Origin of the sequence: Streptomyces sp. Y20 (assembly GCF_043195475.1) — a bacterium.
Taxonomy (GTDB): Bacteria; Actinomycetota; Actinomycetes; order Streptomycetales; family Streptomycetaceae; genus Streptomyces.
Genome location: NZ_JBIDDP010000017.1, coordinates 1 through 55,691 on the forward strand (window position 1 = coordinate 1; position 55,691 = coordinate 55,691).

General features: G+C 72.4%; 51 protein-coding genes, 1 rRNA gene, 2 pseudogenes and 1 riboswitch (1 of these 55 running past the window's edge). Of the genes and pseudogenes, 30 read left to right on the plus strand and 24 right to left on the minus strand.

From position 1 onward, the window contains the following. Positions 1–10: 10 nt before the first annotated feature. From rrf to ACGFT1_RS31545, 11 genes are all read left to right on the plus strand, one after another. Positions 11–127 (plus strand): 5S ribosomal RNA (gene rrf / locus ACGFT1_RS31495). Between the two features lie 110 nt (positions 128–237). Beyond that, on the plus strand, positions 238–864 hold the full coding sequence (locus ACGFT1_RS31500; protein WP_373912383.1) for a CDP-alcohol phosphatidyltransferase family protein: 627 nt from the start codon (positions 238–240) through the stop codon (positions 862–864). Positions 865–970: 106 nt separating this feature from the next. Continuing rightward, the gene (locus ACGFT1_RS31505; protein WP_373912384.1) at positions 971–3,466 is read left to right on the plus strand and encodes a sugar phosphate nucleotidyltransferase; all 2,496 of its coding nucleotides are present in this window, start codon (positions 971–973) and stop codon (positions 3,464–3,466) included. Between the two features lie 121 nt (positions 3,467–3,587). Continuing rightward, positions 3,588–4,496, plus strand: coding sequence for a DUF881 domain-containing protein (locus ACGFT1_RS31510; protein WP_373912385.1), 909 nt, complete (start codon positions 3,588–3,590; stop codon positions 4,494–4,496). Next, entirely contained in the window at positions 4,493–4,825 is a 333-nt protein-coding gene (locus tag ACGFT1_RS31515; RefSeq protein ID WP_003988855.1) for a small basic family protein, read from the plus strand. The genes ACGFT1_RS31510 and ACGFT1_RS31515 overlap by 4 nt, the downstream gene beginning before the upstream one ends. A 5-nt stretch (positions 4,826–4,830) precedes the next feature. Further along, positions 4,831–5,706 carry a DUF881 domain-containing protein gene (locus tag ACGFT1_RS31520; protein WP_373912386.1) on the plus strand — a complete coding sequence of 292 codons (876 nt, stop codon included), beginning with the start codon at positions 4,831–4,833 and terminating at the stop codon, positions 5,704–5,706. Positions 5,707–5,896: 190 nt separating this feature from the next. Beyond that, positions 5,897–6,727, plus strand: coding sequence for an FHA domain-containing protein (locus ACGFT1_RS31525; RefSeq protein ID WP_373912387.1), 831 nt, complete (start codon positions 5,897–5,899; stop codon positions 6,725–6,727). Between the two features lie 46 nt (positions 6,728–6,773). Further along, positions 6,774–7,511, plus strand: coding sequence for a MerR family transcriptional regulator (locus ACGFT1_RS31530; protein ID WP_373912388.1), 738 nt, complete (start codon positions 6,774–6,776; stop codon positions 7,509–7,511). A 155-nt stretch (positions 7,512–7,666) separates the two neighbouring features. After that, positions 7,667–8,140: a bifunctional nuclease family protein gene (locus ACGFT1_RS31535; protein ID WP_003988851.1), complete on the plus strand. Its 474-nt coding sequence runs from the start codon at positions 7,667–7,669 to the stop codon at positions 8,138–8,140. A 261-nt stretch (positions 8,141–8,401) separates the two neighbouring features. Next, positions 8,402–9,085: a MerR family transcriptional regulator gene (locus ACGFT1_RS31540; RefSeq protein WP_373912389.1), complete on the plus strand. Its 684-nt coding sequence runs from the start codon at positions 8,402–8,404 to the stop codon at positions 9,083–9,085. A 69-nt stretch (positions 9,086–9,154) separates the two neighbouring features. Beyond that, positions 9,155–10,687, plus strand: coding sequence for a DNA polymerase IV (locus tag ACGFT1_RS31545; RefSeq protein WP_373912390.1), 1,533 nt, complete (start codon positions 9,155–9,157; stop codon positions 10,685–10,687). Here ACGFT1_RS31545 and ACGFT1_RS31550 read toward each other — a convergent pair. Further along, positions 10,591–10,980: a PRC-barrel domain-containing protein gene (locus ACGFT1_RS31550; RefSeq protein ID WP_373912391.1), complete on the minus strand. Its 390-nt coding sequence runs from the start codon at positions 10,978–10,980 to the stop codon at positions 10,591–10,593. The genes ACGFT1_RS31545 and ACGFT1_RS31550 overlap by 97 nt on opposite strands. A gap of 119 nt (positions 10,981–11,099) precedes the next feature. After that, positions 11,100–11,194, plus strand: a riboswitch (glycine riboswitch). 175 nt (positions 11,195–11,369) lie between these two features. Between ACGFT1_RS31550 and gcvP the strand changes: the two genes are divergently transcribed. Next, a complete protein-coding gene (gcvP, locus tag ACGFT1_RS31555; RefSeq protein ID WP_373912392.1) occupies positions 11,370–14,255 on the plus strand; it encodes an aminomethyl-transferring glycine dehydrogenase in 2,886 nt (961 codons plus the stop codon). Between the two features lie 55 nt (positions 14,256–14,310). On the opposite strand, the gene ACGFT1_RS31560 is transcribed toward gcvP, so the two are convergent. The 6 genes from ACGFT1_RS31560 to ACGFT1_RS31585 all read right to left on the minus strand — a co-directional run bounded on the left by ACGFT1_RS31560 (position 14,311) and on the right by ACGFT1_RS31585 (position 20,438). After that, on the minus strand, positions 14,311–14,730 hold the full coding sequence (locus ACGFT1_RS31560; RefSeq protein ID WP_373912393.1) for a molybdopterin-binding protein: 420 nt from the start codon (positions 14,728–14,730) through the stop codon (positions 14,311–14,313). Between the two features lie 27 nt (positions 14,731–14,757). Next, positions 14,758–16,077, minus strand: coding sequence for an ATP-binding cassette domain-containing protein (locus tag ACGFT1_RS31565; protein ID WP_373912394.1), 1,320 nt, complete (start codon positions 16,075–16,077; stop codon positions 14,758–14,760). After that, entirely contained in the window at positions 16,074–16,934 is an 861-nt protein-coding gene (locus tag ACGFT1_RS31570) for an ABC transporter permease (RefSeq protein ID WP_373912395.1), read from the minus strand. The genes ACGFT1_RS31565 and ACGFT1_RS31570 overlap by 4 nt, the downstream gene beginning before the upstream one ends. Next, positions 16,931–17,743, minus strand: coding sequence for a molybdate ABC transporter substrate-binding protein (gene modA, locus ACGFT1_RS31575; protein WP_373912396.1), 813 nt, complete (start codon positions 17,741–17,743; stop codon positions 16,931–16,933). Before modA ends, ACGFT1_RS31570 begins: the two co-directional genes overlap by 4 nt. Positions 17,744–18,034: 291 nt before the next feature. Next, on the minus strand, positions 18,035–18,433 hold the full coding sequence (locus tag ACGFT1_RS31580; RefSeq protein WP_356824081.1) for a helix-turn-helix transcriptional regulator: 399 nt from the start codon (positions 18,431–18,433) through the stop codon (positions 18,035–18,037). Between the two features lie 46 nt (positions 18,434–18,479). After that, complete coding sequence (locus tag ACGFT1_RS31585; protein WP_373912397.1) at positions 18,480–20,438, minus strand: amino acid transporter; 1,959 nt, start codon at positions 20,436–20,438, stop codon at positions 18,480–18,482. A gap of 415 nt (positions 20,439–20,853) precedes the next feature. On the opposite strand from ACGFT1_RS31585, the pseudogene ACGFT1_RS31590 reads away from it, so the two are divergent. Then, positions 20,854–21,822 (plus strand): annotated as a pseudogene (locus ACGFT1_RS31590) (family 43 glycosylhydrolase); the annotation flags it as partial. A 74-nt stretch (positions 21,823–21,896) separates the two neighbouring features. Here the strand turns inward: ACGFT1_RS31590 and ACGFT1_RS31595 are convergent. Both ACGFT1_RS31595 and ACGFT1_RS31600 read right to left on the minus strand, forming a co-directional pair. Continuing rightward, positions 21,897–22,103, minus strand: coding sequence for a DUF5999 family protein (locus ACGFT1_RS31595; RefSeq protein ID WP_373912531.1), 207 nt, complete (start codon positions 22,101–22,103; stop codon positions 21,897–21,899). A gap of 350 nt (positions 22,104–22,453) precedes the next feature. After that, the gene (locus tag ACGFT1_RS31600) at positions 22,454–23,038 is read right to left on the minus strand and encodes a hypothetical protein (RefSeq protein ID WP_373912398.1); all 585 of its coding nucleotides are present in this window, start codon (positions 23,036–23,038) and stop codon (positions 22,454–22,456) included. Positions 23,039–23,610: 572 nt separating this feature from the next. Here ACGFT1_RS31600 and ACGFT1_RS31605 point away from each other — a divergent pair. Continuing rightward, the gene (locus ACGFT1_RS31605) at positions 23,611–25,128 is read left to right on the plus strand and encodes a glutamate--cysteine ligase (protein WP_373912399.1); all 1,518 of its coding nucleotides are present in this window, start codon (positions 23,611–23,613) and stop codon (positions 25,126–25,128) included. Between the two features lie 842 nt (positions 25,129–25,970). Next, positions 25,971–26,771: a CPBP family intramembrane glutamic endopeptidase gene (locus ACGFT1_RS31610; RefSeq protein ID WP_373912400.1), complete on the plus strand. Its 801-nt coding sequence runs from the start codon at positions 25,971–25,973 to the stop codon at positions 26,769–26,771. Positions 26,772–26,790: 19 nt separating this feature from the next. On the opposite strand, the gene ACGFT1_RS31615 is transcribed toward ACGFT1_RS31610, so the two are convergent. Then, on the minus strand, positions 26,791–27,603 hold the full coding sequence (locus tag ACGFT1_RS31615) for a PhzF family phenazine biosynthesis protein (protein WP_373912401.1): 813 nt from the start codon (positions 27,601–27,603) through the stop codon (positions 26,791–26,793). Positions 27,604–27,710: 107 nt separating this feature from the next. Then, positions 27,711–28,136 (minus strand): VOC family protein, encoded by a 426-nt coding sequence (locus ACGFT1_RS31620; RefSeq protein ID WP_373912402.1) that lies wholly within the window; start codon positions 28,134–28,136, stop codon positions 27,711–27,713. A gap of 241 nt (positions 28,137–28,377) precedes the next feature. Between ACGFT1_RS31620 and ACGFT1_RS31625 the strand changes: the two genes are divergently transcribed. The 4 genes and pseudogenes from ACGFT1_RS31625 (at position 28,378) to ACGFT1_RS31640 (ending at position 32,400) form a co-directional block, all read left to right on the plus strand. Continuing rightward, on the plus strand, positions 28,378–29,004 hold the full coding sequence (locus ACGFT1_RS31625) for a PadR family transcriptional regulator (protein ID WP_373912403.1): 627 nt from the start codon (positions 28,378–28,380) through the stop codon (positions 29,002–29,004). A gap of 250 nt (positions 29,005–29,254) precedes the next feature. Beyond that, complete coding sequence (locus ACGFT1_RS31630; protein WP_373912404.1) at positions 29,255–29,917, plus strand: Clp protease N-terminal domain-containing protein; 663 nt, start codon at positions 29,255–29,257, stop codon at positions 29,915–29,917. A gap of 322 nt (positions 29,918–30,239) precedes the next feature. Next, entirely contained in the window at positions 30,240–31,244 is a 1,005-nt protein-coding gene (locus tag ACGFT1_RS31635; protein WP_373912405.1) for a DMT family transporter, read from the plus strand. A 189-nt stretch (positions 31,245–31,433) separates the two neighbouring features. After that, a pseudogene (locus ACGFT1_RS31640) lies at positions 31,434–32,400 on the plus strand (DMT family transporter). A 10-nt stretch (positions 32,401–32,410) separates the two neighbouring features. Here ACGFT1_RS31640 and ACGFT1_RS31645 read toward each other — a convergent pair. Then, positions 32,411–33,091, minus strand: a complete 681-nt coding sequence (locus tag ACGFT1_RS31645) for a pyridoxamine 5'-phosphate oxidase family protein (protein WP_373912406.1) — start codon at positions 33,089–33,091, stop codon at positions 32,411–32,413. 63 nt (positions 33,092–33,154) lie between these two features. Here ACGFT1_RS31645 and ACGFT1_RS31650 point away from each other — a divergent pair, with 63 nt between their 5' ends. Beyond that, positions 33,155–34,486, plus strand: a complete 1,332-nt coding sequence (locus ACGFT1_RS31650) for an aminotransferase class I/II-fold pyridoxal phosphate-dependent enzyme (RefSeq protein WP_373912407.1) — start codon at positions 33,155–33,157, stop codon at positions 34,484–34,486. 310 nt (positions 34,487–34,796) lie between these two features. Here ACGFT1_RS31650 and ACGFT1_RS31655 read toward each other — a convergent pair whose 3' ends face one another. Beyond that, on the minus strand, positions 34,797–35,729 hold the full coding sequence (locus tag ACGFT1_RS31655; RefSeq protein ID WP_373912408.1) for a DMT family transporter: 933 nt from the start codon (positions 35,727–35,729) through the stop codon (positions 34,797–34,799). A 74-nt stretch (positions 35,730–35,803) separates the two neighbouring features. On the opposite strand from ACGFT1_RS31655, the gene ACGFT1_RS31660 reads away from it, so the two are divergent. After that, complete coding sequence (locus ACGFT1_RS31660; RefSeq protein WP_373912409.1) at positions 35,804–36,706, plus strand: LysR family transcriptional regulator; 903 nt, start codon at positions 35,804–35,806, stop codon at positions 36,704–36,706. Positions 36,707–36,769: 63 nt separating this feature from the next. Here ACGFT1_RS31660 and ACGFT1_RS31665 read toward each other — a convergent pair whose 3' ends face one another. The 6 genes from ACGFT1_RS31665 to lanL all read right to left on the minus strand — a co-directional run bounded on the left by ACGFT1_RS31665 (position 36,770) and on the right by lanL (position 43,392). After that, entirely contained in the window at positions 36,770–37,240 is a 471-nt protein-coding gene (locus tag ACGFT1_RS31665) for a pyridoxamine 5'-phosphate oxidase family protein (protein WP_373912410.1), read from the minus strand. Positions 37,241–37,369: 129 nt separating this feature from the next. Next, positions 37,370–37,846: a Rieske (2Fe-2S) protein gene (locus ACGFT1_RS31670; RefSeq protein ID WP_373912411.1), complete on the minus strand. Its 477-nt coding sequence runs from the start codon at positions 37,844–37,846 to the stop codon at positions 37,370–37,372. A 270-nt stretch (positions 37,847–38,116) separates the two neighbouring features. After that, positions 38,117–38,980, minus strand: coding sequence for an ABC transporter permease (locus tag ACGFT1_RS31675; protein WP_373912412.1), 864 nt, complete (start codon positions 38,978–38,980; stop codon positions 38,117–38,119). Next, on the minus strand, positions 38,977–40,047 hold the full coding sequence (locus ACGFT1_RS31680) for an ATP-binding cassette domain-containing protein (protein WP_373912413.1): 1,071 nt from the start codon (positions 40,045–40,047) through the stop codon (positions 38,977–38,979). The genes ACGFT1_RS31675 and ACGFT1_RS31680 overlap by 4 nt, the downstream gene beginning before the upstream one ends. 482 nt (positions 40,048–40,529) lie before the next feature. Beyond that, positions 40,530–40,682, minus strand: coding sequence for a VenA family class IV lanthipeptide (locus ACGFT1_RS31685; RefSeq protein ID WP_373912414.1), 153 nt, complete (start codon positions 40,680–40,682; stop codon positions 40,530–40,532). Positions 40,683–40,728: 46 nt separating this feature from the next. Continuing rightward, a complete protein-coding gene (lanL, locus tag ACGFT1_RS31690; RefSeq protein WP_373912415.1) occupies positions 40,729–43,392 on the minus strand; it encodes a class IV lanthionine synthetase LanL in 2,664 nt (887 codons plus the stop codon). 417 nt (positions 43,393–43,809) lie between these two features. Here lanL and ACGFT1_RS31695 point away from each other — a divergent pair, with 417 nt between their 5' ends. The 7 genes from ACGFT1_RS31695 to ACGFT1_RS31725 all read left to right on the plus strand — a co-directional run bounded on the left by ACGFT1_RS31695 (position 43,810) and on the right by ACGFT1_RS31725 (position 49,928). Continuing rightward, positions 43,810–44,580 (plus strand): HipA family kinase, encoded by a 771-nt coding sequence (locus tag ACGFT1_RS31695; RefSeq protein WP_373912416.1) that lies wholly within the window; start codon positions 43,810–43,812, stop codon positions 44,578–44,580. Further along, entirely contained in the window at positions 44,577–45,026 is a 450-nt protein-coding gene (locus ACGFT1_RS31700; RefSeq protein ID WP_373912417.1) for a DUF3037 domain-containing protein, read from the plus strand. Before ACGFT1_RS31695 ends, ACGFT1_RS31700 begins: the two co-directional genes overlap by 4 nt. Before the next feature lie 149 nt (positions 45,027–45,175). Then, entirely contained in the window at positions 45,176–45,937 is a 762-nt protein-coding gene (gene fabG / locus ACGFT1_RS31705; protein ID WP_373912418.1) for a 3-oxoacyl-ACP reductase FabG, read from the plus strand. A 21-nt stretch (positions 45,938–45,958) separates the two neighbouring features. Beyond that, a complete protein-coding gene (locus ACGFT1_RS31710) occupies positions 45,959–46,720 on the plus strand; it encodes an SDR family oxidoreductase (protein ID WP_373912419.1) in 762 nt (253 codons plus the stop codon). Between the two features lie 188 nt (positions 46,721–46,908). Beyond that, positions 46,909–48,486 carry an ABC transporter substrate-binding protein gene (locus tag ACGFT1_RS31715; protein ID WP_373912420.1) on the plus strand — a complete coding sequence of 526 codons (1,578 nt, stop codon included), beginning with the start codon at positions 46,909–46,911 and terminating at the stop codon, positions 48,484–48,486. A gap of 82 nt (positions 48,487–48,568) precedes the next feature. Further along, positions 48,569–49,252, plus strand: a complete 684-nt coding sequence (ung, locus tag ACGFT1_RS31720; RefSeq protein ID WP_362226974.1) for a uracil-DNA glycosylase — start codon at positions 48,569–48,571, stop codon at positions 49,250–49,252. A gap of 157 nt (positions 49,253–49,409) precedes the next feature. Further along, positions 49,410–49,928 carry a hypothetical protein gene (locus tag ACGFT1_RS31725; RefSeq protein ID WP_373912421.1) on the plus strand — a complete coding sequence of 173 codons (519 nt, stop codon included), beginning with the start codon at positions 49,410–49,412 and terminating at the stop codon, positions 49,926–49,928. A 54-nt stretch (positions 49,929–49,982) separates the two neighbouring features. Here ACGFT1_RS31725 and ACGFT1_RS31730 read toward each other — a convergent pair whose 3' ends face one another. Beyond that, positions 49,983–50,429 (minus strand): hypothetical protein, encoded by a 447-nt coding sequence (locus ACGFT1_RS31730; protein WP_373912422.1) that lies wholly within the window; start codon positions 50,427–50,429, stop codon positions 49,983–49,985. Between the two features lie 668 nt (positions 50,430–51,097). Between ACGFT1_RS31730 and ACGFT1_RS31735 the strand changes: the two genes are divergently transcribed. Further along, positions 51,098–52,009: a Gfo/Idh/MocA family protein gene (locus tag ACGFT1_RS31735; RefSeq protein WP_373912532.1), complete on the plus strand. Its 912-nt coding sequence runs from the start codon at positions 51,098–51,100 to the stop codon at positions 52,007–52,009. Here the strand turns inward: ACGFT1_RS31735 and lnt are convergent. Continuing rightward, the gene (lnt, locus tag ACGFT1_RS31740) at positions 51,927–53,501 is read right to left on the minus strand and encodes an apolipoprotein N-acyltransferase (RefSeq protein WP_373912423.1); all 1,575 of its coding nucleotides are present in this window, start codon (positions 53,499–53,501) and stop codon (positions 51,927–51,929) included. The genes ACGFT1_RS31735 and lnt overlap by 83 nt on opposite strands. A gap of 146 nt (positions 53,502–53,647) precedes the next feature. Then, positions 53,648–54,124 carry a nuclear transport factor 2 family protein gene (locus ACGFT1_RS31745; RefSeq protein ID WP_373912424.1) on the minus strand — a complete coding sequence of 159 codons (477 nt, stop codon included), beginning with the start codon at positions 54,122–54,124 and terminating at the stop codon, positions 53,648–53,650. Between the two features lie 92 nt (positions 54,125–54,216). Here ACGFT1_RS31745 and ACGFT1_RS31750 point away from each other — a divergent pair, with 92 nt between their 5' ends. Next, a complete protein-coding gene (locus ACGFT1_RS31750; protein ID WP_373912425.1) occupies positions 54,217–54,828 on the plus strand; it encodes a DUF4291 domain-containing protein in 612 nt (203 codons plus the stop codon). A gap of 8 nt (positions 54,829–54,836) precedes the next feature. Here the strand turns inward: ACGFT1_RS31750 and ACGFT1_RS31755 are convergent, their stop codons facing one another. Both ACGFT1_RS31755 and ACGFT1_RS31760 read right to left on the minus strand, forming a co-directional pair. After that, positions 54,837–55,019: a hypothetical protein gene (locus ACGFT1_RS31755; protein WP_373912426.1), complete on the minus strand. Its 183-nt coding sequence runs from the start codon at positions 55,017–55,019 to the stop codon at positions 54,837–54,839. Positions 55,020–55,299: 280 nt separating this feature from the next. After that, positions 55,300–55,691 carry the 3' end of an undecaprenyl-diphosphate phosphatase gene (locus ACGFT1_RS31760; protein WP_373912427.1) on the minus strand. It continues 487 nt past the right edge of the window, so 392 of the gene's 879 nt are visible here — the last part of the coding sequence; its start codon lies off the right edge, out of view — the gene reads right to left on this strand; the stop codon is at positions 55,300–55,302.

The following is a 55,691-nucleotide window of genomic DNA, read 5'->3' on the forward strand; positions in this document are numbered from 1 at the left end:
TTCATAGTGTTTCGGTGGTCATAGCGTGAGGGAAACGCCCGGTTACATACCGAACCCGGAAGCTAAGCCTCACAGCGCCGATGGTACTGCAGGGGGGACCCTGTGGGAGAGTAGGACACCGCCGAACTCCTTTTATAGCTCCGGCTCTTGGGCAGTACTGCCCAAGAGCCGGAGCTTTTTTGCGTTGAGGTAGGGTCAGGGGGCATCGTCAGCTCTTTTCGCACAGGAGGCCCCCGGATGGAGGTCCAGGAGACCCGCGTCCAGACAGACCGGGTCCTCACCATCCCCAACATCCTCAGCATGGCGCGGCTCGTCGGCGTACCGCTGTTCCTGTGGCTGATTTTGAGGCCGGAGTTCGGGGGCCCCAACAGCGATGGATGGGCCCTCCTGGTGCTGGCGTTCAGCGGGATCAGCGACTACCTCGACGGCAAGCTCGCACGGCGCTGGAACCAGATCAGCAGCCTCGGCCGGCTCCTCGACCCCGCCGCAGACCGCCTGTACGTCCTCTCCACGCTGCTGGGGCTCACCTGGCGGGAGATTCTCCCCCTCTGGCTCACCGGCCTGCTGCTGGCCCGAGAACTGGTCCTCCTGGTCATGGTGGGCATCCTGCGCCGGCACGGGTATCCGCCGCCGCAGGTGAACTTCCTCGGGAAGGCCGCCACCTTCAACCTGATGTACGCCTTCCCCCTCCTGCTCCTCAGTGACGGACAAGACTGGATCGCGTCACTCGCTGCGATTTTCGGATGGGCGTTCGCCGGATGGGGTACAACCCTCTATTGGTGGGCAGGAGTGCTCTACGTGGTGCAAGTCCGCCGATTGGTGCGTGCGGACGCCACGGTCGATCGAACTCGGCGATTGTCCTGACGTAAGTCCTGGCGTAACGCCTCGTTGGCCCGCGGTGGAAAAGTGCGGGACAATCTGGACGGGTGAAGTCGGCTAGACCGTCGTCTCTGAGGAGGACGCTTCCGACATGAAGGCCGTCGTGATGGCCGGTGGCGAAGGCACACGCCTGCGCCCCATGACCTCGAGCATGCCCAAGCCGCTCCTGCCGGTGGTGAACCGCCCGATCATGGAGCACGTGCTACGGCTGCTCAAAAGGCACGGGCTCAACGAGACCGTCGTCACCGTGCAGTTCCTGGCCTCGCTGGTCAAGAACTACTTCGGTGACGGCGAAGAGCTCGGTATGGAGCTCACCTATGCCAACGAGGAGAAGCCACTCGGTACCGCCGGAAGCGTCAAGAACGCCGAGGAGGCGTTGAAGGACGACGCCTTCCTCGTGATCTCCGGCGATGCCCTGACCGACTTCGACCTCACCGAGCTGATCAACTTCCACAAGGAGAAGGGTGCGCTGGTCACGGTCTGCCTGACCCGGGTGCCCAATCCGCTGGAGTTCGGCATCACCATCGTGGACGAGGAAGGCAAGGTAGAGCGCTTCCTGGAGAAGCCGACCTGGGGACAGGTCTTCTCCGACACGGTCAACACGGGCATCTACGTCATGGAGCCCGAGGTCTTCGACTACGTCGACCCCGATGTTCCGGTCGACTGGTCCGGTGACGTCTTCCCGCAGCTGATGAAGGAAGGCAAGCCGATCTACGGCTACATCGCCGAGGGCTACTGGGAGGACGTCGGCACCCACGAGAGCTACGTGAAGGCCCAGGCGGACGTCCTCGAAGGCAAGGTCGACGTCGACATCGACGGCTTCGAGATCTCCCCGGGCGTGTGGGTGGCGGAAGGCGCCGAGGTGCACCCCGACGCCGAGCTGCGCGGACCGCTGTACATCGGCGACTACGCGAAGGTCGAGGCCGGCGCGGAGATCCGCGAGCACTCCGTCATCGGCTCCAACGTCGTCGTCAAGAGCGGTGCCTTCCTGCACAAGGCGGTCGTTCACGACAACGTGTACGTCGGTCAGCACAGCAATCTGCGCGGCTGCGTCGTCGGCAAGAACACCGACATCATGCGGGCCGCGCGGATCGAGGACGGCGCGGTCATCGGTGACGAGTGCCTGATCGGTGAGGAATCGATCGTCCAGGGCAACGTCCGTGTCTACCCGTTCAAGACCATCGAGGCCGGCGCCTTCGTCAACACCTCGGTGATCTGGGAGTCGCGGGGGCAGGCCAACCTGTTCGGCGCCCGCGGCGTCTCCGGCATCCTGAACGTCGAGATCACTCCCGAGCTGGCGGTCCGGCTCGCCGGTGCCTACGCGACGACCCTGAAGAAGGGCGCCACCGTCACCACGGCCCGTGACCACTCGCGAGGTGCCCGCGCACTCAAGCGCGCGGTGATCTCCGCGCTCCAGGCCAGCGCCATCGACGTACGCGACCTGGAGAACGTGCCGCTGCCCGTGGCCCGGCAGCAGACCGCGCGCGGCAGCGCCGGCGGCATCATGATCCGCACCTCGCCCGGCGTCCCCGACTCGGTGGACATCATGTTCTTCGACTCGCAGGGCGCGGACCTGTCGCAGGGCAGCCAGCGGAAGCTGGACCGGGTGTTCGCGCGGCAGGAGTACCGGCGGGCGTTCCCCGGTGAGATCGGCGATCTCCACTTCCCGGCGAGCGTCTTCGACTCGTACACCGGATCGCTGCTGCGCAACGTGGACACGACCGGCATAGCGGAGTCGGGCCTCAAGGTAGTCGTGGACGCCTCGAACGGCAGCGCCGGGCTCGTGCTGCCCAGCCTGCTCGGCAAGCTCGGTGTGGACTCGCTGACCATCAACCCGGGTCTCGACGAGTCCAGGCCGACGGAGACGGTGGAGATGCGGCGCAAGGGCCTCGTGCGGCTCGGCGAGATCGTCGCGTCGTCGGGTGCCGCGTTCGGCGTCCGGTTCGACCCGGTCGGTGAGCGGCTGTCGCTCGTCGACGAGAAGGGCCGGATCATCGAGGACGACCGGGCCCTGCTGGTGATGCTGGACCTGGTGGCCGCCGAGCGGCGCAGCGGGCGGGTGGCGCTTCCGGTCACCACGACCCGGATCGCCGAGCAGGTGGCCGCCTACCACGGCACCCAGGTCGAGTGGACCACCACCTCGCCCGACGACCTCACACGCGTGGGCGGCGAGGAAGGCACCATCTTCGGCGGTGACGGCAAGGGCGGGTTCATCGTCCCCGAGTTCAGCAGCGTCTACGACGGCACAGCGGCCTTCGTACGGCTCATCGGGCTCGTGGCGCGTACCCAGCTCACCCTCAGCCAGATCGACGCGCGGATCCCGCGGGCGCACGTCCTCAAGCGGGACCTGGCGACGCCGTGGGCCGTCAAGGGCCTGGTGATGCGGCGGGTCGTCGAGGCCGCAGGGGACCGCTTCGTCGACACGACCGACGGTGTGCGGGTCGTGGAGCCCGACGGGCGCTGGGTGATGGTGCTGCCCGACCCGGCCGAGGCGGTCACCCACCTGTGGGCCGAGGGACCGGACGACGCCTCCGCGCAGGCCCTGCTGGACGAGTGGGCGGTCGTCGTCGACAGCGCCGGCCGGTAGTACCGCAACGGCGTGAGCCGCTGCACGCGTGCGTGCCGGACAGGCGCCCCCAAGGGGGCCTGTCCGGCACGCCGGTGGGGCCGTTCGGAGGTACTGCTCGCGACATGCGACGATGTGCGGCATGCCGCAGCAACCCCCCGTTCGGAGCAGCCCCACGCGGCCGCAGCGCCCGGACGCCTCCATGTCGTTGATCACCAACGTCATGGACCACAGCCTCGACGACGGATACGCCGAGGCCGCCGCCCGGAAGAACGCCCGGGGTGAGGGCGGTCTGCCGAAGACGCTCCGGGCCAGACTGGGCCTGGCCGCCGGCCTCGTCCTCGCGGCGCTGGTCGTCACCGTCGGCGCGGCCCAGGCGCGCGTGGCGGCGCCCGTGGTGGCCAAGGAACGCCAGGAACTGATCGACCGCGTCGACAGCGAGACCAAGGACGCGGACAAGCTCGAGAGTACGGTCGACAAGCTGCGCGACGACGTCGGCGCGCGCCAGCGTGCGGCCCTGAAATCCAGCGGCGGGGGTGCGGCGGCGGACCTGGTGAGTGTGCTGTCCGGCGCGTCCGCCGTGCACGGGCCCGGCGTCAGGCTCGTCGTGAACGACGCCAAGGAAGCCACCAGCGGTGGGGACGGGTCCAATCCGCGGGAGACGTCGGGCTTCTCCGACACCGGCCGGCTGCGCGACCGCGACATGCAGCGCGTGGTCAACGGGCTGTGGGCCTCGGGGGCCGAGGCGGTCTCCATCAACGGGCAGCGGCTGACGGCCCTGTCCGCGATCAGGGCCGCGGGTGACGCGATCCTGGTCGACAACAGGCCGCTGGTGCCGCCGTACACGGTGCTGGCGGTGGGGGACGGGCAGCGGCTCGGCACCAGGTTCCAGAACAGCGCCGACGGCCTGTATCTGCACGCGCTGGTGGAGAACTACGGGATCCGCGCGACCATCTCCCCGGAGGGCGACGTCCGGCTGCCCGCCGCCCCCAGTGTGATCGTACGTACAGCGCAGCCGAGCAACGAGAACAGCGAGAAGGGCACATCGTGATCGCCGTACTGGGTCTCGTCGTGGGAGTCGTGGCCGGCCTGCTGGTCCGGCCCGAGGTTCCGGCGGTCGTCGAGCCTTACCTGCCGATCGCCGTCGTCGCGGCGCTGGACGCCGTCTTCGGCGGACTGCGGGCCATGCTCGACGGCATCTTCGACGACAAGGTCTTCGTGGTCTCGTTCCTGTCGAACGTGGTCGTCGCCGCCCTGATCGTCTTCCTCGGTGACAAACTGGGCGTCGGCGCGCAGCTGTCCACGGGCGTCGTCGTGGTCCTCGGCATCCGGATCTTCTCCAACGCCGCGGCGATCCGCCGGCACGTCTTCCGGGCGTGACACCGATGAGCGAACACGACGACGGCGACGCCCGGCCGGAGAGCCGGCTGCCGCAGAGCGGCCCACCGGAGCACCGGCTGCGCAGGGAACTGCCGGCCGAGGTGCCCGCGTCCGCGCCCGGGGCCGGCCGGCCGGCCGGGGAGCAGCCCCAGCAGCCGCTGACCGGACGCCAGCGGCTCGTCAAGGGCCTGTGGCCGCCGCGCTTCACCCGCGCCCAACTCATCGTCGCGGTGCTGCTGTTCGGCCTCGGCTTCGGCCTGGCCGTCCAGGTGGCGTCCAACAGCGACACCGACAGCGCGCTGCGCGGCGCCCGTCAGGAGGATCTCGTACGCATCCTCGATGAACTGGACTCGCGTACTCAGCGTCTTGAGGACGAGAAGCAGGGGCTGGAGAAGCAGCGCCAGGAACTCCAGAGCAGCTCCGACCAGGCCGCGGAGGCACGCAGGCAGACCGCCGAGAAGAAGAGGCAACTCGGCATCCTGGCGGGCACCGTGGCGGCACAGGGGCCCGGCATCACCATGACGATCGAGGACACGAAGGGGACGGTCAAGGCGGACATGCTGCTCGACGCGATCCAGGAGCTGCGTGCGGCCGGCGCGGAGGCGATCCAGGTCAACGGGGTCCGGGTGGTCGCCGGCACCTACTTCACCGACTCCGGCAAGAGCGTGAGCGTCGACGGGAACAAGATCGGCGCCCCTTATCGTTTCAAGGTCATCGGCAAGCCGCAGGACCTCGAGCCGGCGCTCAACATTCCCGGGGGCGTGGTGCAGACCCTGGAGAAGGAGCAGGCCACGGCGACCGTGCAGCAGTCCGGCAAGATCGTCGTGGCTGCCTTGCGGCAGGCGAAGCGGCCTGACTACGCTCGGTCGTCCTCCCGGTGAACCGGCGGTGCATGGCGGCTGTCGCGTACGGGCATGAGCTTGCGGGGGGTCGGCGCACCGAAGAGGTGGCGCGTGATGGAAACTGTTTGGTGGATACGGACGTTGTGAAGATGTCCGGCTCGGCCGGTGTAGGCAATCAGGGTTCGTCCTGCCCCACGGGCGGGTCTGTTTCGGTCAAGGGGAATCGCCCGTGAAGTTGTTTGCGAAGTTGTTCGGCAAGAGCGCGCGAGAGGGCGGCGACAACGCCACCGCCCGTCATCGCGCGCAGCCTGACGCGGAGGGCCAGCGCCCGCTGTTCCGGGACCAGGTCGCTGGTCCGGGCGGTGACATTTCCGGTGGTCAGGGCGCGGCGTCTGTTGACCCTACCCAGGCCGGCGGCATAGGTTTCGGGCAACCGTCAACCTCAGGTGCGGGTGGAGGGTTCGCCCCCGGCCCGTACGCGTCCAACGCCCCGGCGGGGCAGCCGCGGCAGGAGGATCCGTCGATGCCGGTCCTGGTGTGTACGAGGTGCGGTAACCGCAACGCGGAGAACGCCCGGTTCTGCTCCCACTGCGGCGCGCCGCTGCGCCCCGGGGTGGCACCCGAGCGCGCCTCCGAGACGACGTCCACGATCTCGATCTCCGGCCTCGAGGCCTACGACGCCGAGGCGACCGGCCAGACGCAGCTGCCGATGCTCTCCCCGGAGGCGCAGGCCGCGGTGGACGCGCTGCCACTGGGCTCGGCGCTCCTGGTGGTGCGCCGGGGGCCGAATTCGGGCAGTCGCTTCCTGCTGGACAGCGATCTGACCACGGCCGGCCGTCATCCGCAGAGCGACATCTTCCTGGACGACGTGACGGTCTCCCGGCGGCATGTCGAGTTCCGGCGCTCCCCGGACGGCTCCTTCACGGTGGCCGACGTGGGCAGTCTGAACGGCACGTACGTCAACAGGGAGCGCATCGACCAGGTCGCTCTGTCGAACGGCGACGAGGTGCAGATCGGCAAGTACCGGCTGGTGTTCTACGCGAGCCGGCAGGGCATCTGACCCACCCCCGGACCGGCGTCCGGGGGGACACCCCCAGGGAAGGTCCATGCTGCGAACACCGAGCGGCGGTGCCGGAAGCGGTACCGCCGCCAGGGACAGTGGGCTGATGAGCATCGGCACGGTGCTGAACACGCTGCGCGACGAGTTCCCCGAAGTGACTATCTCCAAGATCCGTTTCCTGGAGGCGGAGGGGCTCATCGAGCCGCAGCGGACCCCGTCGGGATATCGCAAGTTCAGCGCCGGGGACGTCGAGCGCCTCGGTCACGTCCTGCGGATGCAACGGGACCACTACCTCCCGCTCAAGGTGATCCGGGAGTACCTGGACGCCATGGAGCGGGGTGAGGCCGCCCCGCTGCCCCTGGTCGGGCGCCAGCGCACCGCGGAGGACGGCCCGGAGCCGCCGGACAGGCCCACGGTGGCCCGGGTCGGCAAGACAGAGCTGCTGGCCACCGCGGACATCGACGAGGCGGACCTGAAGGAGTGGGAGTCCTACGGGCTCATCGCCCCTCTGGAGGACGGGGCCTACGACGCCGAGGCGGTCACCGTGGCCGAGCTCATCGTCGAGCTGGGCCGTTTCGGCATCGAGCCGCGCCACCTCCGGGTGATGAAGGCCGCCGCGGACCGTGAGGCGGGGCTGGTGGACCAGGTGGTGGCCCCGCTCAAGCGCCACCGCAATCCGCAGACGAGGGCACTCGCCGAGGCCCGTACGAAGGAACTGGCGGCGCTCACGACGAAGCTGCACGCGGCTCTCGTGAAGACCGCTCTCGGCGTACGCCTCCCCTGAGACCCACGGGCCCCCGGAACCGGCTCAGGGGCCGGGCTGAGCCCGGTGGGACCAGGCCAGGAGCGGGGCTGGCGGTGGGGGGCCGGGCGGCCGGATCGGGCACCTGTTCCCGGCCCGACTACCCAAACGTCCCGGGCACGGCCTAGGGTTGCTGTGTGAACGAGCTCGATGTCGTAGGTGTCCGGGTCGAAATGCCCTCCAACCAACCGATCGTGCTCCTGCGCGAAGTGGGAGGCGATCGTTACCTCCCCATCTGGATCGGGCCGGGGGAGGCGACGGCGATCGCTTTCGCCCAGCAGGGCATGGCCCCCGCGCGACCGCTGACCCACGACCTGTTCAAGGACGTGCTGGAGGCCGTCGGCCAGGAGCTGACCGAAGTACGCATCACCGACCTGCGGGAAGGGGTCTTCTACGCGGAACTGGTGTTCGCCAGCGGGGTCGAGGTCAGCGCCCGCCCCTCCGACGCCATAGCGCTGGCCCTGCGCACCGGAACGCCGATCTACGGCAGTGACACGGTGCTGGACGACGCGGGCATCGCCATTCCGGACGAGCAGGAGGACGAGGTCGAGAAGTTCCGCGAGTTCCTCGACCAGATCTCGCCCGAGGACTTCGGCAGCAGCAGCCAGTGAGGCGCCGCGCCGGCCTGCCGGACCCCGGGTTCCTTCCGGGCGGTGGGCGGGTCCGCGGGGCCGCCGCCCCGGCAATTGCCTCCGGCCGGTGAGAGCGTCCTACGGCTTCCCGTGAGCGCATTCGGCTAGCCTTTCCCCGCGGTGGGACACGGGAAACCACTCCTAGGGTGATTGTCACTCGGCGTGCCGAGTGTGGCGATCGTTGACGCGCCCCTGGTGACTGCCTACCGTCGAGAAGGCAGGTCAAGGACGGAGGTCGGCGTGAGAACCAGCGGCGACGGTACGGCTGGGGGTGCCCCCGGACGCGGTTTCGGGGAGAGCGGTCCGTACCCGCCCCCGGACTCGCGGCCGCGCTCGAGCGGGGGTTACCCCCATCCCGGCAGCGCGGCCGAGCACGCTCCGCAACTGCCGACGGCGGTGCCGAACGGCGGAGGGGTGGCGTCCATGACGTCCGAGGAGATCGGCTACCGCGGGCCCACGGCCTGCGCGGCCGCCGGCATCACCTACCGGCAGCTCGACTACTGGGCCCGCACCGGGCTGGTCGAGCCCAGTGTGCGGCCCGCCTACGGGTCCGGCACCCAGCGTCTGTACAGCTTCCGGGACGTCGTCGTCCTGAAGATCGTGAAGCGGTTCCTGGACACCGGGGTGTCGCTCCAGAACATCCGCACGGCCGTGCAGCACCTCAGAGAACGCGGTTTCCGCGACCTGGAGCGGATGACCCTCATGAGCGACGGTGCCACCGTGTACGAGTGCACCTCGCCGGACGAGGTCCACGCGCTGCTCCAGGGCGGTCAGGGCGTCTTCGGGATCGCCGTCGGCGTGGTGTGGCGGGACGTGGAGGGCGCGCTCTCCCAGCTGCACGGCGAGCGCATCGACACCGGGGAGACGCTGGTCGGGCCTAATCCGGCGGACGAGCTGGCGCGGCGCCGCAACCGGGCGGTCTGACCGCCAGGGATCCTCGCGGTGCCCTCCGCCGTCACCGCGTTGTCAGTGCCGTGGTGCAGCATCGGAGATGTGAGAAACGCGCCCACGGTCCTGCATCTCGACATGGATGCCTTCTTCGCCTCGGTGGAGCAGGCGTCCAAGCCGAGCCTGCGCGGGAAGGCCGTCGTCGTGGGCGGGCTCGGACCGCGCGGGGTGGTGGCCACCGCGTCGTACGAGGCACGGGTGTTCGGGGTCCACTCGGCGATGCCCATGGGGCAGGCGCGCCGGCTGGCACCCAACGCCGCTTATCTGGTGCCGCGCTTCACCCTGTACCGGACGATCAGCGAGCAGGTGATGGCGCTGCTGAGGGAGCTGTCACCGCTGATCGAGCCGCTCAGCCTCGACGAGGCGTTCGTGGACCTGGAGGCCGGGGGAGCGGCCTGGGACGAGGAGTCGGCGCGGCGGGCCGGGGAGAGGCTCCGCGCGGACATCCGGGCGGTCACCGGGCTCACCGGGTCGGTGGGGCTCGCCGCCTCCAAGATGCTCGCGAAGATCGCCTCCGAGCAGGCGAAACCGGACGGCTTGGTGCTGATCGAGCCGGGGACCGAGCGGGCCCTGCTGGGGCCGATGCCGGTGCGGACCCTGCCGGGGGTCGGGCCGGCCACCGGGGACCATCTGCGCCGGGCCGGGATCACCACGGTCGAGGAGCTGGCCGAGGCGGGCGAGGACGAACTCGTCCGGATGCTCGGCAAGGCGCACGGGCACGCGCTGTACGCGATGGCCCTGGCCCGGGACCAGCGGCCCGTGGTGGCCGAGCGGGAGACCAAGTCGGTGTCGGTGGAGGACACCTACGACGTGGACATCCACGACCGGGTGCGGGTCGGGATGGAGGTGCAGCGACTGGCCGACCGGTGTGTCCGGCGGCTGCGCGAGGCCGGGCTGTCCGGGCGGACCATCGTGCTGAAGGTGCGGCGGTACGACTTCTCGACCCTCACCCGCTCCGAGACGCTCAGAGGGCCCACGGACGATCCCGCGGTCATCCGTGAGGCGGCGGCGCGGCTACTGGACTCCGTGGACACCACGGGCGGGGTGCGGCTGCTCGGCGTCGGCGTGTCCGGGCTCGCCGACTACACGCAGGAGGACCTGTTCGCGCAGGCGGCGGGGGAGCGGGCGGTGGACCTCGCGGAGGAGGCCGTGCCGCAGGCCCCGGCGGAGCAGGGGCCCCCGGCCGAGCGGCAGTGGCGGGCCGGGCAGGACGTGCGGCACGACGTCTGGGGACACGGATGGGTGCAGGGCAGTGGTCTCGGCCGGGTCACCGTGCGCTTCGAGACGCCGCTGTCCGAGCCGGGCCGGGTCCGGACGTTCCGGGTCGACGATCCCGCGCTGACGCCGGCCGAACCGTTGCCGCTGGTCTCCGGGCCGGCGCCCACCGGCCCGGCCCCGGCCGTGCGACCGGCTTCGGATGAGCAGCCCGGACGTCCGGCCCCGGATTCGGACGGGTACGACGGGCGACCCGGCGGCGGGGTTCAGGGGCCCGGCGCGGACCGGGACTCCTCCGGTGGTGCCAGGGTGCCGAAATCGTGGTCCGGGGCCTTGGGCGGGGACGCCGTGTCCAGGCCGTAGTGGTGGTAGAGCTGGAGTTCCTGCTCGGGGGAGAGGTGGCGGCCCACGCCGAAGTCGGGGGCGTCCTTGATCAGGGTCCGGTCGAAGGGGATGTGCAGCGTGCCGTCGAGGAACTCGCTGGGTTCCAGAGGGACGAAGGCGTCCCGGGAGAAGAGACCGGTCCGTATGGCCGCCCACTCGGGCACGCCGGTCGCGTCGTCGAGGTACACCTCGTCGATGGTGCCGATCTTGGCGCCATTGACGTCGAACGCCTTGCGGCCGATCAGGTTGCGCGGATCGATGTCGGTTCGCACGGTCCCTCTCTCTCCACGTGGTCGCAACACATCCGTAAGCACAACAAAAGAGCAGATTCAGGGATGCGGCCACTCGAGGGCTCAGGCGTTGACCCCGCTGGTAGGCTGACAGCGGCTGCCGACCCCGCGCGGGAGAGTCCTCCGACCATGTCGGAGGCGCCGAAGGAGCAAATCCTCCCCGGAATCTCTCAGGCTCACGTACCGCGCGGACGAGGTCACTCTGGAAAGCAGGGCGGGTGTGCACGGCGTCCGCTCTCACCGACGGTGAAAGCCGGTGCCCGCAAGGGCCCCGGTGAAGCTCTCAGGTCGAGATGACAGAGGGGGAGGCCGTCGGGGTATCCGTACCGGGGTGCCCCTCGAAGGTCGCGTCAGACCAGGAGGCCTCCGCAATGACCGCCCATCGCATTCCGCTCTCCGAACTCGAAGCGGGTATTCCGTTCGAGCAGCGCCACATCGGCCCTGACCAGGAGGCGCGGGCCAAGATGCTCGCGCAGGTCGGGTACGGCTCGCTGGACGAGCTGACCGCCGCCGCGGTCCCGGACGTGATCAAGAATGCCGACGCCCTCGACCTGCCGAACGCCCGCACCGAGGCCGAGGTGCTCGCCGAGCTGCGTTCCCTCGCCGACCGCAACCAGGTCCTCGGCTCGATGATCGGGCTCGGGTACTACGGGACGTTCACACCGCCCGTCATCCTGCGCAACGTCATGGAGAACCCGGCGTGGTACACGGCCTACACGCCGTACCAGCCGGAGATCTCCCAGGGCCGCCTGGAGGCCCTGCTGAACTTCCAGACGGTGGTCGCCGACCTGACCGGCCTGCCCACCTCGGGTGCCTCCCTGCTGGACGAGGGCACCGCCGCCGCCGAGGCGATGGCGCTGTCCCGGCGCATGGGCCGGAACAAGAAGGGCCTGTTCCTGGTCGACGCGGACGCGCTGCCGCAGACCATCGCCGTGATCGAGACGCGTGCCGAGCCGGCCGGCGTCGAGGTCGTCGTCGCCGACCTCAGCGACGGCATCCCGGCCGGGATCGCCGAGCGCGAGATCAACGGCGTGCTGCTCCAGTACCCGGGCGCCTCCGGTGCCGTACGGGACATCAAGGCGGTCATCGACCAGGCGCACGAGCTGGGCGCCCTGGTGACGGTCGCCGCCGACCTGCTCGCGCTGACCCTGCTGACCTCCCCGGGCGAACTGGGCGCGGACATCGCCGTCGGTACGACCCAGCGCTTCGGCGTGCCGATGGGCTTCGGCGGGCCGCACGCCGGCTACATGGCCGTCCAGGAGAAGTTCGCGCGCAGCCTGCCCGGCCGCCTGGTCGGCGTCTCCGTCGACGCCGACGGCAACAGGGCCTACCGCCTGGCGTTGCAGACCCGTGAGCAGCACATCCGCCGTGAGAAGGCCACCAGCAACATCTGCACCGCGCAGGTGCTGCTCGCCGTGATGGCCGGCATGTACGCCGTCTACCACGGTCCCGAGGGCCTGCGGACGATCGCCCGCCGCACCCACCGCTACGCCACGATCCTCGCCGCGGGCCTGAAGGCCGGCGGGATCGACATCGTCCACGGCGCCTACTTCGACACCGTCACCGCCCGCGTGCCCGGCAGGGCCGCCGAGGTCGTCGCCGCCGCCCGGGACAAGGGTGTCAACCTGCGCCTGGTGGACGCCGACCACGTCTCCATGGCCTGTGACGAGACCACCGGCCGGGCCCAGCTGGCCGCCGTGTGGTCCGCGTTCGGGGTCGAGGCCGACGTCGAGGCGCTGGACCCGGCCGCCGAGGACACCCTGCCCGAGGCGCTGCTGCGCACCGACGCCTACCTCACCCACCCGGTGTTCCACCAGCACCGCTCCGAGACCGCGATGCTGCGCTACCTGCGCCGCCTGGCCGACCGCGACTACGCGCTCGACCGCGGCATGATCCCGCTGGGCTCCTGCACCATGAAGCTCAACGCGACCACGGAGATGGAGCCGGTCACCTGGCCCGAGTTCGGGCAGCTGCACCCCTTCGTGCCCGCCGAGCAGGCCGAGGGCTATCTGACGCTCATCCGTGAGCTGGAGGAGCGTCTCGCCGAGGTCACCGGCTACGACAAGGTCTCGCTCCAGCCGAACGCCGGTTCGCAGGGCGAGCTGGCCGGTCTGCTCGCCGTACGCGGCTACCACCGCGCCAACGGCGACGAGCAGCGCACCGTCTGCCTCATCCCGTCCTCCGCGCACGGCACCAACGCGGCCAGCGCCGTGATGGCAGGCATGAAGGTCGTCGTCGTCAAGACCGCCGGAGACGGCGAGATCGACATCGAGGATCTGCGGGCGAAGATCGAGAAGCACCGTGACGAGCTGTCGGTGCTGATGATCACCTACCCGTCCACGCACGGTGTGTTCGAGGAGCACGTCGCCGACATCTGCGCCCGGGTGCACGAGGCCGGCGGCCAGGTGTACGTCGACGGCGCCAACCTCAACGCCCTGGTCGGCGTGGCCAAGCCGGGCCACTTCGGCGGCGACGTCTCCCACCTGAACCTGCACAAGACGTTCTGCATCCCGCACGGCGGCGGTGGTCCGGGCGTCGGCCCGGTCGCCGTCCGCGAGCACCTGGCGCCGTACCTGCCCAACCACCCGCTCCAGCCGGCCGCTGGGCCGGAGACCGGCGTCGGCCCGATCTCGGCCGCCCCGTGGGGCAGCGCGGGCATTCTGCCCATCTCCTGGGCGTACGTCCGTCTGATGGGCGGCGAGGGCCTGAAGCGGGCCACACAGGTGGCCGTGCTGTCGGCGAACTACATCGCCAAGCGACTGGAGCCGCACTTCCCGGTCCTGTACACCGGCCCCGGCGGTCTGGTCGCGCACGAGTGCATCATCGACCTGCGCCCGCTGACCAAGGCGACCGGCGTGAGCGTCGACGACGTCGCCAAGCGCCTGATCGACTACGGCTTCCACGCCCCGACCATGTCCTTCCCGGTGGCCGGCACCCTGATGATCGAGCCGACCGAGTCGGAGGACCTCATCGAGCTGGACCGTTTCTGCGATGCGATGATCGCGATCCGCGCGGAGATCGAGAAGGTCGGTTCCGGCGAGTGGCCCGCCGAGGACAACCCGCTGCGCAACGCCCCGCACACCGCCGCCGCGCTCGGCGGTGAGTGGGCGCACGCCTACAGCCGCGACGAGGCCGCCTTCCCGGCCGGCGTCTCGGCCGCCGACAAGTACTGGCCGCCGGTGCGCCGCATCGACCAGGCCTTCGGCGACCGCAACCTGGTCTGCTCCTGCCCGCCGCTGGACGCGTACGAGGACTGAGCGAGCCGCTGGTGTCGGTCCCGCCCGGAATCCGGGCGGGACCTTCGCGTTTCCGCTACGCCGTCGCCAGGGACACCTCGGTCGCCTTGATCAGGGCGACGACGTCGGAGCCCACGAAGAGGCCGAGGTCCTCGGCGGCGTCCCTGGTGATGGCGGCGGTGAGTTCGCCGCCGTCCACGGTGACCTTCACGGAGGCCATGACGTCGCCGACCACGAGATGGGTGACCGCGCCGGGCAGCTGGTTGCGGATCGACAGGCCCGCGACCCGGTTGGTGGCCAGGGACACCTCCGTCGACTTCACCAGGGCGTGCACGGCGGAGCCCGGGGCGAGACCGAGCTGCTCGACGGCCTCCAGGGTGATGGCCGCCGTCAGGTTCTGGCCCCCGGTCAGGCGGACGCCGACGGTCGCCATCACCTCGCCGGGGTGCACCTCGGTGACGGTGCCGGGCAACTGGTTGCGGATGCTGAGACTCATGGCCCCTCACCGTAGTGGGCGAGGGGGTCAGGCCGGGTACGCGTGCGTCTGCGTCGCCTTGACCATCGCCCAGACCGGTGCACCGGGGTGCAGGTCCAGCTCGGCCGCGGCGACCGTCGTCAGGTCCGCGGTGAGGGGGAGTCCGCCGGTGAGGTCGGCGCGGATGCGGTCGCCGTGCGTCTCCAGGCCCGCGATCTCGCAGCGCCACACGTTCCGGGCGCTGGTACCGGCGGGCCGGCCCCGGAACAGGGTCACGGCCGACGGCGGGAACGCCACGAAGACGGGTCCGGACAGCTCCTCCGTGGTCGTGATCACGGGCCCGTCGTCGAGCCCTACCGTGTGGCCCGCGGCCTGCCCTCGGTAGAGGTTGAGGCCGACGAGCCGGGCGATGTAGTCCGTGCGCGGGTGGCGGGCGATGTCGGCGGGCGTGCCCTCCTGCACGACCCGGCCGTCTTCCACGACCACCAGCCGGTCCGCGAGCACCATCGCGTCCAGCGGATCATGGGTGACCAGTACGCAGACCGCTTCGAACTCGGCCAGGTGGCGGCGGAGCTGGGCGCGGACCTCCAGGCGGGTACGGGCGTCCAGGGCCGCCAGCGGCTCGTCCAGGAGCAGCAGCCGGGGGCGGGTGGCGAGGGCGCGTGCGAGCGCGACGCGCTGGGCCTGGCCGCCGGAGAGAAGGCGCGGACGGACGCCCGCGTGGCCGGCCAGGCCCATGCGCTCCAGCCAGGCCGCCGCCCGCGCGCGGGCCTCGGCCTTGCCCGCGCCCCGGCAGCGGGGGCCGAAGGCGACGTTGTCCAGGGCGGACAGGTGCGGGAAGAGCAGGTAGTCCTGGAAGACCACACCGACCGGGCGGGACTCCGGGGCAGTGCGCTCCAGCGGGGTGCCGTCCAGGCGCAGGTGGCCGTCGGTGAGCGGGGTGAGACCGGCGAGGGCGCGCAGGGCGGTGGTCTTGCCGGCGCCGTTGGGGCCGAGCAGGGCGATGACGTCCCCCGGGGCGGCCGTCAGGGTCACGTCCAGGCGGAACGGGGGGCGGTCGACGACGAGGTGGGCGTCCAGGCCCTCGTCGGGGGCGGCTTCCGGGTGCGGGTGGGGGGTGGTCGGCCGGTCCCCGGCCGGGCCCGGCTTCCGCCCCGCGTCACCGGTGCGGGGCTCGTCGTCGCTTGCCGGTGGCCCTTGTGGGGTGCGATCGCCGCAGGTGGCCGAGGGTGCGTCCGGGTGCAGGGGCCGGGATGCGGTGCGGTTGCCGTTGGCCGCCGGTTCGGCGGGACGGTCGGCGGCTGCCGGTACGCCTGGGTCCGGTGCGTGGGCGGGGGCGTCGGAGGGCTCGGAGCCGGTGCTTCTCATGAGGTGGTTGTCCAGCGGTCCCTGAGGCCGGCCAGCACCGCGATGGACACCGTGAGCAGGACGAGACTGAGGGAGACGGCGGCTTCGGGGTCGTTCTGGAGGGCGAGGTAGACCGCGAGCGGCATGGTCTGGGTGCGGCCGGGGAAATTGCCCGCGAACGTGATCGTCGCGCCGAACTCGCCGAGCGCGCGTGCCCACGCCAGGACCGCGCCCGCCGCGATGCCGGGGGCGATCAGCGGCAGCGTGACCCGGCGGAACGCGGTGAAGCGGGAGGCGCCCAGGGTGGCGGCCGCCTCCTCGTAGCGCGGGTCGGCGGCGCGCAGCGTGCCCTCCACGCTGATGACCAGGAACGGCATGGCCACGAACGCCTCCGCGATCACGACGCCCGCGGTGGTGAACGGCAGGGTGATCCCGAACCAGGAGTCCAGCCACTGGCCGATGACGCCGTTGCGGCCCAGGGCGAGCAGCAGGGCCACACCGCCGACGACCGGCGGCAGCACCAGGGGCAGTGTCACCAGGGCGCGCACGAGGCCGCGGCCGGGGAAGTCCGTGCGGGCCAGCAGCCAGGCCAGCGGTACGCCTAGGACGAGGCAGACGACGGTCGCCGCGGTGGCCGTGACCAGGGACAGCTGGAGCGCCTGCCACACCTCGGCGCCGGTGAGCTGGTCCGGCAGGCTGCGCCAGGGAGCCCGGACGAGCAGGGCGAGCAGCGGCAGCAGCAGGAACGCCAGGGCCAGCAGGCCCGGCAGCAGCAGCGGCAGCGGCACTCCGCGCCGGCCCCCCGTGCCGGCGCGGCGGCGCCGCGGCCGGCCCGTGCGGGGGCCGGCCGCGGTAGCGGGCTTGTCGAGCGACGTCATGGTTTGAGGAACCCGGCGCCGCTGAGGACCCTCTGGCCCTCGGTGGACCGCACCAGGGCGATGAACGCCCTGGCGGCCTCGGCGTTCGGGGCGTCCTTCAGCAGGGCGATCGGGTAGTCGTTGACGGCGGCGGCGGACTCGGGGAACTCCACGCCCTCCACCTTGCCGTGCGCGGACTTCACGTCGGTCTTGTAGACCAGGGCCGCGTCGGCCTCCTTCAGCTCCACCTTGGTCAGGGCGCCCTTGACGTCCTGCTCGTAGGAGACGGGGGTCAGTTTCACCTCGCCCGCGGTCAGGGCCTTCCGGGCGGCGGCGCCGCACGGCACCGTCCTGTCGCACAGGACGACCTTCAGACCGGGCCGGGCGAGGTCCTTCAGGGAGGACAGCTTGTGCGGGTTGCCCGGCACGGTGGCGATCTCCAGCTGGTTGCGGACGAAGGTGTCCGGGGTGCCGACGGTGCCCTTCCCGTCCGTCACGATCGCCATCGTCTTGGGGCTGGCGGCGGCGAAGACGTCCACCGGGGCTCCGCCGGTGATGCTCGCGGCCAGGCTGTCGCTGCCGTTGAAGCTGAAGCTGACCTTGGTGCCGGGGTGCTGCTTCTCGAACTGCCTGCCCAGCGCGGTGAAGCTCTCCTTCAAGGAGGCGGCGGCGAACACGGTGACCGTGCCGGACGGCTTCCGGGCGGGCTTGTCGGCCCGGTCGTGCGACGAGTCCGACGAGGGGGAGCAGGCGCTGAGCGCCATCAGGGCGGCCGCCCCCACGCCGGCCGGCTTCAGCATCCACCGGGTACGGCACACCGAACGGGTCATCACGGTTCTACTCCTCGGTTCAGTGGATCAACCTGTCGCGCCCCTGAACGGCCGGCATCGGCCGTGCCGTGATGATACTGCCGCATCCGCCAGCCTCAAGGCTCCTGTCACATCGCATGAGCCATCAATTAGCGTCTTGTAGCTTGCATGTGCGTTCGCACGGTGTTTCCGGGCGGGTGCGGCTGGGTCCCGGCCCGGGGGACGACGGACGGGCGGCCCGGCGGGCGCCGGGCCGCACGGACGGCGGAAGGGCGGAAGGGGCGGGCGCGTGACCGGCCGGCCGGTGGGCGGTCAGACCCGGTCGATGTGCACGTTGGTGGACTTCACGCGGGCGGTGGCCTCCACGCCGACCTCGAGGCCGAGTTCCTCCACGGCTTCCCGGGTGAGCAGCGAGACGAGCCGGTGCGGGCCCGCCTGGATCTCCACCTGGGCGGCGACGTCACCGAGCTTGATCGCGGTGACGATGCCGGGAAAGGCGTTGCGCACGGAGGTGTGGGAGGCGTCCTCCTCACCGCTGCCGCCCGCCCGGGCCAGTTCCACCGAGAACGCGGCCAGGTCCCGGCCGTCGATGAGGCGCCGTCCGGACTCGTCGCGGTGGGTGGTCATCCGGCCGGCGTCGGCCCAGCGGCGTGCGGTGTCCGGGCTGACGCCGAGCAGCCGTGCGGCCTGGCCGATCGTGTAGGACTGCATGCCGGTCACGATAGGGCACCACGGACCTGGGGCTCGCGGCCGTACCTCAGCCGGTGTGCACGCGCGGCCGGCGTGTCCGGTCCGGTTCTGCCTCGCGCAGTACCTCCCGGGTCACCGGGGCGACCTCGCCCTGGCCGAAGAGGAAGAAGCGCAGGAAGTTGGTGAACGGACTGCCCTCGGTCCACTCGAAGTAGATGTGCGGGGTGCAGCCGGTGACGTCCCGGACGTGGAGGAGGAGCGCGGCCAGGGCGTTGGAGATGGAGGAGTGCTCCAGGGTCAGCACGCGGTAGCGGCCGTGCAGGATCTCACCGCGTACGGTCAGGCCCGTCTCGAACTCGGAAGGGTCGGTCACCGTGACCTCGGCGAAGACGAAGTCCTCCTGTTCGGGCATGTCGTTGTCGGCCCGGATCTGTTCGATCTTCTCGCGGTACTCGGCCTTGTCACGGCGGTCCGGCTCGTTGGCGATGAACCGCATCTTCCGGCTGGCCATGTCCCGGATGAACCGTTCCGCCAGCGGGTCCAGCGTCACGCTGGTCACCCGCAGTTCGAAGGCGCGGGCCAGCCGGGACAGCAGGGAGACCAGGATGATGCCCGCGATGAAGCAGGCGCCGATCTTCACACCGTCCGGGCGCTCGATGACGTTGACGACGGTCGTGTACAGGAACACCGCCGCTATCACCGCGAACCCGATGGTCCAGCCCCGCTGCCCCGCCTTGCGCGCGGCGATGGTCACCGCGATCGCGGCCGAGCTGATCAGCACCAGCACGCCGGTGGCGTAGGCGCCGCCCTGCTTGTTGACGTCGGCGTCGAAGATCCAGGTCACCAGGAAGGCGATCAGTGTGAAGACGATGACCATCGGGCGTACGGCACGCGCCCAGTGCGGGGCCATGCCGTAGCGGGGCAGGTAGCGCGGCATCAGGTTCAGCAGACCGGCCATGGCGGAGGCGCCCGCGAACCACAGGATGGCGATGGTGGAGACGTCGTACACCGTGCCGAAGATGCCGCCGAGGTACTCGTGCGCGAGGTAGGAGAGCGCGCGGCCATTGGCACTGCCGCCGGCCCTGAACTCCCGTTCCGGGATCAGCAGCGTGGTGACGAAGCTGGTCGCGATCAGGAAGCAGCTCATGATGAGCGCGGCCGTGGTCAGCAGCTTCCTGGTGTCCCGGATGCGGCCGGCCGGCCGCTGCTCGGTGTCGCCCGGGTCGCCCTGGACGTGCGGCATGACGGCGACACCGGTCTCGAAGCCGGACAGGCCCAGGGCGAGCTTGGGGAACACGAGCAGTGCCACGCCGACCATCGCGAAGACGTTGCCGTGTTCCGCGGTCAGGGCACCGGCCCAGTCGGTGACCAGGTGGCCGGCGGTGACGACGTGCCACAGGCCGGCGATCACGACGACGACGTTGAGGCCGAGGTAGACGCCGACCAGGGCGACGGCGACCCCGATCGCCTCCAGGAAGCCCTTGAGGAAGACGGCGCCGAGCAGTGCCACCAGGAACAGGGTGATCGGCATCTGCTCGCCCTGGAGGGCGTTCGTCAGGTGCGGGTTCTCCACCAGGTGGGTGGCGGCGTCGGCGGCGGAGAGCGTCATGGTGATCAGGAAATCGGTCGCCGCGAAGCCCAGCAGCGTGAGCACGAACAGCTTGCCCTGCCAGAAGGACAGGAGGCGTTCCAGCATGGCGATGGAGCCCTCGCCGTGCGGGCTCTCCTCGGCCACCCGGCGGTAGACCGGCAGGGCGCCGGCCAGGGTCACTATGACGAGCACGATGGTCGCCACCGGGGAGAGCAGACCGGCCGCCAGCGCGGCGATGCCCGGCTGGTAGCCGAGGGTGGAGAAGTAGTCGACACCGGTCAGGCACATCACCCGCCACCAGCGCTGTCCCCGGTGCGCCGGCTCGGGTTCGGCGTGCGGTCCCGTGTGGCCACCGCCCTTGCCCATGTCGGACAGCCCCTGGAGCATCCAGGCGCGCAGGCGGCTGGTACCCGGAGGGTGCTCGGTCGTGACCATCGGTGCTCCTGACATGCGGCTCAGCTTTTTCCGGCCATCACGTGGGACGGCGGCAACAGCGTAAGCACAGAGTGATGCCGAGGCCTGGGAATCAGAGCCCGGACGGCGTCAGACTTGCGTTAAGAATGGTCCGCGAGCGCAGAGACCGCACGAAATGAGGAGGCAGGAGGCCCCTTACGGCCGACCGGGGCGGGCGCGTGGGGGAGACCTCACGCCGGACGGCCGACGACCACGGAGCGTCACTTCCCGGCCGGACCCATCTGGGGGCCGCCCCCCGGCCGGGCGCCAGGGAGCCACTCCCGCCGCCCGCAGGTTTCGCCGTACCCGTACGGGCCGCCGGCCGCACGCCGGTCATTCACGCGGCCGTTGCGCCCCCGGCGGCCACCTCGTCGACAGGACTCGCTGTTGAATTCGAAACGACCCGGTGTGGATCGACCTGCCGGGCATCGACCCCGACCTCGCCTGGGACGAGGACGGCCACTGCCGGTGCGCGCCGGCGGGGTCACGGCGCGGGGGTCACTCGCGCGGCTCTGGGAACCGGCGCCCGGCAATCCGCTGCTGTCCCACCGCGGCACCGGCCTCCCATCCAGCGCACCGGGCACGGCGACCTGTCCAGGCGGCCGACGGCGGCTGGTGGATGGTGCTGCTGGCACCCCGCCCCGCGGCTGGTTCCCCGGGTTCCACGTGGGCCGGGAGACCTTCCGGTGCCTGGAATGGTCCGACGGCTGGCCCGCGGCGGGAGCGGTGCGGGAGCGGCATCCGGCGCCGGCCGCCTGGACGCCCGTCGAACAGCCACCCGCACGGGACGACTTCACCGGCACGGCGCTCGCACCGCACTGGATGTCCCCGCACCGCAGGCCCGAGGGCTGCTGGTCGCTGACCGAACGGCCCGGCCGGCTCGCCCTGGCGGCCCCCGGTGACAGCCTCGACCGGCCCGGGCACACCTTCGTCGGCCGCCGCCAGCAGCACCACGACTGCCGGGCGGCCGCGCTGCTGGCGGCCGGGGCGGCACGGGCCGGGCTGGGCCGTCCGGCTGGACGAGGCGCACCACTACGACCTGGAGGTGAGCGGAGGAACCGTGGCAGTGATCGCGCGCATCGGCCCACCGCCAGGCGGTCGCCGAACAGCCGGTGCCGGCGGGTCCTGTCACCCTGGCCGTCGACCTCCGCGCGAGCCGGAACCCGGGACCGCAGACGCCCCCGGCACCCCCGTCTTCACCGTCGGGACCGGCGAGGGGACCCTCCGGCCCGCCGAACTCGACGGCCGCTGTCCGTCGGCCCAGGTGGCCACCGGCTTCACCGGCCGTGTCATCGGCATGTACGTCACCGCGGGCCGGGCGACCTTCGACTGGTTCGACTACGTGCCCGCAGACGCCACGGCCTGATCCTTACGGACATGTGTCGGGGCCGGCGCGCCCCCGGTGGGTACGGCCCCGGCCCCTCGGTTGCCGTGCCGCTCTCAGGCGGCGGTCATCACCCGCTCCGCACCGAGCGGGCGGTGCGGGGCGATGACGCTGCCGTCGGGCAGCAGCTCGCCGGTGTCCTCGAAGAACAGGACGCCGTTGCACAGCAGGCTCCATCCCTGCTCCGGGTGGTGCGCCGTGAGACGGGCGGACTCCCGGTCGGCGGATTCGGCTGTCGGGCACGGCGGCTGGTGCTGGCACATGGGCGGGATCTCTCGCTGGGTCGTGGTCATGTCCGTCCCCCGTGGTGGTGAGTCGGTCGGATCCAGTGTTGTCCTCCGCGCGTCATTCCGCAGGGATTTCACGGCACCGCTTCTCACTGGTTCATGACGCGTCACCCGCCCGGTCGGTTCAGTCGAACTGCACTGTCCCTTTGGGTGGTTCGCACTGACCGGATAGGGCTAGTCCATACGGAAGAGATCCGTTGGCATATGCCCACGCCGAACACGTGTGCCAGGCGCCTGGTGCCTGGCGCCAGGCACCCACGTGGCGGCCGTGGAATAAGAGGTCGTACCCCGCTTCCCTGCCGGGCGGCGGGGTACGCGGGCGTGGGTCAGGCGGGCGAGCCGAGCAGCGGGAGGGGAGTCGCCCGATGGGTCAGCACCGGAAGCAACTCGGCCACCTGGAACGGGCGGTGCGCCGGGATGCCGGGCGGCGCCGGGGCGAGCGGCACGAGCAGGTCGCCGGCGGCCGGGTGGCCCTCGGTGCCGTCGCCGGTGCAGTCGCCGTGCAGCCAGAGGGTGAGCATGTACAGGCCGGGGAGGGACAACAGCCTGGCCTGGTAGGGCTGCTGGAGCGCCTCGGCCTGGTGCAGGGCACGTTCGGTGGAGGCGACGTAGGGACCCTCGAAGAAGTGCGAGAAGGCCCAGCCGTCGGGAGTGAGCATGGTCTCGGCCGCGGCCACCGCGCGATCGCCGCACCGGATCAGGAAGCGCCAGCCGGCCAATCGTGTCGCGGACAGGCCTTGGGCGGTGATCCGGTCCAACACGTGGACGGGCAAAGGGAGTTCGGGTGTCGCGGGACCCTGCGCGGCACGCAGGGAAGGGGTGCGCGCCTCACGGACCGCGGTGGGGGAACCGAGGGCGGTGAGGACGGAGCGCAGGGCGGGCGCGGGGGCAGGGGGAACATGCAACGGCATGGTGGGTCGCCTCTCATTCGACAGGCGCGGCGGCGCGAGGAGGGTGGGGCGGACGGCGCTGTCTGCTCACGGAAGGCCGGAGAGGTGGGGGCCCTGGTCGGGTCTGGAAGAGGGTGCGGCTCTGTCTGCCGCCCGTCAACCGTGACGGCAGAAACGCGGCGAGAACCAGGACCGAGGGCGCCAACCTTGTGCCTTGTGGACGGAGTTTATACGACGCGTGTTCGGCCGGTGTTTCGGCTATCCCATTTCCGTGTGACGGACAAGGCGGAAATGGGTCGCTGATTCGCGGAGAAAATCCCGTTTTCGCGGGGTAGCCCTCGCCGCTGACCTCGTCGTACGCGCCGGTAGCGGTCGGCCGAATGTCGTCGGCGTTTTTCACGAGGCGTACGGGGCACCCGAAGGTGCGAGCTGCGGCATGCCCCGTGAATGTGCCGCGGGGAACATTCCGACAGAGTAGCGGGCGGCGGGCCGACACGGGACGTTATCGATCGCTTCGGCTGGGCATCATCCCACCTGACGGGGGAGCCCGGCGAACGGATCGTCGGCCCGCCCGTCCGAGGAGGGACTCTTCCATGGGGGAGAAGGTCGTGGCAGGGCAGTTCGACCTGTCCGATCGCCAGCGCTATCGCGAAAGGCTCCAGAAGTGTCTGACGGGGTTGGAGCGACTGCTGGCGGAGAAGCGATTCGACCGTCCCAAGAACCTCATGGGGGTCGAGATCGAATTGAATCTCGCCGGCCGTGACGGTATGCCGAAAATGTTGAACGGACAGGTACTTGAGCGCATCGCAAGCCGTGACTTCCAGACCGAACTCGCCATGTTCAACCTGGAGGTCAACATAGCCCCGCACCGCCTGGGCGGCCGGGTGTTCGACCAGCTCGCCGAGGAGCTGCGGACCTCCCTGGCCTACGCCGACCGGAAGGCCGGCGAGGTGGACGCGGGCATCGTGATGATCGGCATCCTGCCCACGCTGGGCCGCGACGACCTGGTCTCCTCCAACCTCTCGGAGGCCGACCGGTACGCCCTGCTCAACGACCAGATCGTGGCCGCGCGCGGAGAGGACTTCCGGCTCGACATCGAGGGCGTGGAGCACCTCGTGTGCACGTCGAAGTCCATCGTCCCCGAGGCCGCGTGCACCTCGGTGCAGCTGCACCTCCAGGTCACCCCGGAGCGGTTCTCCGACGTGTGGAACGCCGCGCAGGCGGCGTCCGCCGCGCAGATCGCCGTCGGCGCCAACTCGCCGTTCCTCTTCGGTCACGAACTGTGGCGCGAGTCCCGGCCCCCGCTGTTCACGCAGTCCACCGACACCCGCCCGCCCGAGCTGCAGGCGCAGGGCGTACGGCCGCGGACGTGGTTCGGCGAGCGGTGGGTGTCGTCCGCGTACGAGCTCTTCGAGGAGAACCAGCGCTACTTCCCGGCTCTGCTGCCGATCTGCGACGACGAGGAACCGCTGGAGGTCATCGAGGCCGGCGGGGTGCCCAAGCTCGCCGAACTCGTCCTGCACAACGGCACCATCTACCGGTGGAACCGGCCGGTGTACGACATCGCGGACGGTGTCCCGCACCTGCGCGTGGAGAACCGGGTGCTGCCCGCCGGGCCGACCATCACCGACATCATCGCCAACGCGGCCTTCTTCTACGGCCTCGTCCGCGCCCTCGCCGAGGAACCCCGGCCGGTGTGGACCCGCCTGCCGTTCGCCGCGGCCGAGGCGAACTTCGACGCGGCGTGCCGGCACGGCATCGACGCCCGCTTCGTCTGGCCGAAGCGGGGCCGGTACGGCGGCACGGGCGAGGTGGACGCGGTCACACTGGTCCGGGACGAACTGCTGCCGCTCGCCGCCGCCGGGCTGGACGCGTGGGGCGTGGAGGCCGCGGACCGGGACCTCTACCTGGGCGTGATCGAGGAACGCTGCCGGCGCCGGGTGAACGGGGCGTCCTGGCAGGCGGCCACGTTCCACCGGGCGCTGGAGAAGGGGATGTCGCGCGACGCGGCCCTGGCGGCGACGACGCGGCGGTACGCCGAGCTGATGCATGTCGGGGAACCGGTCCACACATGGCCGGTGGGCCTGCCGGACCCGGTACCGCTCGGCTGACGCCCGGCCGTCACACCGGGGCGCCCGCGCCCGGACGCCGAAGGCCGCGCGCAGGAGCCCTGGCCGCAGGCCCGGTGCCGGGCCCGGCACCGGGCCTGCGGGCCTCGCATGGGGTCCGTGGATGGTGCCGGGGTCCCCGGATGTGGCGCCGGGACCCTGGGCGTGGCGCCGGGTCTTCGGGCATGAGCTGATCCCGCCGGACGTGGCGCTGGCCCCGGGGGTTACGCGGGGCTCCCGGGCTGTGCGCCGGGTCCCCGGGCGGGGTGCCGGGCCTTCGGGCTTGGCGCTGGTCCCGCGGGGCGTGGCGCTGGTACGGGGTATCGCGTGAGTCCCGGGTGCGGTGCCGGGTCCCCGGGCGTGGCGCTGGGCCCCGGGGGTTACGCGGGGCTCCCGGGCTGTGCGCCAGGTCCCCGGGCGGGGTGCCGGGCCTTCGGGCTTGGCGCTGGTCCCGCGGGGCATGGCGCTGGTACCGGGTATCAGGCGGGCTCCCGGGTGCGGCGCTGAGGCCCGCGGTATCGCCTGGGCCCCGAGGCATGACGCTGGGTGCCCCCGGGTCTTGCGCCGGACCCTCGCGGACGGCGCTGCATCCCCCCGGGCCTGGCGCCGGCCCCCCGGGTCTTGCGTCAGGCCCCCGGTCAGGGCGCTCGGTCTCTGGTGCGGGGTGCGGGGTGCGGGGTGCGGGGTGCGGGGTGCCGGGGTGCGGGGCTGGTGACGGCCGTCGCGCCGGGGCCGGCAGCCGCGGGTGCTCCCGAGCGGGCCCGGTGCGCGTTGCCCGGGGCGCCTTCTGTAATCCTTGCCGGGCGAAGGCGGGCCGGAGGCCCGTGAGGCGGCTGGAGGCAGGGGTGCAGGTGGAGGCTGACTCGGTGGCCGGTTCCCCGGCGCGGGCGAGCGACCCGCGGCGGATACTGCGGGACGAGACACTGCTCGTACTCGCACTCTCGCTCGGGGCGAGCGGCGTGTCCGCGCTCATCAGCTTCATCGGCTCGGTCACCCGGCCGGGCGGCCTCAAGGACCAGGCGGCCACCCTCAACGCCTCGGCGGCGCCCGGCCGCCCGTGGCTCGACCTGGCCTGGCAGCTTTTCGGCATCGCCAGCGCCCTGGTCCCCGTGGCCCTGGTCGCGCACCTGCTGCTGCGCGAGGGCGCGAGCCTGCGGACGCTCGGTTTCGACCGCACCCGCCCCGGCCCCGACCTGGCCCGGGGCGCAGGCGTCGCGGCCGTGATCGGCAGCACCGGCATCGCCTTCTACCTGGCCGCCCGCGGCCTCGGCTTCAACCTCACCGTCGTCCCCGAGGCGCTGCCCGACGTGTGGTGGAAGTACCCGGTACTGATCCTCTCCGCCCTCCAGAACGCGATCCTCGAAGAGGTCATCGTCGTCGGCTACCTGCTGCGCAGGCTGGGCCGGCTGGGCTGGACCCCGGGGACCGCGCTGGTGGCCAGTGCGGTCCTGCGCGGGTCCTACCACCTCTACCAGGGCATCGGCGGCTTCCTCGGCAACATGGTCATGGGCGTGGTGTTCGTGTACCTGTACCGGCGCTGGGGCCGGGTCGGGCCGCTGGTCGTCGCGCACTCGCTGCTCGACATCGGCGCGTTCGTCGGCTACGCCCTCCTCGCCGGCAAGGTGGGCTGGCTGCCGACGGCCTGAGCGCCGGCGGCCGGACCGGTCAGGCGCGCAGCTCGCCGTCGATGACCGTGACCGCGCTGCCGGTGAGCAGCGTCCGCTCGCCCCGCAGCCCGGTGCGGACCAGTCCGGTGCGCCGGGAGGCCTGGAGTCCGGTGAGGTCGTCACGGCCGAGGCGCGCGGACCAGTGCGGGGCGAGCGCCGTGTGGGCGCTGCCGGTGACCGGGTCCTCGTCGATACCGACGTTCGGGAAGAAGCAGCGGGAGACGAAGTCGTAGCCGCGGGCCGGGTCGTCGGCGCGGGCGGTGGCGATGATGCCGCGGGACGAGAACGCCCCGAGGGCCCTGTGGTCGGGGGAGAGGCCGAGAACGGTCTTCTCGTCGGCCAGTTCCACCAGCAGGTCGCCCACGTCCGGCCCGGTGTCGAAGGCGCCGACCGGCGCCGCGCCCAGCGCCTCGGTGACCCCGGCCGGCAGCTCGACGGGGGTGAGCGGGGCGGTCGGGAAGTCGAGCGTGATCGACCCGTCGGCGGCGGGCGTGGCGACGAGGACACCGCTGCGGGTGGCGAACCGGACGGAACCCGTGTGGGCGCCGGTGGTGTGCAGCACGTGGGCGGTGGCCAGCGTGGCGTGGCCGCACATCGCGACCTCGGCGACGGGCGTGAACCAGCGCAGGGCCCAGTCCGCCGCGCCGCCGGCAGGTAGCCGGTGCGCGAACGCCGTCTCGGCGTGGTTCACCTCCATGGCGACGTTCTGAAGCCAGTCGTCGTCGGGGAAGACATCGTCCAGGAGCAGGACCCCGGCCGGATTGCCGGCGAAGGGGCGGTCGGTGAAGGCATCCACGATTCGCATACGCATGCCGCTGACGCTAGCGCCCGCGCAGGTCCCCGGCCCACGGCCAATTCACGTGAACTGGTCTCCTTCCCGAGGGCATCACCGCGACGGGCGCCGCCGGCTTCCGCCGTTCAGTCGAGACAGAACTCGTTGCCCTCGATGTCCTGCATGCAGATGCACGAATCGGTGCCGTCATAGAGAAGTTGCACGCGTACCGCACCGAGCTCCTCCAGCCGCGCGCACTCGGCTTCGAGCGCGGCCAGGCGCTCCTCACCCACGAGCCCGGTGCCGACCCGCACGTCGAGATGCACCCGGTTCTTGACGGTCTTGCCCTCCGGAACGCGCTGGAAGAACAGTCGCGGGCCCACACCCGTGGGATCACTGCACGCCCACCATGACCCCTGGTCCTCAGGCGGCCGCGAACGGTCGAAATCCTCCCACGTGGCGAACCCCTTCGGCGGCGATACGACGTACCCCAGCACCTCGCACCAGAAACGGGCGACGCGCTCGGGTTCTGCACAGTCGAAGGTGACCTGGAACTGCCTGATCGATGACATCGACGCACCATAACAGGGGGATCGGCCCCCCATCTCCCTTTATTCGCCCGCCTGTTGGTGCCCGGAGGCGCGGTGCGGCCCGCCGGGTCGCCCTCGGGCGGTACCTCGGGCGCGCGGCGATCGGCCGCTGGGTCACCCGCTCCGGGAGGGGGTTGTCACGGGGACTTCTCCGATATATCGTTGAGGCATCGCGAACGATACGCGATACGTACAACAGATCACTGATGAATGGAGTGACGCGATGCGTACCCACGGATTCGAGCGTGGACATCGGCACGAGGGCCCCGGCCGCCGCGGCATGGGCGGCTTCGAGGGCCGACGGGCCGCCTTCGGGCCCTTCGGGCCGGGTGGTCCGGGATTCGGCCCCGGCGGCCCCGGCTTCGGACCGGGCGCCTGGGGGGCGCGAGGCAGGGGCGGCGGACGGGGACGGGCGCGGCGCGGTGACGTGCGCGCCTCGATCCTGGCCCTGCTCAAGGACCGGCCCATGCACGGCTACGAGATGATTCAGGAAATCGCCGAACGCAGCGGCGGCGCGTGGAAGCCCAGCCCCGGCTCGGTCTACCCCACCCTCCAGCTGCTGGAGGACGAGGGGCTGATCACCAGCCAGAGCGAGGGCGGCAAGAAGCTGTTCGCCCTCACCGAGAGCGGACGCGGCGCCGCCGAGGAAGGTGCGGAAGCACCCTGGGAAGAGGCCTCGCGGGGGGTCGACTGGGAGGCCCTCGGCGAGATCCGCCAGGCCGGCTCGGGCCTGATGGAAGCCTTCGGGCAGGTCTTCCGGACCGGCAGCAAGGAACAGCGCGAGAAAGCACTGGCCGTCATCAACGACGCCCGCAGGAAGCTGTACCTGATCCTCGCCGACGAGCAGTGACGCTCGTAGTGCCCGGGCGCCCCGTGCGGTATCCGCGTGGGGCGCCCGCGTACTGACGGACCATCAGGCCGGTCACGGAGGCCTGTGGGGCCGGGGCGCACGGGCGGTCCGCGTGTGCCCCATGATGAGTGTCGGCTGGATCTCCTCCGCAAGGATGACATTCCGGTCGCCGATCTCCACTCTGCGTGGGACGCGAGAATGGTTCCCCCCGTGGATGACCGGCCCCCTTCCGCCTGATGGGGTAGAGGACGTGCACACCAGTACAGCCCACCGCACCGCCCACGACGAGCCGGTGCCGCACCAGGACGGCGCCGCCGAGCTCGGTGCCGAGCTGGCGGCGGTGGTCGCCGGTGCCCGTCGCAGGGCCGTCCGGGACGGGGACCGGCAGACCGACACCGCCCATCTGCTCCACTCCCTGCTCGAACACGACCCCGAGGTCCGTGCCGCCGTGGGCGGCCCCGCGAGGCTCGCCCGGCTCTTCGGCTACCTCGTCCAGCGCAGCATCGGCTACGGGCTGCGCTGGCAGGGCAGTGTGGAGGATTCCGGGCCGATCGCCGCCGTACCGCCACCGGCGCACCCCGCCGGCCCCCCTGGTCCCACTCGCGGCGCGGACCCGGTGAGCGACGCCGCTGCGGCCACATGCGCCGATGCGGCCGGCCATGACGGTGGGACCAGGGAGGTCGACGGGTGGTCTCCCGCCGCGTCGGCCGCTCTCACGGACGCCCGCGGGCGGGCCCGGCGGCGGGGCGCGCTCCAGGTCTCCGGCGCGGACCTGCTCGCGGCGCTCGTCACGGATCCGGGCTCCCGGGCCGTCGAGGTCCTCGCGCGCGCCGGCATCTCCGCCCCTGAGCTGGTCGCGCGGGCCGTGCCCGGCCCCGACGAGTCCGCCGACGGCGGCGGGGCCGCCGGCTGAACCGTCCGCCGCACGCCGGCGGCGGGGCCGCCCCCCCACATCCCTCCCACGGTCACATCCCTCCCACGGTCCGCCGAGGCGACGGGAGTGCCGGCTGATCCTCCGCCGTCCGCCGCCGGCGGAGCCGTGGCTGACCCTCCCGCCGTCCCGTCGCGAACGACGGGACCGCTTTGCTCCCCCCGCCATCCGTCGCCGACGGCGCTGCCCTTCACGTCTCCCGCCATCCATCGCCGACGGCAGGGCCGCCCCTGCTCCCTCCCCCCGTCCACCACCTGAGACAGGTGTCAACAAGCGTGACGCTGCTGTCGTCGCCTGTCATCATGTGCCGGTGCATACGTCTGTGAGCAGTCAGGACAGCCCCGGCAAGGGCGCCGGGCTCGGCCTCGCGCTCGTCTCGGCGCTGGCCTTCGGCGGGTCCGGGGTGGCCGCCAAGCCGCTGATCGAGGCGGGACTCGAGCCGCTGCACGTGGTGTGGCTGCGGGTGGCGGGCGCCGCCCTGATAATGCTGCCGCTCGCCGTGCGGCACCGCGCCCTGCCGCGCCGCCGGCCCCTGCTGCTCGCCGGGTTCGGGCTGCTCGCCGTAGCCGGCGTCCAGGCCTGCTACTTCGCCGCGCTCTCCCGCATCCCGGTCGGCGTGGCACTGCTCGTCGAGTACCTGGCGCCCGCGCTGGTCCTGGGCTGGGTCCGGTTCGTGCAGCGGCGGCCCGTCACGCGTGCCGCCGCGGCCGGTGTGGTCCTGGCGGCCGGCGGTCTCGCCTGTGTGGTGGAGGTGTGGTCGGGCCTGAGCTTCGACGCGGTGGGCCTGCTCCTCGCCCTGGGCGCCGCCTGCTGCCAGGTCGGCTACTTCGTGCTGTCCGACCAGGGCGGCGACGCCGGCGCCGAAGCACCCGATCCGCTCGGCGTGATCGCCTACGGACTCCTCGTCGGCGCCACCGTGCTGACGGCCGTCGCCCGCCCCTGGCGCATGGACTGGTCGGTGCTGACCGGCTCGGCCCGGCTCAACGGCACCGCCGTGCCGGCCCTCGCACTCCTGGCCTGGATCGTCCTGGTCGCCACCGTCCTGGCGTACGTCACCGGCGTGCTGTCCGTGCGGCGGCTTTCGCCGCAGGTCGCCGGTGTCGTGGCTTGCCTGGAGGCGGTCATCGCGACCGTGCTGGCCTGGGTGCTGCTCGGCGAGCACCTCTCCGCGCCCCAGGTCCTCGGCGGCGCGGTCGTCCTCGCCGGTGCGTTCATCGCCCAGGCGTCGCCTCCCGCCGAGGGCGCCCCGGAGCCGGTCGCCGAGGGCGGTGCGGAACGGGAGTTGTCCGCCCGCGGCACGGCCGCATAGGGTCTGCCCATGCCGTCGAACGCACTCGTCCTTCCGCCCCCGGCCGCCTGAGGCGGGCCTCCGGGAGATCGGTCCCGCGCATCCGCGCCGGGCCGGACGGTGCTGCCCGCAGACGAAGTCCGCGCGACCCGCTGAAGCGGGTCGCCCCGAGCTTCCGCACCTCGCGTGCGTTCCTGCGGAGAGATTCCCTTGCCGAACGCTGTTTCCGGTCTGCCCGTCGGGCGTGGCCTGCTCTACCTGATCATCACCGGTACCGCATGGGGCACCGCCGGTGCCGCCGCTTCGCTGGTCTTCCGGGCCAGCGACATGGGCGCCTTCGGCCTGTCGTTCTGGCGTTGTGCGCTGGGGCTCGCCTTCCTGTCGGCCGACCGCCTGCTGCGCCCGCGCGTCCGGCCGGAGGAGGCCGGGCCCGCGGCCGGACCCGCGCCGGTACCCCTGCACCGCAGGGCGGCCCGCGCGATGGCCGCCGGGATCGGGCTCGCCGTCTTCCAGACGGCCTACTTCGCCGCCGTGGCCTCGACGGGACTGGCCGTGGCCACCGTCGTCACCCTCGGCGCGGGTCCCGTGCTCATCGCGCTCGGCGCCCGGCTGCTGCTCGGCGAGCGGCTAGGCGCCGGCGGTGTCGTGGCCGTGGCGGGCGCGGGCCGGGCTGGCCGTGCTGACCCTCGGCGGCTCCTCCGCGACGGTCCACCCGGCCGGTGTGCTCCTCGCGCTCGTCTCCGCGTCGGGCTACGGCGCCATGACCCTGCTCACCCGGTGGTGGGGCCGGAACGGGAACGCCGACGCCTCCGGTACGACCGTGAGCGCCTTCGCGGTGACCGCCCTGTGCCTGCTGCCGTTCGCGGTGCACGAGGGACTGCTCCCGCACACCGCCCACCCGGCCCGGTTGCTGGGGCTGCTGCTCTACGTCGCCGCCGTACCGACGGCCCTCGCGTACGCGCTCTACTTCGCGGGAGCCGCCGTCGTACGGTCCGCCACGGTCGCGGTGGTCATGCTGCTGGAGCCGGTGACCGCCGCCGTCCTCGCCGTCGTCCTGCTCGGCGAGCGGCTCACGGTGAGCACCGTGGCCGGCACCCTGCTCCTCCTCGGCGCCGTGGCGGGCCTCGCCGTGAGCGAGGCCCGCGGAGCCGGCCGGCCGGAGCCGGTCCCGGGGTGAGGCCGCGCCGTCACCGCGCCGCCAGGTACTCCGGCAGAGCCGTACCGGGCGCCAGGTCGGCGTTGGGTACCGGTGTGCCGTACCCCTTGCGCAGCGGGACGACCCCGGCCCAGTGCGGCAGGCCGAGGTCCTCGGACTCGTCGTTGGCATCGCCCGTGCGGACCTTGGCGGAGACCTCTTCGAGATCCAGGCGGATCACCGCGGTGGCGGCCAGTTCCTTCTTGTTCGCGGGCCGGGAGTCGGCGGCCCGGCCCGGGACGACATGGTCCACCAGCGCGTCCAGGGCGAGGCGCCGCTCCTCGGGGTCGGTGACCTCGTGGGCGGTGCCGTGCACCACCACCGAGCGGTAGTTGATCGAGTGGTGGAAGGCGGAGCGGGCCAGTACCAGCCCGTCGACGTGGGTGACCGTCAGGCACACCGGCAGGCCCGGGTCGGCCTGGCCGGTCATCCGCAGCGGACGGGAGCCGGTGGAGCCGTGGACGTAGAGCCGCTCGCCGACCCGGCCGTACAGCGTCGGCAGCACCACCGGGGCGCCGTCCCGCACGAAGCCGAGGTGGCAGACGTACCCCTCGTCAAGTATCGCGTGCACCAGTTCCTTGTCGTACGACGCCCGGTCCGCGGAGCGCGTCGGCACGGTCCGGTCGGTCGGTGTGTAGGCGGTGGCCCGCGTGTCCTCGGTCGTCCCCTGCATGACGGTCCCCTCCATGGCGGCCTGCGCGTGCGATCCTGATTGCACTAGTGCATAATGGTGTTTGTGCTAGGAGAATATAGGATCAGTGGGCGTGGCGCAGCCGAGATCGCGGCCGACGTCGAACGCGCGGTCGGCACCGGGGAGCTGCGACCGGGGCAGCACCTGCCTCCCATGCGGGAGCTGGCGGCCCGGCTGGGGGTGAATCCCAACACGGTCGCCGCCGCCTACCGCAGCCTGCGCGAGCGCGGTGTGATCGAGACGGCCGGCCGCCGGGGCAGCCGCGTCCGTCCCCGGCCGGCCACCACCGGACGCGAGCAGCTGCGCGTGGAGGTGCCCGCCGGGGGCCGGGACCTGTCGACCGGCAACCCGGACCCGGCCCTGCTGCCCGGACTGGCCCCGGCACTCACCGCCGCGGCCGAGGGGGCCGGCCGGCGGCCCGTCCTGTACGGCGACGACCCCGTCGACGCGGACCTCGCGCGCGTGGCCCGCGCCGAACTCGACGCCGACGGCGTTCCCGCGGGCCCACTGGCCGTGACCTCCGGCTCCCTCGACGCCGTCGAGCGCGTCCTGACCGCGCATCTCAAGCCGGGGGACACGGTCGCCGTCGAGGACCCCGGCTGGGGCGGCCTGCTCGACCTGATCCCCGCCCTCGGCCTGCACGCGGCCCCGGTCGGCGTGGACGACGACGGACCGCTCGACGGCGAACTGCGGCACGCCCTGGAGTCCGGCGCCCGCGCCCTGATCGTGACCGACCGCGCGCAGAACCCGACCGGCGCCTCCGTGACCGCCGCACGCGCCCGTGCCCTGCGCACGGTCCTGCGTGACCATCCGCGGACCCTGCTCGTCGAGGACGACCACGGCCACGGCATCGTCGACCTCCCGCTGCACCCCCTCGCGGGCGTCACACACCACTGGGCCTTCGTCCGCTCCGCGGCCAAGGCCTACGGTCCCGACCTGCGCCTCGCCGTCCTCGCCGGGGACCCCCTCACCGTGGACCGGGTCCGGGGCCGCCAGCGTCTCGGCCCCGGCTGGGTCAGCCTGCTGCTGCAACGGACCGTGGCCCACCTCTGGACGCACGGCGCTGTCGACCGGTCCGCGCTGGCGCGGTCGTACGGCGCCCGCCGGGACGCCCTGGTCGGCGCGCTGGCGGAACGCGGGGTCGCCGCGCACGGCCGCAGCGGCATGAACGTCTGGGTGCCGGTCCCCGACGAGACGGGCGCGGTGGCCCGCCTCCTCCAGGCGGGCTGGGCACCGGCCCCGGGCGCCCGCTTCCGCCTGGCCTCACCCCCGGGCATCCGCATCACGGTCTCCCCCCTCACCCAGGAGGACGTCATCCCGTTGGCGGACGCGGTGGCGACAGCGGTACGTCCGTCACCGGCGCGGACCTACGGCTAGGGTCCCAGGCATGGGCGCCGGGGCGCGGTGCCCGCGCCGCCGGGCGCTCCCGCAGCCGTACGCACGCCGCCCGCTCGGACCCCGCCGCTCGCACCAGCCCTCCGCGCCCGGCCCGCTCCGGGGCCCCCGTTCGCGCCCGGCCCCCCGCTCGGGTGCCCCGCGCTGGTGAGCGAGCCCGCGTCCCGCCCGCTCGGACGCCTCCGCACCGGGCAGGACGCCGCGCCTCGCCACGAACAGTCCCCGACTGCCGCCCGCCGCCCCTCGCCCGGCCGACCGGCCCCGCGTTCGCACCCGCCCCCGCGCCCCTCTCTCAGCCCCTCTTCGTGCGTATCTGGGTGAGTGCTGCGCCCGCCAGGACGATCACCGCACCCACCGGGGTGCTCCAGTGGAGCGATTCGCCGAGGATCGCCACCCCCGCGGCCGTGGCGATGACGGGGATGAAGTACGTCACCATCTGGGCGGTGGTGGGGCCGACCTCGGCGACCAGCCCGTACTGGAGCAGCACGGCCAACCCGGTGCCCAGCGCCCCCAGCGCGGCGACGGCGAGCAGCGGCACGAGCGCGAAATCCCGTGGCACATCGGTGAACAGTGGTGTCACCACGGCCAGTTGCACCGTCGCCAGCAGCAGCTGGCCCCCGGTCATCGCCAGATGCGAGTTCCCGGTGCCGGCCAGCGTCCGCCGGACGTAGATCCACCCGACCGGATAGCTGAACGACGCGAGCAGCGCCAGCGCCGTGCCCTTCGCGTCCAGGCCGTGGAAGCCCTGCCAGGCCCCCAGTACCGTCAGCACCCCGAGGAAGCCCAGCCCGAGGCCTGCCACGCGCACCCGGGTCGGCCGGTCCTCGGAGAGGGCGACGAGGGAGAGGGCCATTCCCCAGAGCGGGGACGTGGCGTTGCAGATGCCGGCGAGCGTGGACGGGATCGTGAGCTCCGAGTAGGCGAACAAGGAGAACGGCAGGGCGTTGAGCAGGAACGCGGCGACCGCCATGTGCCCCCACAGCCGGGCCCCGCGCGGCAGCCGCTGCCGCTTCACGGCCATCGCCGCCATCAGCACCGCCGTGCCGAACACCAGCCGTCCCAGGGTGACCTGGAAGGGGGCGTACCCGTCCGTCCCTACCTTGATCAGCAGGAAGCTGAAGCCCCAGATCGCGGACAGGGCGGCGAAGCGCAGCCTCCAGTCGAGGCGGGCGCGGGGGCGGGCGGGGGGTGCGGACCGGGTCGGGGGTGCGGTGACCGTGCTCATGGCCACAACGATGCGGCAGCGAACCTCGTAGCACAATCGAGAATTTCCACCCGGTACCTCTTAGAATCACTTACATGTTGAATCTGGAGCGCCTGCGCACCCTCGATGCCCTCGCCCGGCACGGCTCGGTCAGCGCGGCGGCCGACGCGCTGCACGTCACGACCTCGGCCGTCTCGCAGCAGCTGAGCAAGCTGGAGCGGGAGGCGGGCCAGCAGCTCCTCGCCAGGAACGGCCGGGGCGTACGGCTCACGGACGCCGGCCGGCTGCTGTCGGAGCACGCGAGCCGCATCCTGTCGCAGGTCGAGCTGGCCGAGTCGGACCTGGAGGCGCACCGCGGCCAGGTCGTCGGCGAACTCAGGCTGTCGGCGTTCCCGACCGCGGCCCGGGGTCTCTTCCCGGACGCGCTCGGCGCCCTGCGCACCGAGCACCCGGGGCTGCGGGTGCGTTCCAGCGAGCTGGAGCCGGAGCAGGGCATCGCCGGGGTGGTCCGCGGCGATCTCGACCTCGCGGTGGTCCTGGACTGGTACAACAAGCCGATGCCCGTGCCCGACGGTCTGGTCAAGGCGGCCCTGCTGGACGACCCTGCCGATGTCGCCATGCCGGCCGGGCATCCGCTCGCGGACCGGGACGAGGTCGACCTCACCGAGTTCGCCGAGGACGAGTGGATCACCTGGGGCCAGGGCGAGTTCTGTCACGAGTGGCTGATGTTCACCCTGCGGTCCAAGGGCGTGGAGCCGATCGTCGGCCACCGCGCGGGGGAGACCCACACTCAGCTCGGCCTCGTGGCCGCCGGCCTGGGAGTGTGCATCGCGCCGCTGCTGGGCCGCCACCCGGTCCCCGAGGGGGTCGTGCTGCTGCCGCTCAAGCAGCGGATGAGGCGGCATGTGTACGTCGTCTGGCGCGCGGACGCCGACCGGCGCCCCTCCATCCGCGCGGCGGTGGACGCACTGCGCGCGGCGGCACGGAAGCTGGGCTGAGTCCCGGGAGGCGCCGTCGAACACCCGCCCGCCTCACGGGCGGGGGGAGTTCGACGGCACGTCCTACGCCCCGCCCAGCTTCCGGAAGTCCCAGGACACGACCTTCTCCGGGGTGAGCCGGGCCCAGGCGTGCCGGCCGTCGTGCGGCATCTCGTCCAGGCCGAAGTTCTTCCGCGCGAACAGCGTCTCGGCCGTGTCCAGTTCGGCGCACAGCTCGCCCGTGCGCGGGACCTCGCCCACGAACTCCACCCGGCCGGACAGCTCGACCCCGCGCAGCTGGTCGTACTCCTCACCCGAGTCGACCACGACCGCCACCCGCGGATCTCGGCGCAGTTGTGTCCAGCGCCGGCTGCGGACCACCGAGTACAGCCACAGCGAAGTGCCGTCCCAGGCGAACCACAGCGCACTCACATGCGGGGTGCCGTCGGAGGAGACGGTCGCGACCCGGCAGGTGCGCTGGGCGGTGAGGAACGCGTCCAGTTCGCCGGGCGTCATCATGATCCTCCGGCCCCGGCGCTGCTGTGTGACGGTCATGCTGCCCCCTCTTCTGCCAAGTCGTGCCAGAGGAACGCCCCCCTGCGGCGATCCTCTGGCATCACGGCGGGAAAGGGAACGGTCCGGTCTGCGCGCGGCCCCGGGCGCGCGGGCGGGGCCGGGGCCGGATCAGGCCAGTTCGATCTGGTCACCGGAGACCGTGATCTTCGCCGGGGGCAGTGCCCGGGTCGCGGGACCCTTCTTCACGCTGCCGTCCTCCGCGGAGAAGTGGCTGTTGTGGCAGGGGCAGACGATCTCGCCGTTCGCCACGCTGCCCACCGCGCATCCCTGGTGGGTGCACTTGGACGAGAACGCCTTGTACGTGCCCGCCGTGGGCTGCGTGACGACGACACCGTGATCCTTGAAGATCTTGCCACCGCCCTCGGGGATGTCCGATGTCTTGGCGAGCGCCGTGCCACCGGCCGGGGAACCGCTGTCCTGCGGGGAGCCGGCGGCCCCGGCCCCGGTGCCGGTGGTGTCGGCCGACTTGTCGGTCGAGCCGCAGGCGGTCAGTGCGGCGGCGAGCCCCGCCGCTCCGGCCGCCGCCATGACGGTTCGGCGGGCCGGTGCCATTGCCGTTTCCGGCGGGAGCGAAGCGCTGGTCATGTGGGGATTCCCTTCCGCGGAGCCTCTTCGTGATCCGTCATGGGGTACGGCCCTGCGGCGGCGGCCGTTCAGGCGGGCGCCCGGATCCCTGCCGTCCGGTGATCGGCGGGCCGTGGGCCGCGGCGGTGCGGCGGGTGCCGGCCGGACGTCGTCCCACCCTGGTGACCTGCGGCGACACTCAAGAAAGCCACCGGGTGGCAGACAGTTCGGCAGCGGCCGGGCCGGCGGTGAACCCCGCCCGCCGCACGACTGCGGCAGATGCCTCGCTCGTCACTCCGGGCGCTTGAAGCGGTGGGCGGCCCACAGGAGGGCCATCGCGCCACCGGCGAGCAGGAGAGCGGCCTCGAGGGGCAGGGGCGGTTGCCAGCCGGCCCATTCGATGCCCCCGACGGCCGCCCGGTCCGGCGCCCGCAGGGCGATGCAGCCGCGGAGCAGGTCCACTCCGTAGGCGAGCGGATTGGCATCGGCCAGTGCGCGCGCCCAGCCGGGCATGGTCCGCAGGGGGAAGAAGGCGCCGGAGACGAACAGCAGCGGCATCATCACCAGTCCGAGCAGCACGTGGAACGTCTCGGCCCGGCGGAGGCTCACGGCCACGGCCAGGGCCAGGGCGGTGATCGTGAAGGAGGCCAGGATCATGCTGACGAGGAGCAGCACCAGGAGTCGCGGGTCGTAGGGCAGACCGGCGGCCCCGGCGAGGCCGAGCAGTACGGCGCCCTGGGCCGTGGCGGCCAGGGTGCCGCCGATGCAGCTGCCCAGGAGCAGGGTGGTGCGGCTGACCGGGGCCATCAGGAGTTCACGCAGGTAGCCCCTTTCCCGGTCGTTGATCAGACGGACGCCGACGGTGATGGCCGGCATCTGTACCGTCATCATCAGCATCCCGGGGAACAGGTACGTCCGGTAGCCGACGCCCAGTGAGGCGCTGGGGATGAGAGCGGCCAGGCCGCCTCCCAGGATGAGGAGGTAGAGCACGGGCTGGAGCAGCATCAGCGCGGTGTGGGTGCGTTGGCCGGCCAGGCGGAGCAGATCGCGGTGGACCAGCGCGTGGACCGCGCGCAGCTCGTGCCGTAGACGGGTCGGCCGTTCAGTGTCTGAGGTGCCTGAGGGGCCTGAGGTCTGGAGTGTGGGTGTGGTCATGGGCCGCCGTCAGCTTCTGCCGTGGTCGCGCGCGGGATGGGGGTGGCGGCCGGAGTCCGGGCCGGTTGCGTGGCCTGAAGACTGCGGCCGGTGTGGTGGAAGAAGACATCGTCGAGAGTGGGCGCGGTCGCGGAAGCGGCGTGCACGGCGACGCCGTGACCTTCCAGAGCCGCGCACAGGCGGGGGATCCAGGTGCTGCCGTCGGGCGCCCGCAGGCAGACCCCGTCGGCGTCCACGGTGATGACGCAGTTCGACGGCGCCGCCTGGCGCACGACCCGTCGCGCCGTCGCGTCGTCGCCGGTGCGCAGCACCACCCGGTCGTCCCCGATGGCGGCCTTGAGCGCGGCGGGCGCGCCCTGTGCCACCAGCCGGCCGCGGTCGATGATGGCGATCCGGTCGCAGTTCTCCGCCTCCTCCAGATAGTGGGTGGTGACGAAGAGGGTGCTGCCGTACCGGTCGCGCAGTGCGCGCAGGTGCTCCCAGACCTGTGCGCGGGCGTAGGGGTCGAGTCCGGTGGTCGGCTCGTCCAGGAACAGCACCGGGGGCGCGTGCAGGAGCCCGCGGGCGATGTCCAGGCGGCGCCGCATGCCGCCGGACAGGGTGCGTACCGGGGAACCGCGCCGATCGGTGAGGCCGACCATCTCCAGCACTTCGGTGGCGCGCCGGCGGGCGTGGCGGCGACGCAGCCCGTACAGGCGCGCGTGAATGTAGAGGTTCTGGTCGGCTGTCAGGTCCGGGTCCATGGCGCTGTGCTGGAAGAGCATGCCGACCTGCTGACGTACCCGGTGGGGTTGAGTGAGTACGTCGGCACCGGCCACCGTGGCGTGACCGGCGGTGGGCCGGGCCAGGGCGCAGAGCAACGCGATGGTGGTGGACTTCCCGGCGCCGTTGGGGCCGAGGAAGGCGAAGGTCTCGCCTTGCGGCACGTCCAGGTCCAGGTCGCGTACGGCGTGGGTGAGGGTGCCCTCCGGCCCCGGGTAGCTCTTCGTCAGACCACGCGTGCTGATGGCGTGCGCGGGCTCGGGAGTGTGCCGGGTGGCGTGCGGGCTGGTGAGGGGCGCTGTCATGAGGGCTGCTCGGGTGTGGTCGTCTCCACCGCCATGCGGCTGCCCGCGGTCCGGACCCCGTCCACCGGTGGGCACCAGGTGGACCGCGCCCCGGGCGGGCGCCGGAGCCGGGTGCCGGCCGAGGGCCGTCGCGGGCAGGGGACAGGGGAGCCGGGGGCCTTGTGGCGCTGACGGCCGATGGTGCCGGCGCGCTGGGTGGGCGGGACCGCTCCCTCGGCGGTCGGAGCGGTACGGATGTACGGGCGCGGGGCCAGGGGGCTCATGTCGTCTCGTCGGCCTTACAAGTCGTGGGAGCGGCTGGGTCGCGGTCACGGAGGCAGGGGGCAGCTGTGCCTGAGGCTCTCCGGTGCTTCTCGCGCGGTCGTGGGAAGCGGCGGAGGCTGTTGGCTGGTGGGGCGCTGCGTCCCGGATCCGGCCGTCACTCCGGCCGGCGGCTGTCCGGGACCAACCGGGACAGCTGCCGGCCGAGTGGTGTCACCGGACTAGCAGGTGATGCCGATGCAGATGGTGTTGAGGGCGGTCAGCAGGCCGACGCAGACACAGGTCGCGGCGAACGGCTTTCCGTCCACGCTGACGGGGTCGGTCTCGGGAAGGGCGTGCAGCCGGGCCAGCAGTTCGAGGTCCTGGTTCTCCATGGGTCTCTCCTTCTTCTGTGGGGGTGGCGGCAGGACTCCCTGCCGCTCAGGCCGGCAGCTGGACCATCCAGTGCCGGGGGTCGGCGTGGCGGATCCGGAGGAGGAAGGCGAGGATTCCGGCGCTCCCGTCGCTCCAACTGGTCGAGACGTCCCCGTACTCGTTGGGGAAGACCACGTGGCCGTGGCGGTGGGCCCGTTCGGCGACGATGAGGCGGGCCAGCTCCGCGGCCATGGCGTGGTAGGCGGGGTCACCGGTGGCGTCGGCCATGTCGAGGAGGAAGTCGCCGTTGCCCGCCAGTCCGTGGCACTGGGTGAGCGCGGCGCAGGAGGCACGTTCGGTGACGGCGTGCGTGGCTCGGCGGGCGAGATCGCCGAACGTCTTCTCGCCGGTGACCTGCCACAGCCGGACGAGGAAGGTGCCGACGCCCGCGGCGCCGTGGCACCAGTAGGGGGCCGTGGGCACGTCCGCGGCCTGGGCGGGCCAGTGGGCCGCCGGGCCGGTGAGTACAGCGCTGGCCACCAGGTGCTCGCCGGCCTCCACGGCCAGTTCCAGGTGCTCGCGGCGTTCGGAGACGGCCGCGGCGGCGAGGAGGAAGAAGCCGATGCCGGCCGTTCCGTGGGCGAAGCCCAGGTAGCGTTTGCCGGCTTCCTGGGAGATGGCTTCCGCGGGAATCGCCCAGCTGACTCCGGACTGCTTGCGCTCCGCGGCCGCGACCAGCCGGTCGGCGGCGGCGACGGCCAGTTCGGCGAAGCGTGCGTCGCCGGTGCGATGGTACAGGTGCAGGGCGGCGAGTCCGCTGCCCGCGGCGCCGTGGGTGATGTCGTGGCTGGGCGTGGACTGTTGCGGTGCCAGGGCCAGGGCCAGGGCCTGTTCGGTGAGTTCGCGGTCATCGACGGCGCGTCCGGCGTCGTACAAGGCCCAAGCGGTTCCGCGACCGCCGAAGTGCAGGCCGGGGCGGGTGGCGCCGCTCTCGGCGCGACGCGCGATCCAGTGGCCCGCGGTGGAGATCAGTTCCGGCAGGCGGGGGTCGCCGGTGAGTTCCCAGTACCGCGTGAGCACCGCCAGGACGCCGGCCGCGCCCTGCTGCACGGTGCAGGGGTCACTCTCCCCGGCCGTGGTGGACACGGGCCACAGCCGCCGGTCGTCGGCCGGGGTCATCGAGTCGATGAGGTGGTCGACGAGCCCGGCCACCGGATCCTGGAGGTCGCCGTCCCGTGCCGGGCCGGCGGCGGTGTCGCACACCGGTCGTGCCGGAACCGCCTTCCGGAGAGTCTCGCGGGCCCTGCCGGGCTTCCAGCGCTCGGCGGGATCGTCCTTCATCAGGCCGAGGAGCATGTCCGCCAGACCGTCCGGCAGGCGCAGCGGCCCGGTGACAGCCGCCAGCCATGCGGCGAGCCGCTGTTCCGCGGGCCGGCCGGCGGGCTCCTCGGGCAGCAGGTTCGGCACCTTCCCGGCCAGGACGAAGCACGCGGTGGCGCCCAGGCTGTAGTAGTCCGCCGTCGGGGAGACGGGTGCGTCGGTGAGGCGTTCGGGTGCGCTGAACCCCGGGGTTCCCAGACGCGTCGGCCGGGGGGCGTCGTCCTCCAGGACCGCGAGTTCCAGGTCGATCAGGCGCAGTTCGCCGTCCGGGCGGACCATGACGTTGCCGGGTGTGAAGTCCCGCAGGACGCAGCCGTGGGCGTGGGCCGCGGCGACCAGGTCCACCAGGCGTGCGACCAGGGCCAGCGCGTCGGCGCGGTAACGCTCGCCCCCGAAGTCACGGGAGTGCTCGGCGACCCAGGTGCGCAGGGCCATCCCCGGCACCTCCTCCTGGGCCAGGAACAGGTGCCCGCCGTGTTCGAACAGGCCCAGTGGCTCCGGAGCCAGCCCGAGGCCCTTGAGCTTCTCCAGCGTCCGGGCCTCGGCGCGCAGCCAGTCGCGGACGTCGCGGCCGGCCGCGTCGGCTTCCACGTGCGGCCGGGTCTCCTTGATCACCACGGGAGCGCCCGTGCGGACGTCGGTGCCCCGGTAGACGCCGCCCTTGTTCGTGTGCCGGATCGCCTCCCGTACCGAGAAACGGCCGCCGAGCACCACCGGGCCGCTCGCCGCCTCCGCCGGGCGCGGCGGGACAGGCACCGCGGCGGGGAACGGGCAGACCGCCCAGTCGGGCGGAGAGTACTGGCCGGTGCGCTTGTCCTCCACGGGGTTGCCGTCGGGATCCTCGATGAACCACACCAGCAGGCCGTTGTCCGCCAGCCGCTGGCGGCCGACGAAGGAGCCGTAGCGGTAGTGCACCAGGCTGTGTGCGGCGTAGGGGTGGTCGGACAGGATCCGGGGGCCGGCCAGCCCTGCTGTGGCCCGGTGCAACTCCTTGGCGAGCCGGGCCGCGTCGGCGTCGGAGCGCGGGTAGACGGTGATGAACTTGCCCGAGTTCCCCCGGGGGGTCGCGCGGGAGTTGAGCGCGCTGACCTGGTCGAGCGACCGGGCGAACTTGAACGCCGACTCCTCCGGAAGCAGTACGTCCAGAGCTCTCGCGAGGACCGTCGGCGCGGAGGCGGCCGTTGCCGACAGATGCAGCTTCCAGCCCTGCTCGCGCCGTGTCCCGGACCGGGGCGTCACGAGGCACCACATCCCGTCCGTGTCGGCGGTCCAGCGCGTGTCCGTGGCCGTGGCGTGCAGCGCTCGGTCGAGAAGGGATTGCAGGTCGACTTCGGTGGTGTGGCTCGTCATGGGTGTCCCTCCGAACGGCGAGAACCGTTGGTGGAGACGTGCCCCGATGGCATAGACACACCAACACACACCAGACCGGATTCATCCCATCCGGTAAGCGTGTGGTGGTGTCTTCCCACCAGGGAAGCGCGCTCGGCGCAGGCAGGGGCGAGGGGGCGTATGCGCCGGATGGCAGTCGCCGTCCCGGCGGTCGGCGGCCACTCGCGGAGGGGGCGGCGGAGTCCGTCGTGTTCCTGGGCCCCGGCTCGGGCGTTCCTCGCGGGTGATCACCCTCGGTTACTATGCTCACTTCGCGCCCGAGGCCGGAAGCGAGGGCGAACGGCCACTGACGGACTGCCGGGGCAGACACGGACATCCGCAGTCCGCCCGAAGGTTGATCTTGTAGTGCAAGGCTGAAGAGACGGATGGCCCGGGGACATGCTGAAAGAGGTCACCGCGACCCGCTACATCACCCCCCTGCGGGAGGGGGGTTCACTGCCGGGGCTCGTCGAGGCCGACGACCTCGGGACGTACGTCATGAAGTTCACCGGCGCCGGACAGGGCCGCAAGACGCTGGTCGCCGAGGTGGTGTGCGGTGAACTCGCCCGGCGCCTCGGATTCCGGATGCCCCGCCTGGTCACCGTCGGGCTGGATCCGGTCCTCGGCCTCGGCGAACCCGACCAGCAGGTGCAGGACCTGCTGCGGAGCAGCGGCGGTACCAACCTAGGCATGGACTTCCTCTCCGGCGCCCTCGGCTACGACCCGCTCGCCTTCCCGGTGAGCCCCGAGGAGGCCGGCCGGATCGTCTGGTTCGACGCGCTGATCAACAACGTCGACCGCTCCTGGCGCAACCCCAACCTGCTCGTGCACCGGGGCGAGCTGTGGCTCATCGACCACGGCGCCACGATGATCTGGCACCACAACTGGCCCTCCGCCGAGGCGTCCGCGGCCCGCCCCTATGACGCCGGCGACCACGCCCTCGCCCGGTTCGCCCCGGACGTGAGCGCCGCCGCGGCCGAGCTGGCGCCCCGGGTCACCGAGGACCTGCTCGCCGAGGTCACCGCCGAGATCCCGGACGCCTGGCTCGCCGGTGAGCCGGGCTTCGACACCCCGGACGACCTGCGCCGGGCCTACATCCGGCCGCTGCTGGCGCGGGCGGCCGTCATCGCCGGGCGCGTCACCGGCATCGGCACCGAGGAGGGCAAGTGAGCGAGCGCCACATCCACATGGCCGGCCATGTCACCGAGCGGCACATCACCCGCGCGGGCCAGGGCGGCGACCGGGACGTGTTCGAGTACGCGCTGCTGCGGGTCGTCCCCCGGGTGGAGCGCGGAGAGTGCGTGAACGCGGGTGTGGTCGTCTACTGCCGCGCCCAGCAGTACGTCGGCGCCCGGACCCACCTGGACGAGGCGCGGCTGCTCGCGCTGGACCCGCGGGCCGACGTCGCCGGGGTCCGGGCCGCGCTCGGCGCCGTGGAGAAGGTGTGCGCCGGCGGGGCGGAGGCCGGGCAGGCGGCCCGCGACGACGCCGGGCGCCGGTTCCGCTGGCTGATCGCGCCCCGATCCACGGTCGTCCAGCCCGGCCCCGTGCACACCGGGCTGACCGCCGACCCGGCCGCTGAGACGGAGCGGTTGCTGGAGCTCCTGGTGAGGTAATGGATCACACCGGCCGGGTGTGCCGTTGACACCGGGTGCCAGGGCTTCTAGCGTCACCTGTGCTGAAGGTACTAAGCGGTCGCTCACCGCTTGAGGGACTCTCCCCCCGGGAGTCCCGGCAGTTCTCTCAAGGGCGAGGAGAAGCAGCAATGTCCACCACTGAACAGCGGGTCGCGGTAGTCACCGGCGCGGCGCGCGGCATCGGCGCCGCCACCGCCGTACGACTGGCCGCAGAGGGCCACGCGGTCGCCGTGATCGACCTCGACGAGGCCGCCTGCAAGGACACCGTCGAGAAGATCACCGCGGCCGGCGGCAAGGCCGTCGCGGTCGGCGCGGACGTCTCCGACGAGACCCAGGTCGAGGCGGCCGTCGCCCGGATCGTGGCGGAGCTGGGCGCCCCGACGATCCTCGTCAACAACGCGGGCGTGCTCCGCGACAACCTGCTGTTCAAGATGAGCGTCTCCGACTGGGACACCGTCCTGAGCGTCCACCTGCGCGGCTCCTTCCTGATGACGAAGGCCGTCCAGAAGCACATGGTCGACGCGGGCTTCGGCCGGATCGTCAACCTGTCCTCCTCCTCGGCGCTCGGCAACCGCGGCCAGGCCAACTACTCCGCCGCCAAGGCCGGCCTCCAGGGCTTCACCAAGACCCTCGCCATCGAGCTGGGCAAGTTCGGCATCACCGCCAACGCCGTCGCGCCCGGCTTCATCGCCACCGAGATGACCAAGGCCACCGCCGACCGGGTCGGCATGGGCTTCGAGGACTTCAAGAAGGCCGCCGCCACCCAGATCCCGGTGCAGCGCGTCGGCGAGCCCGAGGACATCGCCAACGCCATCGCCTTCTTCACCGGTGAGGCGGCCGGCTTCGTCTCCGGCCAGGTGCTGTACGTCGCCGGCGGACCGCTCAACTAGGGATTCAGAGGTAGCACGGACATGACTGAACTCCCGGAGCTGTCCGGCAGGGTCGCCCTCGTCACGGGCGCGAGCCGCGGCATCGGCTACGGCATCGCCGAGGCGCTGGTCGCCCGCGGTGACCGCGTGTGCATCACCGGCCGCAACGAGGACGCCCTGAAGGAGGCCGTCGGCACGCTCGGCGCCGAGCGGGTCATCGGTGTCGCCGGCAAGGCCCACGACCTCGACCACCAGAGCGAGGCCGTCCAGCGGACGATGGAGGCCTTCGGCCGCGTCGACTTCCTGGTCAACAACGCGGGCACCAACCCGGTCTTCGGCCCCATCGCGGACCTCGACCTGGAGGTCGCCCGCAAGGTCTTCGAGACCAACGTGGTCTCCGCGCTGGGCTTCGCCCAGAAGACCTGGCACGCCTGGCAGAAGGACAATGGCGGCGCGATCGTCAACATCGCCTCGATCGCCGGCCTGTCCGCCTCGCCGTTCATCGGCGCCTACGGCATCAGCAAGGCCGCCATGATCAACCTGACCCAGCAGCTGGCGCACGAGTTCGCGCCCGGGGTACGGGTCAACGCGATCGCGCCCGGCGTGGTCAAGACCAAGTTCGCGCAGGCCCTGTACGAGGGCCGGGAGGAGGAGGCCGCGGCCCCCTACCCGCTCGGCCGGCTCGGTGTGCCCTCCGACATCGGCGGCGCCGCCGCGTTCCTCACCTCCGCGCAGTCCGACTGGATCACCGGTCAGACGCTCGTCGTGGACGGCGGCATCTTCCTCAACGCCGGGGTGCACTGAGCATCCCTTCCGGGCGCCGATTTTCGGACGGATCGGCGCCCGGGACACCGTCGGGAATCCGCACAGCGGACTGACAACGTCGTCATCGCCCAGTTGATCGAGAAGGCCTGTTTCCGGGGAGGTTCAGGGGGCCGGACGCTGCGGTATGGTCTGCCGACCCTTGGTATGGCGGATCGAGGAGCGTGCGCGTGTTCAACCGGAACCGATTCCTGCGAAGAGTCGCGGCGATCGCGTCCATATCCCTGGTGGCCGGCTGCGGCCTGCTGTCCGACGGCGACCCCGACAGCCAGGGGCCGATCGTCGTGGGCACGACCAGCGCCCCCAGTACGCTGGACCCGGCCGGTGCCTGGGACGGCTCCTGGGAGCTGTACCGGAACATCTTCCAGACGCTCCTCGCCTACCCGAACGGGGCCACCACCCCCCAGCCGGACGCCGCCCAGAGCTGCGCCTTCACCGACTCCACCAGCCGCGTCTACCGCTGCAAGCTGCGCGCCGGCATGAAGTTCTCCGACGGCGACCCGCTGACCGCCCAAGCCGTGCGGCACTCCATCGACCGCATCCGCACGATCAACGCCTCCGGTGGCCCGGCCGGGCTGCTCGGCAGTCTGGACCGCGTCGAGACCTCCGGCGACCGCGAGATCGTCTTCCACCTGAACAAGTCCGACGCGACCTTCCCGTTCGTGCTGGCCACCCCCGCCATGTCGATCGTCGACCCCGACGACTACCCGGCGACCTCCCTGCGCAAGGACACCTCGGTCCACGGCTCGGGTCCGTACAAGCTCGAGTCGTACGCGGAGGACGACAAGGCCGTCCTGGTCCGCAACGGCAACTACCAAGGCTTCGCCGAGCCGCAGAACAACGCGGTGACCATCCGCTACTTCCAGGACTCCGCCGCCATGGTCAAGGCGCTGCGGAACAAGCAGATCGACGTCACCTACCGCGGTCTCGCCGCCGACGACATCCTCGCCCTCCAGCAGCACGACACCGGGGACCTGCAACTGGTCGACGGCGCCGGCACCGACATCAGCTACCTGGTGTTCAACCCCAAGGACCCCTGGGCCAAGCAGCCCGCCGTGCGCCGGGCCATCGCCCAGCTCGTGGACCGGGGCGCGATCGCGCACAAGGTCTACAAGGACACCGTCGACCCCCTGTACTCGATGGTCCCCAAGGGCCTGACCGGCCACGCCACCGGCTTCTTCGACGACTACGGCGACCCGAGCGTCCCCAAGGCCCGCAAGATCCTCTCCGACGCGGGCATCACCCAGCGCGTCCCCCTCACCTTCTGGTACACCACCGACCGCTACGGCTCCGAGACCGGCCGGATGTTCCAGGAGCTGAAGCGGCAGCTGGAGGGCTCGGGCCTGTTCACCATCACCCTGCGAAGCCGCCCCTGGAAGAGCTATGTGGTCGGCTACCAGAAGGGCGAGTACCCGGTGTTCGGGCGCGGCTGGTTCCCCGACTTCCCGGACGCGGACAACTTCATCGCCCCCTTCGTCGGCGAGCACAACGCGCTCGGCACGCCCTACCCCGCCAAGGAGATCACCGGGCGGCTGCTGCCCCACGCGCGCGCGGAGAGCGACCGCGCCCAGACCGTGAAGGACGTGGAGCGGGCGCAGCAGATCATGGTGAATGACGCCCGGCTGGTGCCTCTGTGGCAGGGCCGGCAGTTCGTGGCGGCCAGTGACGACATCTCCGGCGGCGAGCAGGCCCTCGATCCGTCGACGATCATGATGATGTGGACGCTGCACCGCAAGACCAGCTGGTGAACCGTCCTCGGGACACCGGTTGTCAGTGGTCGCCTGTAGGTTCGGACGCCTGGAAGTGACCGCACATCGTGAGGACGTTGACGTGACCGACACCGCCATGCTGCCCGAGTCCTGGCGCGGGGTTCTGGGTGACGAGCTGCAGCAGCCCTACTTCAAGGAGCTGACCGAGTTCGTCGAGGAGGAGCGGGCGAGGGGGCCGGTGTATCCGCCGCGCGAAGAGGTCTTCGCCGCGCTGGAGGCGACGCCGTACGAGCGGGTCAAGGTCCTCGTCCTGGGCCAGGACCCGTACCACGGCGAGGGTCAGGGCCACGGCCTGTGCTTCTCGGTCCGCCCGGGCGTGCGGACCCCGCCGTCCCTGCGGAACATCTACAAGGAGATGCGGGACGAGCTGGGTCTGCCGGTCCCGGACAACGGCTATCTGATGCCGTGGGCCGAGCAGGGCGTGCTGCTGCTCAACGCGGTCCTCACGGTCCGGGCCGGCGAGGCCAACTCGCACAAGGGCAAGGGCTGGGAGAGATTCACCGACGCCGTCATCCGCGCGGTGGCCTCCCGCCCCGACCCGGCGGTCTTCGTCCTGTGGGGGAACTACGCCCAGAAGAAACTCCCGCTGATCGACGAGACCCGGCACGCCGTGGTCAAGGGCGCGCACCCCTCGCCGCTGTCCGCGAAGAAGTTCTTCGGCTCCCGCCCGTTCACCCAGATCAACGAGGCGATCGCCCGCCAGGGCCACGAGCCGGTCGACTGGCGGATCCCGGACCTCGGCTGACGGCTCACGCGGCGCCGCCCGGGCCGGGCCGCGCTCGTCCGCGGGCGGCCCGTTACCGGCCGTCCGGGGCGGCCTGCCGGGGATTGCCGGCGGCGCCGGTTAGCGTCGGGGCGGACGGCTGAGCGGACGAACAGCCGACGACGGCCTGGAGGACGCGGTGGCGGAGCGACGGGAACAGGCGGCGCCCGATGCCGTGCTGACGCGGATCGGGCAGGTCGTGATGCTGCACCACGGCGGCGACCGCGAGGAGGCCCGCAGCCGCTTCCTGGACCTGTGGGCGGAGATCGGCGAGGCCGGCGCCCCCCTGCACCGTTGCACCCTGGCCCACTACCTGGCGGACACCCAGGACGACCCGGCGGACGAACTCGCCTGGGACCTGCGCGCGTTGTCGGCGGCCGAGGAACTGTCGGGCGACCGGGCGGCCGGCGGCCCGGACGGCGTCCGGGGCTTCCTGCCCTCCCTGCACCTCAACCTGGCCACCGACTACGTCAAGCTGGGCCGCACCGACGCGGCCCGCAGCCACCTGCGCCGCGCCCGCCGCGCCGCGAGCCACCTGACGGACGACGTCTACGGCACGGGCGTGCGGTCCGCGATCAGCCGGCTCGAACTGCGGCTCGGCCAGGACGGCACCCCGGGTGACGACGGCTGGTCACCCCCGAGGCAACGCCCCAGCTAGCGCACGCCGACCGGTAGCGGCTCGGACACCGGGGCCCCAGTGCCCGTACGCCCCTCAACAGACCAGGGACTGCGGGCTGTCCTCCTGCCAGCCGCCGTAGCCCTTGCCCAGGGCGCACATCTCCCGGCCCGTCGGGAGCCGGGAAGGCAGGGCCTGGCCCGGCAGCTCGGCGGGCAAGCGCCAGGGCCGGCCCGGGTGCGGGGGAGCGGGTGGAAGCGGCGGCCGGTGCGCGGCCGGGGGTGCGCTCCTCGTCCGGAGCGGCGCCTGGTTCCCGGAGCCTCCCGGGGGCCGGGACGGTCCGCCCGGCTCCCGGGCCTGCCGGGGCGGCGCCTGCACCACCCGGGGCACCGCGCTGCCGGCCGGCCGGCGCGCCGCCGGCTGCGAGGAGACGGTGCCCGGTGGCGGGCCGGGCGCCGTCGGATGCCGCACCGTCACACAGCCGGTGAGGGCCGGGACGGCCACGGTGACCAGAAGCGCTGCGATGGTCGTCGTTCGATGCACCCGGGTCACTCTGCTGGGTCGGCGCCCGGCCCGGCACCGGGAAACCGGGGCCGGTACCCTCGCACGGGTGGTTTCCTGCCCCGTACGGCGGCGCTCCGGGTACCGGAGATGACGCTCAGGTGGCGGCTTGCGTCCCTCCCCGCCCAACGCCCGCCACGGCCGCGGGCCGCGCCACGCCGCCGGGCGCGACCGGAGAGCCGTGGAGCCGGAGCATCCCCGCCGGCAACTCCCGCGGGTCGCGCCCGCATCTCCTCCGGGCCCGGCACCCGCGGGCCGAAAAAAACCGGCCGCGCACGAGAACGTCGCCCTCCCGCCAAGGGCGGCCACGCCCACGCCTACGCGGCGGTCATGTCCCCGGAGGGGGAGCGGGCACCGGACGGCGAGAGCGCCGGACCGCCGCGCGGCCAAGGCCACCGGCACGACCCCGCCCCGCCGTGATCGCCGCCACCCGGCTGCCGCGTACCACCGCGATCGCCCGCCGGGCCGTCAGGGCCGCTCGCATCGGCACGGCCGGCCACCCTGTCCTCGTCGCCGTACGCTGCGCCGTGATCGCGGCCCTGCCGCAGGCCGGACCCGCGCTCTCCCGCGCGGCTTCGACGGCATCGCCGGCCGGCGGCGGCCGTATGCTGCCGGGGACGCGCACATCGGCGAGCGGCAGGGGAGAGCACGTGAAGGTCGGCTGCATCGGACTCGGGGACATCGCGCAGAAGGCGTACCTGCCGGTGCTGGGCACGCAGCCGGGGATCGACCTGCACCTGCAGACCCGCACGCCCGCCACTCTCCACCAGGTCGCCGACACCCTGCACCTGCCGGCGGAGCGGCGGCACGCCACCCTGGACGCGCTGCTCGCCGCCGGACTCGACGCGGCCTTCGTGCACGCCCCCACCGCCGTCCACCCCGAGATCGTCACGCGGTTGCTCGAGGCGGGCGTACCGACCTATGTGGACAAACCGCTCGCCTACCGCCTCGAAGACTCCGAACGACTCGTGGACCTCGCCGAGCGGCGCGGTGTGCCGCTGGCCGTCGGCTTCAACCGCCGGTACGCCCCCGGGTACACGCAGTGCCTGGACCACCCGCGCGAGCTGATCCTCATGCAGAAGAACCGGATCGGGCTGCCCGAGGAAGCGCGCTCGATGATCCTGGACGACTTCATCCACGTCCTGGACACCCTGCGCTTCCTGGCGCCCGGCCCGGTCGACGACGTGACCGTCCGGGCCCGCGCCGAGGGCGGGCTGCTCCACCACGTGGTCGTCCAGCTCGGCGGCGACGGCTTCACCGCGCTCGGCGTGATGAACCGGCTCAGCGGCTCCAGCGAGGAGATCCTGGAGGTGTCCGGGCAGGACAGCAAGCGTCAGGTGCTCAACCTCGCCGAGGTGATCGACCACAAGGGGCAGCCGACCGTGCGCCGGCGCGGCGACTGGGTGCCGGTGGCCCGGCAGCGCGGCATCGAGCAGGCGGTCCTCGCCTTTCTCGACGCCGTCCGGGCCGGGAAGACCCTCAGCGCCCGGGACGCGCTGGCGACTCACGAACTGTGCGAACGGGTCGTACGAGCGGTGCAGGACCGCTGCGGCGCAGCCTGAGTGCCCGCGCCCACTCGGTCGCGCACAGCACGGCCAGAACCAGCAGCGCGGCGGGCACCGGCCAGTCCCCGTAACGGGCGTACGGCGTGACACCGTGCGCGAGCGGTACGTCGTACACGCGGGCGGTGTCCGCGCCGGTACCGAGCCACGGCCCGAGGCGCTGCCCCTCCGGGCCGTACACCGCCGACACACCGGTGAGGGTGGCGTGCACCATCGGGCGGCCGGTCTCCGCGGCGCGCAGCGCGGCCAGCGAGGCGTGCTGCTCCGGCGCCCAGCTGTGCTGGAAGGAGGAGGTCGACGACTGGCCGAGGAGCAGGTCCGCGCCGTCCTGGGCGAGATGCCGGCTCATGTCGGGGAACGCCGTCTCGAAGCACACCAGCGGGCCGATCCGCAGCCCGTGCCCCACGTTCATCACCGTCTGTGCGCTGCCGCGCCGCCGGTCCTCGCCGGCCGCCCGGCCCACCGAGGTGACCCAGCCGAGCAGGGAACGGGCCGGTATGTACTCGCCGAACGGGACCAGCCGCATCTTGTCGTACCGGTCGCCGGTCAGGCCGTCCGGGCCGACCAGGACCGAACTCTTGTAGATACCGGGCCGGTCGGAGCGGCGAGCGTCCACGTTCACCAGCACGTCGGCGCCGGTCCGCCGGGCGAGGGCCGTGAGCCGCCGGGCCAGGTCCGGCCGGTCGTCCAGGTCGAAACCGACGCTGGACTCGCCCCACACGACCAGGTCGACGTCCTGCCCGGCGAGCCGGCGGGTCAGCCGCTCCTCCCGGTCGAACCGCTTCTCGCCACTGTCCTGCCCGGCCACGACGCCCGGCTGGACGACGGCGACCCGCACCCGTCCGTCGACCTCCGGGCGCGGCGCCCACGCCCAGACGGCCGAGGCCGCGGCGGCCGTCGCGACCAGCGAGGCCACGGCCGGCACGCGTGCGGCACGAACGCGGACCAGCACGGCCGCCGCCACGTTGACGGCCACGACCAGGAAGCTGAGCAGCCACACCCCGCCGACCGACGCCAGCCGCAGCGCCGGACCGACCTGCCACTGACTGGCGCCCAGCATGCCCCACGGCCCGCCGAGGCCCTGCCAGGAACGGACCAGTTCCACCGCCAGCCAGGCGGACGGCAGCACCAGCAGCGCGGCGGCGCCCCGGCCCGGCGACGGCACCCCGCCGAGCAACCGGCGCACCAGCCAGCCCCAGGGCGCCCAGAGCGCGCCGAGCAGGATGGCTATCAGGAAGATGAACACGTGCAGGCTCGGCAGCAGCCAGTGGTGCACGGCCACCAGGAAGCCGAAGCCGCCGCACCAGCCGTCGTACGCCGCCCGCCGCCCGGTCGGCGCCGAGCGGGCCAGGAGCAGCCACGGCACCAGGGCGACGTACGCGAACCACCACAACGACGGCGCCGGGAAGGCGAGTACGGGCAGGGCGCCCGCCAGGGCCGCGGCGCCGGAGCGCGGCCACGGGGAGGTCAGGCAGCGGTCGATCATCCTCATAGGGACCCTCCCTACCCAGTGAACGCTTCAGTGTGCGTGGCGGCGCCCGATCTGTGACGGCGCGGGTCCGAAACCTGCGCCCCCACGGCCCGGGCCGGGCAGCGGCCGCGGGCCGTACGCGGCCGGGCGTCCCGGTGTCCGAGCCGCTAGGAGGCCGGCGCTTCCCCGGCCGGCGGCCGGCGCCACTTCTCGTGCACGACCGCCTCGCGCAGCCGCCAGCCCTCCGGGGTGCGCAACAGGGCGAATGCGTAGTGGCCCCCGGACACCAGGTCCGGCGCGGCGGGGGCGCCTGCGTCCGTCCACCGCGTCGGGGTGAGGTAGTCGGCCCGTACCCGGGCGGTGTCGCCGGTGTCGTGGTCCAGGAGGCCGAACCGTACCCGCCGGTTGACGATCAGATGCTGGCGGACGGCGGACAGCGCCCTGTTCCCGGCGAGCCAGCCGGCGACCTGCCCCGCGGCACCCTCGATGCCGCCGGCCGAACGGTAGTCGGCCCGCCCGTCCGCCGTGAACAGCCCCTCGTACGCCGTCCAGTCACCGTCGCCCACCGCCACGGCGTACTCGGTGACCAGGTCGTCCACGGCCAGCCGGTCCATCACGATCGCGAGTTGCGCACGCTGCGTCATCGGCACAGTGTTGGGCACGTGGGACGCGGCGCCAAGGGGGACGCCGGATATTCGGTGGTGCGCGGTGCGGCCGGTACCCGAACCTTGTCCCCGTGAACGAGCAACCCGTCGAGAGCGAGCCGGAGTTCCGTATCCGGGCCCGGCACACCGAGTCCACAGTCGTCGTCTACCAGGCCTACCGCTCCGGGATCGGCCGACCGGCCGCCCGCACCGGAAGCTTCCCGGCCACCTGGAAGCGGGACCGGATGACCTGGATCAAGCCGTCTTTCCTGTGGATGATGTACCGCTGCGGCTGGGGCACCAAGGAGGGCCAGGAGACGGTCCTCGCCGTCGAGGTGCGGCGGGAGGGGTTCGAGTGGGCCCTGCGGCACGCCTGCCTGTCCCACTACGCTCCCGCCCTGCACCCGGACCGGGCGGCCTGGAAGCGGGAGCTGGCCCGCAGCCCCGCCCGCGTCCAGTGGGACCCGGAGCGCGATCTGCACCACAACCCGCTGCCGTACCGGTCGTTGCAGCTGGGGCTGGGCGGGGAGGCGGCCGCCCGGTACGCCGACGAGTGGATCGTCGGCATCCAGGACGTGACCCCGCTGGCCGCGGAGATCCGTGGCCTGGTGCGGGCGGGCGAGGAGGAGCGGGCGAGCCGGCTGCTGCCCGGGGAGCGGCCGTTCCCGGTGGCGGACGAGGTGCTGGCGCGGCTGCGGGCGTAGGCGGCTGATCAGGCCGCCTCGACGACGATCCGCCCGCGGACCGCCGCCGCCCACTCGACCACCAACAGCTCGTACTCCGCGCGCTCCTGGGCCGACAGGGTGCCGCCCGCGCGCCGCCACAGCGCCCGGATCTGGTCGTTGACCTCGGCGGCGGACCGCGCGGAACCAGGGGGCAGGGAATCGGGGGACATGCGGGCCAGCCTAGGGGCAGAAGCTGACCCTGCGCCACCGAATGGCTACACAACAGGTATGGGCTCGGTCACCGTCGAGGCCGGCGCCGCACACCAGTTCCCGTCCGTCCACCCAGCCCAGGAGGCATATGCCGTTCCGGGCCGCCGAGCGGAAGGGCGCGGGAGATGGCCGAAACGGCAGTGGGGAGCGGGGTGCCGCTGTCGAGCGGGCACCGGCCGGGCGCGCCCCCGGCGGAGCAGGGCGCCGACGCGCGACAGGCTCCGGACCGCCGGGCCGGGATCAGCTCGCGGACTCGGCCGCGTGCGGGCTCAGGACGCCCGCCGAGACCAGGGCGATGATGACGATGCCGAGGGCGACGCGGTACCAGACGAACGGCATGAAGCTCTTGTGGGAGATCCATTTCATGAACCACGCGATTACCGCGTATCCCGACGCGAACGCGATCACCGTGGCCAACAGGGTCGGTCCCCAGGCCACTTGACCCGCGCCGAGCGAGTCCTTCACCTCGAAGGCGCCGGAGGCGAGGACGGCCGGGACGGCGAGCAGGAAGGAGTAGCGGGCCGCCGCCTCGCGCCGGTAGCCCATGAACAGGCCGCCGCTGATGGTCGCGCCGGAGCGGGACACGCCGGGAATGAGGGCGCAGGCCTGGCAGAGGCCGAAGACGAGACCGT

What these genes read in the sequence shown, in the direction of transcription:
- ACGFT1_RS31570 (WP_373912395.1), bottom strand. Translation starts at nt 16,934, where the DNA reads ATGACGTCGCTCGACAAGCCCGCTACCGCGGCCGGCCCCCGCACGGGC.
- ACGFT1_RS31695 (WP_373912416.1), top strand. Translation starts at nt 43,810, where the DNA reads ATGCTGAAAGAGGTCACCGCGACCCGCTACATCACCCCCCTGCGGGAG.
- ACGFT1_RS31645 (WP_373912406.1), bottom strand. Translation starts at nt 33,091, where the DNA reads ATGCAGGGGACGACCGAGGACACGCGGGCCACCGCCTACACACCGACC.
- ACGFT1_RS31505 (WP_373912384.1), top strand. Translation starts at nt 971, where the DNA reads ATGAAGGCCGTCGTGATGGCCGGTGGCGAAGGCACACGCCTGCGCCCC.
- ACGFT1_RS31755 (WP_373912426.1), bottom strand. Translation starts at nt 55,019, where the DNA reads ATGTCCCCCGATTCCCTGCCCCCTGGTTCCGCGCGGTCCGCCGCCGAG.
- ACGFT1_RS31665 (WP_373912410.1), bottom strand. Translation starts at nt 37,240, where the DNA reads ATGACCGTCACACAGCAGCGCCGGGGCCGGAGGATCATGATGACGCCC.
- modA (WP_373912396.1), bottom strand. Translation starts at nt 17,743, where the DNA reads ATGACCCGTTCGGTGTGCCGTACCCGGTGGATGCTGAAGCCGGCCGGC.
- ACGFT1_RS31500 (WP_373912383.1), top strand. Translation starts at nt 238, where the DNA reads ATGGAGGTCCAGGAGACCCGCGTCCAGACAGACCGGGTCCTCACCATC.
- ACGFT1_RS31680 (WP_373912413.1), bottom strand. Translation starts at nt 40,047, where the DNA reads ATGACAGCGCCCCTCACCAGCCCGCACGCCACCCGGCACACTCCCGAG.
- ACGFT1_RS31685 (WP_373912414.1), bottom strand. Translation starts at nt 40,682, where the DNA reads ATGGAGAACCAGGACCTCGAACTGCTGGCCCGGCTGCACGCCCTTCCC.
- ACGFT1_RS31615 (WP_373912401.1), bottom strand. Translation starts at nt 27,603, where the DNA reads ATGCGTATGCGAATCGTGGATGCCTTCACCGACCGCCCCTTCGCCGGC.
- ACGFT1_RS31620 (WP_373912402.1), bottom strand. Translation starts at nt 28,136, where the DNA reads ATGTCATCGATCAGGCAGTTCCAGGTCACCTTCGACTGTGCAGAACCC.
- ACGFT1_RS31600 (WP_373912398.1), bottom strand. Translation starts at nt 23,038, where the DNA reads ATGCCGTTGCATGTTCCCCCTGCCCCCGCGCCCGCCCTGCGCTCCGTC.
- fabG (WP_373912418.1), top strand. Translation starts at nt 45,176, where the DNA reads ATGTCCACCACTGAACAGCGGGTCGCGGTAGTCACCGGCGCGGCGCGC.
- ACGFT1_RS31510 (WP_373912385.1), top strand. Translation starts at nt 3,588, where the DNA reads ATGCCGCAGCAACCCCCCGTTCGGAGCAGCCCCACGCGGCCGCAGCGC.
- ACGFT1_RS31580 (WP_356824081.1), bottom strand. Translation starts at nt 18,433, where the DNA reads ATGCAGTCCTACACGATCGGCCAGGCCGCACGGCTGCTCGGCGTCAGC.
- ACGFT1_RS31560 (WP_373912393.1), bottom strand. Translation starts at nt 14,730, where the DNA reads ATGAGTCTCAGCATCCGCAACCAGTTGCCCGGCACCGTCACCGAGGTG.
- ACGFT1_RS31625 (WP_373912403.1), top strand. Translation starts at nt 28,378, where the DNA reads ATGCGTACCCACGGATTCGAGCGTGGACATCGGCACGAGGGCCCCGGC.
- ACGFT1_RS31605 (WP_373912399.1), top strand. Translation starts at nt 23,611, where the DNA reads ATGGGGGAGAAGGTCGTGGCAGGGCAGTTCGACCTGTCCGATCGCCAG.
- ACGFT1_RS31660 (WP_373912409.1), top strand. Translation starts at nt 35,804, where the DNA reads ATGTTGAATCTGGAGCGCCTGCGCACCCTCGATGCCCTCGCCCGGCAC.
- ACGFT1_RS31655 (WP_373912408.1), bottom strand. Translation starts at nt 35,729, where the DNA reads ATGAGCACGGTCACCGCACCCCCGACCCGGTCCGCACCCCCCGCCCGC.
- ACGFT1_RS31530 (WP_373912388.1), top strand. Translation starts at nt 6,774, where the DNA reads ATGCTGCGAACACCGAGCGGCGGTGCCGGAAGCGGTACCGCCGCCAGG.
- gcvP (WP_373912392.1), top strand. Translation starts at nt 11,370, where the DNA reads ATGACCGCCCATCGCATTCCGCTCTCCGAACTCGAAGCGGGTATTCCG.
- ACGFT1_RS31710 (WP_373912419.1), top strand. Translation starts at nt 45,959, where the DNA reads ATGACTGAACTCCCGGAGCTGTCCGGCAGGGTCGCCCTCGTCACGGGC.
- ACGFT1_RS31520 (WP_373912386.1), top strand. Translation starts at nt 4,831, where the DNA reads ATGAGCGAACACGACGACGGCGACGCCCGGCCGGAGAGCCGGCTGCCG.
- ACGFT1_RS31595 (WP_373912531.1), bottom strand. Translation starts at nt 22,103, where the DNA reads ATGTGCCAGCACCAGCCGCCGTGCCCGACAGCCGAATCCGCCGACCGG.
- lnt (WP_373912423.1), bottom strand. Translation starts at nt 53,501, where the DNA reads ATGAGGATGATCGACCGCTGCCTGACCTCCCCGTGGCCGCGCTCCGGC.
- ACGFT1_RS31745 (WP_373912424.1), bottom strand. Translation starts at nt 54,124, where the DNA reads ATGACGCAGCGTGCGCAACTCGCGATCGTGATGGACCGGCTGGCCGTG.
- ACGFT1_RS31565 (WP_373912394.1), bottom strand. Translation starts at nt 16,077, where the DNA reads ATGAGAAGCACCGGCTCCGAGCCCTCCGACGCCCCCGCCCACGCACCG.
- ACGFT1_RS31585 (WP_373912397.1), bottom strand. Translation starts at nt 20,438, where the DNA reads ATGGTCACGACCGAGCACCCTCCGGGTACCAGCCGCCTGCGCGCCTGG.
- ACGFT1_RS31675 (WP_373912412.1), bottom strand. Translation starts at nt 38,980, where the DNA reads ATGACCACACCCACACTCCAGACCTCAGGCCCCTCAGGCACCTCAGAC.
- lanL (WP_373912415.1), bottom strand. Translation starts at nt 43,392, where the DNA reads ATGACGAGCCACACCACCGAAGTCGACCTGCAATCCCTTCTCGACCGA.
- ACGFT1_RS31670 (WP_373912411.1), bottom strand. Translation starts at nt 37,846, where the DNA reads ATGACCAGCGCTTCGCTCCCGCCGGAAACGGCAATGGCACCGGCCCGC.